Annotated in this window: 47 protein-coding genes, 1 rRNA gene and 3 pseudogenes (1 of these 51 running past the window's edge); 14 read left to right on the forward strand and 37 right to left on the reverse strand. The window is 43.1% G+C overall.

Annotation, left to right across the window (positions count from 1 at the left end; all coding sequences use genetic code 11):
* From ACTNDS_RS08830 to ACTNDS_RS08850, 5 genes are all read right to left on the reverse strand, one after another.
* Positions 1-90 (reverse strand): 16S ribosomal RNA (locus tag ACTNDS_RS08830); the annotation flags it as partial.
* An 835-nt stretch (positions 91-925) separates the two neighbouring features.
* Complete coding sequence (locus ACTNDS_RS08835; protein ID WP_173744157.1) at positions 926-1,192, reverse strand: acylphosphatase; 267 nt, start codon at positions 1,190-1,192, stop codon at positions 926-928.
* On the reverse strand, positions 1,189-1,707 hold the full coding sequence (locus ACTNDS_RS08840) for a nitroreductase family protein (protein ID WP_303243414.1): 519 nt from the start codon (positions 1,705-1,707) through the stop codon (positions 1,189-1,191). The genes ACTNDS_RS08835 and ACTNDS_RS08840 overlap by 4 nt, the downstream gene beginning before the upstream one ends.
* Positions 1,708-1,820: 113 nt before the next feature.
* Positions 1,821-3,650: an amylosucrase gene (locus tag ACTNDS_RS08845; protein WP_441035239.1), complete on the reverse strand. Its 1,830-nt coding sequence runs from the start codon at positions 3,648-3,650 to the stop codon at positions 1,821-1,823.
* 123 nt (positions 3,651-3,773) lie between these two features.
* A complete protein-coding gene (locus ACTNDS_RS08850) occupies positions 3,774-4,784 on the reverse strand; it encodes a LacI family DNA-binding transcriptional regulator (protein WP_441035114.1) in 1,011 nt (336 codons plus the stop codon).
* A 454-nt stretch (positions 4,785-5,238) separates the two neighbouring features.
* On the opposite strand from ACTNDS_RS08850, the gene ACTNDS_RS08855 reads away from it, so the two are divergent.
* Genes ACTNDS_RS08855 through ACTNDS_RS08865 form a run of 3 tightly spaced genes read left to right on the forward strand, consistent with a single transcriptional unit; the run spans position 5,239 to position 8,281 of the window.
* Positions 5,239-6,402, forward strand: coding sequence for a DUF4317 domain-containing protein (locus tag ACTNDS_RS08855; protein ID WP_173744160.1), 1,164 nt, complete (start codon positions 5,239-5,241; stop codon positions 6,400-6,402).
* Positions 6,395-7,195, forward strand: a complete 801-nt coding sequence (locus tag ACTNDS_RS08860; RefSeq protein WP_441035116.1) for an HAD family hydrolase — start codon at positions 6,395-6,397, stop codon at positions 7,193-7,195. Before ACTNDS_RS08855 ends, ACTNDS_RS08860 begins: the two co-directional genes overlap by 8 nt.
* A gap of 21 nt (positions 7,196-7,216) precedes the next feature.
* Positions 7,217-8,281 carry a GGDEF domain-containing protein gene (locus ACTNDS_RS08865; protein WP_441035118.1) on the forward strand — a complete coding sequence of 355 codons (1,065 nt, stop codon included), beginning with the start codon at positions 7,217-7,219 and terminating at the stop codon, positions 8,279-8,281.
* Between the two features lie 72 nt (positions 8,282-8,353).
* On the opposite strand, the gene ACTNDS_RS08870 is transcribed toward ACTNDS_RS08865, so the two are convergent.
* The 10 genes from ACTNDS_RS08870 to ACTNDS_RS08915 form a co-directional block, all read right to left on the reverse strand.
* Positions 8,354-9,601, reverse strand: a complete 1,248-nt coding sequence (locus ACTNDS_RS08870) for a peptidylprolyl isomerase (protein WP_441035120.1) — start codon at positions 9,599-9,601, stop codon at positions 8,354-8,356.
* A gap of 172 nt (positions 9,602-9,773) precedes the next feature.
* Positions 9,774-13,088, reverse strand: coding sequence for a transcription-repair coupling factor (mfd, locus tag ACTNDS_RS08875; protein WP_441035122.1), 3,315 nt, complete (start codon positions 13,086-13,088; stop codon positions 9,774-9,776).
* Between the two features lie 41 nt (positions 13,089-13,129).
* On the reverse strand, positions 13,130-13,711 hold the full coding sequence (gene pth / locus ACTNDS_RS08880; protein ID WP_433844657.1) for an aminoacyl-tRNA hydrolase: 582 nt from the start codon (positions 13,709-13,711) through the stop codon (positions 13,130-13,132).
* Positions 13,712-13,720: 9 nt separating this feature from the next.
* Positions 13,721-14,671, reverse strand: a complete 951-nt coding sequence (locus ACTNDS_RS08885) for a TIGR03943 family putative permease subunit (protein ID WP_173744166.1) — start codon at positions 14,669-14,671, stop codon at positions 13,721-13,723.
* 38 nt (positions 14,672-14,709) lie between these two features.
* Positions 14,710-15,885 carry a GTP-binding protein gene (locus ACTNDS_RS08890; RefSeq protein WP_441035125.1) on the reverse strand — a complete coding sequence of 392 codons (1,176 nt, stop codon included), beginning with the start codon at positions 15,883-15,885 and terminating at the stop codon, positions 14,710-14,712.
* 258 nt (positions 15,886-16,143) lie between these two features.
* Positions 16,144-16,377, reverse strand: a complete 234-nt coding sequence (locus ACTNDS_RS08895; RefSeq protein WP_019160428.1) for a hypothetical protein — start codon at positions 16,375-16,377, stop codon at positions 16,144-16,146.
* A 120-nt stretch (positions 16,378-16,497) separates the two neighbouring features.
* Positions 16,498-18,384 (reverse strand): 1,4-alpha-glucan branching protein GlgB, encoded by a 1,887-nt coding sequence (glgB, locus tag ACTNDS_RS08900; RefSeq protein WP_441035127.1) that lies wholly within the window; start codon positions 18,382-18,384, stop codon positions 16,498-16,500.
* 326 nt (positions 18,385-18,710) lie between these two features.
* Positions 18,711-20,060 (reverse strand): polysaccharide deacetylase family protein, encoded by a 1,350-nt coding sequence (locus ACTNDS_RS08905; protein WP_441035129.1) that lies wholly within the window; start codon positions 20,058-20,060, stop codon positions 18,711-18,713.
* Positions 20,061-20,148: 88 nt separating this feature from the next.
* A complete protein-coding gene (gene tig / locus ACTNDS_RS08910) occupies positions 20,149-21,393 on the reverse strand; it encodes a trigger factor (protein WP_441035131.1) in 1,245 nt (414 codons plus the stop codon).
* Positions 21,394-21,427: 34 nt separating this feature from the next.
* The gene (locus ACTNDS_RS08915; RefSeq protein ID WP_441035133.1) at positions 21,428-23,089 is read right to left on the reverse strand and encodes a polysaccharide deacetylase family protein; all 1,662 of its coding nucleotides are present in this window, start codon (positions 23,087-23,089) and stop codon (positions 21,428-21,430) included.
* A gap of 213 nt (positions 23,090-23,302) precedes the next feature.
* On the opposite strand from ACTNDS_RS08915, the gene ACTNDS_RS08920 reads away from it, so the two are divergent.
* Complete coding sequence (locus ACTNDS_RS08920) at positions 23,303-23,749, forward strand: hypothetical protein (protein WP_173744172.1); 447 nt, start codon at positions 23,303-23,305, stop codon at positions 23,747-23,749.
* A 78-nt stretch (positions 23,750-23,827) separates the two neighbouring features.
* Here ACTNDS_RS08920 and ACTNDS_RS08925 read toward each other — a convergent pair whose 3' ends face one another.
* The 9 genes from ACTNDS_RS08925 to ACTNDS_RS08965 all read right to left on the reverse strand — a co-directional run bounded on the left by ACTNDS_RS08925 (position 23,828) and on the right by ACTNDS_RS08965 (position 32,634).
* Positions 23,828-24,274, reverse strand: a complete 447-nt coding sequence (locus ACTNDS_RS08925; RefSeq protein ID WP_441035134.1) for a DUF1934 domain-containing protein — start codon at positions 24,272-24,274, stop codon at positions 23,828-23,830.
* A gap of 36 nt (positions 24,275-24,310) precedes the next feature.
* Positions 24,311-25,132, reverse strand: a complete 822-nt coding sequence (gene murI / locus ACTNDS_RS08930; protein WP_173744174.1) for a glutamate racemase — start codon at positions 25,130-25,132, stop codon at positions 24,311-24,313.
* Between the two features lie 36 nt (positions 25,133-25,168).
* Positions 25,169-25,411, reverse strand: a complete 243-nt coding sequence (locus tag ACTNDS_RS08935; RefSeq protein ID WP_173744175.1) for a hypothetical protein — start codon at positions 25,409-25,411, stop codon at positions 25,169-25,171.
* A 44-nt stretch (positions 25,412-25,455) separates the two neighbouring features.
* Entirely contained in the window at positions 25,456-27,129 is a 1,674-nt protein-coding gene (locus ACTNDS_RS08940; RefSeq protein WP_441035136.1) for a GerAB/ArcD/ProY family transporter, read from the reverse strand.
* Positions 27,126-28,658, reverse strand: a complete 1,533-nt coding sequence (locus tag ACTNDS_RS08945; RefSeq protein WP_186995488.1) for a spore germination protein — start codon at positions 28,656-28,658, stop codon at positions 27,126-27,128. Before ACTNDS_RS08945 ends, ACTNDS_RS08940 begins: the two co-directional genes overlap by 4 nt.
* A gap of 146 nt (positions 28,659-28,804) precedes the next feature.
* A complete protein-coding gene (locus tag ACTNDS_RS08950; protein ID WP_173744178.1) occupies positions 28,805-29,524 on the reverse strand; it encodes a GntR family transcriptional regulator in 720 nt (239 codons plus the stop codon).
* 36 nt (positions 29,525-29,560) lie between these two features.
* Positions 29,561-30,421, reverse strand: a complete 861-nt coding sequence (gene ispE, locus ACTNDS_RS08955) for a 4-(cytidine 5'-diphospho)-2-C-methyl-D-erythritol kinase (protein ID WP_441035138.1) — start codon at positions 30,419-30,421, stop codon at positions 29,561-29,563.
* 185 nt (positions 30,422-30,606) lie between these two features.
* On the reverse strand, positions 30,607-32,166 hold the full coding sequence (locus tag ACTNDS_RS08960; protein ID WP_441035140.1) for a DUF3794 and LysM peptidoglycan-binding domain-containing protein: 1,560 nt from the start codon (positions 32,164-32,166) through the stop codon (positions 30,607-30,609).
* Between the two features lie 60 nt (positions 32,167-32,226).
* Positions 32,227-32,634, reverse strand: a complete 408-nt coding sequence (locus ACTNDS_RS08965; protein WP_441035142.1) for a protease complex subunit PrcB family protein — start codon at positions 32,632-32,634, stop codon at positions 32,227-32,229.
* 145 nt (positions 32,635-32,779) lie between these two features.
* Here ACTNDS_RS08965 and ACTNDS_RS08970 point away from each other — a divergent pair, with 145 nt between their 5' ends.
* Positions 32,780-33,523 carry a lysophospholipid acyltransferase family protein gene (locus ACTNDS_RS08970; RefSeq protein ID WP_441035144.1) on the forward strand — a complete coding sequence of 248 codons (744 nt, stop codon included), beginning with the start codon at positions 32,780-32,782 and terminating at the stop codon, positions 33,521-33,523.
* Positions 33,524-33,540: 17 nt separating this feature from the next.
* Here ACTNDS_RS08970 and ACTNDS_RS08975 read toward each other — a convergent pair whose 3' ends face one another.
* The gene (locus ACTNDS_RS08975; RefSeq protein ID WP_441035146.1) at positions 33,541-35,046 is read right to left on the reverse strand and encodes a recombinase family protein; all 1,506 of its coding nucleotides are present in this window, start codon (positions 35,044-35,046) and stop codon (positions 33,541-33,543) included.
* Between the two features lie 94 nt (positions 35,047-35,140).
* Here ACTNDS_RS08975 and ACTNDS_RS08980 point away from each other — a divergent pair, with 94 nt between their 5' ends.
* The 4 genes from ACTNDS_RS08980 to ACTNDS_RS08995 all read left to right on the forward strand — a co-directional run bounded on the left by ACTNDS_RS08980 (position 35,141) and on the right by ACTNDS_RS08995 (position 38,203).
* Positions 35,141-36,376 carry an ATP-binding protein gene (locus ACTNDS_RS08980; RefSeq protein WP_441035148.1) on the forward strand — a complete coding sequence of 412 codons (1,236 nt, stop codon included), beginning with the start codon at positions 35,141-35,143 and terminating at the stop codon, positions 36,374-36,376.
* Between the two features lie 240 nt (positions 36,377-36,616).
* Positions 36,617-37,783, forward strand: a complete 1,167-nt coding sequence (locus tag ACTNDS_RS08985; protein WP_441035150.1) for an ATP-binding protein — start codon at positions 36,617-36,619, stop codon at positions 37,781-37,783.
* 13 nt (positions 37,784-37,796) lie between these two features.
* A complete protein-coding gene (locus tag ACTNDS_RS08990) occupies positions 37,797-37,922 on the forward strand; it encodes a hypothetical protein (RefSeq protein WP_441035243.1) in 126 nt (41 codons plus the stop codon).
* Positions 37,895-38,203: a hypothetical protein gene (locus ACTNDS_RS08995; RefSeq protein ID WP_441035152.1), complete on the forward strand. Its 309-nt coding sequence runs from the start codon at positions 37,895-37,897 to the stop codon at positions 38,201-38,203. Before ACTNDS_RS08990 ends, ACTNDS_RS08995 begins: the two co-directional genes overlap by 28 nt.
* Positions 38,204-38,386: 183 nt before the next feature.
* On the opposite strand, the gene ACTNDS_RS09000 is transcribed toward ACTNDS_RS08995, so the two are convergent.
* The 5 genes from ACTNDS_RS09000 to ACTNDS_RS09020 all read right to left on the reverse strand — a co-directional run bounded on the left by ACTNDS_RS09000 (position 38,387) and on the right by ACTNDS_RS09020 (position 40,787).
* Positions 38,387-39,346: a HipA domain-containing protein gene (locus ACTNDS_RS09000; RefSeq protein WP_441035154.1), complete on the reverse strand. Its 960-nt coding sequence runs from the start codon at positions 39,344-39,346 to the stop codon at positions 38,387-38,389.
* Positions 39,343-39,675 carry a HipA N-terminal domain-containing protein gene (locus tag ACTNDS_RS09005; RefSeq protein ID WP_118409687.1) on the reverse strand — a complete coding sequence of 111 codons (333 nt, stop codon included), beginning with the start codon at positions 39,673-39,675 and terminating at the stop codon, positions 39,343-39,345. Before ACTNDS_RS09005 ends, ACTNDS_RS09000 begins: the two co-directional genes overlap by 4 nt.
* Before the next feature lie 3 nt (positions 39,676-39,678).
* On the reverse strand, positions 39,679-39,879 hold the full coding sequence (locus tag ACTNDS_RS09010) for a helix-turn-helix transcriptional regulator (protein WP_026076851.1): 201 nt from the start codon (positions 39,877-39,879) through the stop codon (positions 39,679-39,681).
* Between the two features lie 288 nt (positions 39,880-40,167).
* A complete protein-coding gene (locus ACTNDS_RS09015; protein WP_441035157.1) occupies positions 40,168-40,353 on the reverse strand; it encodes a hypothetical protein in 186 nt (61 codons plus the stop codon).
* A gap of 65 nt (positions 40,354-40,418) precedes the next feature.
* Positions 40,419-40,787, reverse strand: coding sequence for a hypothetical protein (locus ACTNDS_RS09020; RefSeq protein WP_441035159.1), 369 nt, complete (start codon positions 40,785-40,787; stop codon positions 40,419-40,421).
* 285 nt (positions 40,788-41,072) lie between these two features.
* On the opposite strand from ACTNDS_RS09020, the gene ACTNDS_RS09025 reads away from it, so the two are divergent.
* On the forward strand, positions 41,073-42,179 hold the full coding sequence (locus tag ACTNDS_RS09025; RefSeq protein WP_441035161.1) for an RNA-guided endonuclease TnpB family protein: 1,107 nt from the start codon (positions 41,073-41,075) through the stop codon (positions 42,177-42,179).
* Positions 42,180-42,428: 249 nt separating this feature from the next.
* Here the strand turns inward: ACTNDS_RS09025 and ACTNDS_RS09030 are convergent, their stop codons facing one another.
* A complete protein-coding gene (locus tag ACTNDS_RS09030; RefSeq protein ID WP_441035163.1) occupies positions 42,429-43,289 on the reverse strand; it encodes an FKBP-type peptidyl-prolyl cis-trans isomerase in 861 nt (286 codons plus the stop codon).
* Between the two features lie 246 nt (positions 43,290-43,535).
* Between ACTNDS_RS09030 and ACTNDS_RS09035 the strand changes: the two genes are divergently transcribed.
* Positions 43,536-44,510 (forward strand): hypothetical protein, encoded by a 975-nt coding sequence (locus ACTNDS_RS09035; protein ID WP_441035165.1) that lies wholly within the window; start codon positions 43,536-43,538, stop codon positions 44,508-44,510.
* A 349-nt stretch (positions 44,511-44,859) separates the two neighbouring features.
* On the opposite strand, the pseudogene ACTNDS_RS09040 reads toward ACTNDS_RS09035, so the two are convergent.
* A pseudogene (locus tag ACTNDS_RS09040) lies at positions 44,860-44,997 on the reverse strand (helix-turn-helix domain-containing protein); the annotation flags it as partial.
* A 693-nt stretch (positions 44,998-45,690) separates the two neighbouring features.
* On the opposite strand from ACTNDS_RS09040, the pseudogene ACTNDS_RS09045 reads away from it, so the two are divergent.
* Positions 45,691-46,033, forward strand: a pseudogene (locus tag ACTNDS_RS09045) (nucleotidyltransferase domain-containing protein).
* 864 nt (positions 46,034-46,897) lie between these two features.
* Here ACTNDS_RS09045 and ACTNDS_RS09050 read toward each other — a convergent pair.
* Positions 46,898-47,146: a hypothetical protein gene (locus ACTNDS_RS09050; protein ID WP_441035167.1), complete on the reverse strand. Its 249-nt coding sequence runs from the start codon at positions 47,144-47,146 to the stop codon at positions 46,898-46,900.
* Positions 47,147-47,440: 294 nt separating this feature from the next.
* On the opposite strand from ACTNDS_RS09050, the gene ACTNDS_RS09055 reads away from it, so the two are divergent.
* Together ACTNDS_RS09055 and ACTNDS_RS09060 are read left to right on the forward strand one after the other, a co-directional pair.
* The gene (locus tag ACTNDS_RS09055) at positions 47,441-49,024 is read left to right on the forward strand and encodes an AAA-like domain-containing protein (RefSeq protein WP_441035169.1); all 1,584 of its coding nucleotides are present in this window, start codon (positions 47,441-47,443) and stop codon (positions 49,022-49,024) included.
* A gap of 275 nt (positions 49,025-49,299) precedes the next feature.
* Positions 49,300-50,910, forward strand: coding sequence for an AAA family ATPase (locus tag ACTNDS_RS09060; protein WP_441035171.1), 1,611 nt, complete (start codon positions 49,300-49,302; stop codon positions 50,908-50,910).
* Between the two features lie 204 nt (positions 50,911-51,114).
* Here the strand turns inward: ACTNDS_RS09060 and ACTNDS_RS09065 are convergent, their stop codons facing one another.
* From ACTNDS_RS09065 to ACTNDS_RS09080, 4 genes and pseudogenes are all read right to left on the reverse strand, one after another.
* Positions 51,115-51,456, reverse strand: a complete 342-nt coding sequence (locus tag ACTNDS_RS09065) for a nucleotidyltransferase domain-containing protein (RefSeq protein ID WP_441035172.1) — start codon at positions 51,454-51,456, stop codon at positions 51,115-51,117.
* A 258-nt stretch (positions 51,457-51,714) separates the two neighbouring features.
* Positions 51,715-52,950, reverse strand: a pseudogene (locus ACTNDS_RS09070) (IS1380 family transposase); the annotation flags it as partial.
* Positions 52,951-53,126: 176 nt separating this feature from the next.
* Entirely contained in the window at positions 53,127-55,526 is a 2,400-nt protein-coding gene (locus tag ACTNDS_RS09075) for an Ig-like domain-containing protein (protein ID WP_441035174.1), read from the reverse strand.
* Between the two features lie 172 nt (positions 55,527-55,698).
* Positions 55,699-57,671, reverse strand: partial view of a hypothetical protein gene (locus ACTNDS_RS09080; protein ID WP_441035176.1) — the 3' portion only. It continues 1,972 nt past the right edge of the window; only the last 1,973 of its 3,945 coding nucleotides appear in the window; its start codon lies off the right edge, out of view; its stop codon occupies positions 55,699-55,701.

A 57,671-nucleotide genomic window follows, 5' to 3' on the forward strand; every position in this document is an offset into this window, starting at 1 on the left:
GAAGCTTCAATAAAAGGTTTCCCGTTCGACTTGCATGTGTTAAGCACGCCGCCAGCGTTCATCCTGAGCCAGGATCAAACTCTCTGATAAAGTGTTTGATTACTCAAGACAACCAACTAGCTATCTCTCGTTTTACTGTTTTTGGTTTATTCAACCGTTCTCAAATAATGAAGTTCGTTTCTTACGAACCGAACCGCATTCGCATCTTTCGATGCTCATGTGTAAAGAATTTTCGAGAATCGTATGTGTTTCACTGTTTAGTTATCAAGGTTGTCTGTCTTTTTGACAGCTTGTTCACTTTATCATATCTGTTTTACTTTGTCAAGCACTTTTTTCAAGTTTTTTCAAAGTTTTTCAACTCTTTCATTTTCTCAAAAAGTTGTCCAGATACATAACTGTCAGCTCTGTTCAAGCGACTTGATTACTTTAACACAAAGGTTTTAAGTTGTCAAGCACTTTTTTTAATTTCTTTTTTCTTTCAGAAATCTATTATAATTGTCCCTATCTAAGAAACAATTATTTCCGACAGCTCAACTAATATAACACTCCTATCCGCCACTGTCAACCCCCTTTTTAACTTTTTTTATTTTTTATTTCCAATCACTATTCTTCCTTCCACAGACAAAAAAATCCGCTCCGCCCCCTCCCCATACCAGCCACCAATCTACACCCCCTCCCGCCGCCAGCCACCAGCCCCGAAAGGACAGCAGGTGGGGAGGCTCGTGCAGGGAGCGTAGCAACTCTTGGGCCCGGGAGATCAGCGTTGCGAACAAATAGCCGCACTGTCTGAGCGAAGCGAGTTTGCGCCATTTGCGAGCGCCTTTAGCTGATCTCCCGGGCCTTAGAGTTCCTAGCTCCCGAAACCAGTCTCCCCACCCGCTGTCCTTTCGGGACGTCCGGCGTCCGGCCTCCGGCACCCCCATCTCTACTTCACATAAAACCCACTTTCCACCTCCACCTCCATTTCCTTTATCTCAACATCTTCAATCCAGATAAACCTCTGCTCCCTCAACATCTGCACCATTTTATCCAGACTCTCTTCCGTACCCTGGGCTTCCATCTCCACACGTTCATCCCAGTTATTCCGTACCCATCCGGTAATCCCCAGAGAGCCGGCAATATAATACGCCCTATAACGAAAACCAACTCCCTGCACTCTCCCGGAAAACCAATAATGCCTCCTGATCATCATACCCGAATCACAAATCCAGCTTTTCTGGCCTTAGCCTCCGGATATTCTCCACTTCTATATCCCAGAACACAATGTCCAATACCTACATAAGATTCCGGTACTCCCCACTGAGCCTTCAGCGCTTTCCCTTCCGGAGAATCAAATACCTCCCGCGCACGATGAATCCAGCAGGAATCAACTCCAAGAGCATGGGCCGCATTCATAAGATTTCCCATCACAAGACTTCCGTTTTCCACACAGGTTCCCATTTCACTGTCAGCAAACACAATGATCACTGTCGGCGCACCATAAAATGGATCTGCCCCACTTCCCATCACATCAGCATTCATTTGAGACAACTTTGCCACAAGCTCCGCATTCTGTGTAACAACCATCATGGTTCCCTGCATTCCCATTCCGCTGGGTGCATATTCTCCCGCTTCCAGAATCTGATCCAGAATTTCAGCAGGAACCAGATCCTTTTTATATCCACGAATACTTCTACGTTCCAGCAGAGTTTTTATTGTTTCATTCATCATAGTCTCAGCCTCCCATATTTTTTTAATATTATATCTCCAAGTATCCGGTACCCGCAACACCAAATTCCTTCTATGTAATGTAATCTATGTAATGTAATGAGAGAAATCCTTTACTGTTTTTTCAGCCAGTAAAAACCATAGGCCGGAACATTTACCCCTGCCGCTTCCATAACTTTACCTGAAATCAAATCTTTGTACATACCATCCCGCTCATTGATCCATGCGGTCTTATCATACTCACTAAAATTAAACAACCCATATATCTTATCGCCATCATAATAGCGTCCAATGCACAAAATACTGTTATCCCAGGTTTCTACTGTCCAGGTATCCGCATTTGTCATAAAAGCCTTTTCCGTTTTGCGGATTTTTTCCAGCTTATCCAGCTGTCTGAAAATCTGTCCTTCCACAGTTCTGGGGCTGTCACATTTTGCTGCACGTTCCCAACGCATGGCACCTCTGTGGATATACCTGGAATCCGGAGCCTTGTCCGGATCCTTTTTGTAGGAATAATCATTTACCTGCCCAATTTCATCTCCGCTGTAAAGAACAGGAATTCCCGATTGCATGAACATATAAGCATGAAGCATCACGTCCAGCTGGATTGCCTTCTTCATCCCTGCCCTGTCATGCTCAAAGCCAGCCTTCTCAATCCCGCACATAGATGCTGTTGTTCCACAGAATCTGGCATCTCCGGTAACCGGGTCCTCATTATAGAGCACTCCACGACTGTTGCTGTTTCCGGCATAACCCTGAAAATAATCATTCAGATACTTCTTGTGGGAACGTTCTTCTATTCCTTCCTGCTGAAGAGTTGCATAGTCCAGCCCCCAGCCAATATCATCATGGCACCGCAGATAATTGAGAAATACATAATCCTTGGGAAGTCCATTGACAATATCCAGCTGTTTTTTCAAAAGGCTCACATCCCTGGTTGCAACTGTATGCCAGGTTGTTGCCATTGTAGTTACATTATAAAGCATATGACACTCCGGCTTTTCCACAGTTCCGAAATAAGGCACCACCTTTTCCGGCTCCATCACCACTTCTCCCAGGAGAAGGATGCCCGGGCATACAATCTCACTGATCAGTCTCATCATACGCACAATCGTATGTACCTGGGGCAGATTACGGCAGGAAGTATTCAGTTCCTTCCAGATATAAGGAACTGCATCAATACGCATAATATCAATTCCTTTATTTGCAAGGAAAAGGAAATTATACATCATTTCATTGAATACCCGGGGATTTTTGTAATTCAGATCCCACTGATAAGGATAAAACGTAGTCATTACATAATGGCCGATTTCCGGAAGCCAGGTAAAATTTCCAGGTGCAGTGGTAGGAAATACCTGCGGCACTGTTTTCTCATAGAGAGAAGGAAGATAGGGATTGTCAAAGAAAAAGTATCTGCTCATATACTCTCCGTCCCCCTGGCGGGCCTTTTTTGCCCATTCATGATCCTCAGAGGTATGGTTCATAACAAAATCCATGCACACACTGATTCCTTTTTTATGGCAGGCGCCTGTCAGCTCTTCCAGATCCTCCATAGTGCCGAGATTCTCCTGTACCTTGCGGAAATCTGCCACTGCATAGCCACCATCCGAGCGGCCTTTCACAGTCTCCAGGAATGGCATAAGATGAATATAATTTACATTATTCTTTTCCAGATAATCCAGTTTGCTTTCAACACCTTTCATATTTCCGGCAAAATTATCAATGTAAAACATCATTCCCAGCATGTCATTTTTCTTATACCACTGCGGATCTTTTTCTCTTTCCTGATCAAGTTCCTTCAGTGCTTCTGCACGGTTCTGATAGAAGCTCTTCATCTGGTCACATAATTCCGCAAACATCGAAGTATTTCCATAAAGCTCCATATATAACCAGCGCAGCTCTTCTACTTTTTTCTCCAGTCTGACATCATACAGACTTTCCATACCTGTGTTTTTTTTCATTTTTTCCCTTTTAATTGCCATATACGGCCTCCTGTCTTTTATATATACATTTCCTTCTTAGTAACATTTCCAAAATTCATTCCTGATTTCCTGGGCAATGAAATTTTAGTTTGTAATTCTCCTGGTAGAACTTCGCCTTACAATCTGATATGGAAAATAACACCATTCATTCACGCACGCTTCTCCCTTTTCCTCAAAAAGAGCCTTATAAAAAACCTCTCCCTGATCTAGCATTCTTACTGTTGTCAACGGAGGATCATAGATATCAGAAATAGAATCATCAAATCCTGCCACAGAAATATCATCCGGTACCTTTAATTTATGGGCTTTCAGACACCGAATCACACCTGCGGCAATAATATCAGAGCCAGTCACCACTGCTGTCGGAAGCTCCAAACTGTTTTCATAAATCTGATTCATCCCTTTTTCTCCGAACTCTGTAGAAAACTCTCCCTGATATATATCCGAATCCTGTACCTGCAGATCAGCCTCCCTCATTCCATCCAGAAAACCTCTTAGTCTCAGTGTTCCATTTGTATAATCCTCAGAGCTTCCGCCAACATATGCAATATGTTTATGTCCTTCGCTGATCAAAAACCGGGTCATGTCTTTGGCTGCATGATAGCTGTCTACTGTAACAGCAGGAAACTCACATCTCATATCTTCTGATGGTCCCTGATTTCCCAGCACAACAGGACATTGAAATCTCCTGAGCCTTCCCAGAATTTTCTCATTAAGATGAACTCCCTGAAAAATCAATCCGTCAATATTTCGTTCCAGCATATTATCCATCAGAAGAAGGGCCTTATCCTGGTCAAAATCATAATCGCAGACAATCATCACTTTATCGTGCTTCATACATACATCACTGATCTGCTTCAGATGAAGAGCTGTGATCGGATTTCGTACATCTGCTTCCAGAACAGCTACCAGTCCGGTGTTTCTGGTAACCAGACTGCGGGCTGCAGCATTGGGACGAAAATGAAATTTCTCAATACTGGCCATAACCCGCCCCTTTAATTTAGGACTTACAGATTTAGATCCATTCACAACACGAGATACCGTAGATACAGATACCCCTGCATCAGCTGCTATATCCTTAATTGTTACATCCATTTTCTTCCTTGTCCTTTCTGTCTTGGTCAAGCGGATATTCCCAATCCGCTTCGCCATTTGCCATAACCAAATAACTGCTTATTGCTCTTCGCAATTGAAGCAGGGGACTTACTTAATTCAGTTAAAGCAGGTCTTTATGGTAACGTTTTCCCACATAATCATCCGCTTTTCCAACATTCGTAAAATTTTTCAAGGAGTTTTTTCCGCATATAAGAAAACGTTTTCCCATCTATTTCCAATATAACATCGTACCTGAAATTTTTCAACTATTTTATTTTCCGTTTTAGTAATTATACGTTGCAATTTTTGTGTTTTGTTTGTGTTTTGTTATACTTCTTCCTTGCCCCCAAGTTAAATCTGTTTTATAATAAATATTATACTGTCAGGTGAGAAACGGAAAAAATATCCCCTGATCATACATTACAATCAAACAGCAAATGAGGTATCTCCTTTTATGAATAAAAAAGAAATTTCCGAGATTAAGAAACAGTTTACTCCGGAAAACTGTTCTATCACCCGTATCTGCGGCTGTTACGTAGATGGGGAAAAAAACAAGAAAACAGAATTAAAAGAAGCCTTTCTTTCTCTCTCTGAGGAGGAAATGTTTAAATATTTTGAAATTTTCCGCAAATCTCTGTCCGGTACAGTGGGTAAAAATCTTATGAACATGGAATTCCCTCTGGACCAGGAGGCTGAGGGAGGCACCCAGCATTTTCTTATGAGACTGCGAAGCAGCAAGCTGACTGACGATGAGCTTGTTGAAAACTTCTATGACCGGATTATTGAAAACTATGATTATCCGGAAAACTACTATATTATATTGATCCACGGAGTCTACGATATTCCCGGTAAATCCTCTGATGGTGCAGAGATGTTCGATGCATCTGATGAGATTTATGATCACATTATGTGCTGTATCTGCCCTGTAAAGCTTTCCAAAGCAGGGCTCTGTTATAACGCAGAGACTAACAGCATTCAGGACCGTATCCGTGACTGGATCGTAGAAATGCCTGAAGTAGCTTTCCTTTTCCCACAGTTTAATGACCGCAGCACAGATATCCACGGTGTTCTTTATTATAGTAAGAATACCAATGAGCTTCGAGATATCTTTATTGACGAGCTGCTGGGATGCACCGCCCCTCTTTCTGCCGGCGGACAAAAGGACTCCTTTAATGCTCTGGTAGAAGAAACCCTGGGAGATGACTGCAACTATGATACAGTTATGAATATTCACGAAAAGCTGAATGAGCTGATCGAATCCCAGAAGGATGAGCCTGAACCTGTAGTCCTTACCAAATCTGAAGTCAAACGACTTTTTGAGGATTGCGGTGTAGAGGATGAGAAGCTCCAGTCCTTTGATGAACAATATGAAATCAATGCCGGAGAAAAATCCTCTCTGGTAGCCTCAAACATCACCAACACCCGACGTTTTGAGATCAAAACACCTGATGTGGTAGTACATGTGGATCCTGAACGTGCCGCCCTTGTGGAAACAAAGCTTATTGACGGTGTAAAATGTCTGGTCATCCCTATGGAAGGTGACGTAGAGCTCAATGGCATCCGTATACACACCGGAGAGAAATCTGTCTCAGATGAGGAGGATTCTCTGGATGAATAAAGATAAAAAGCTTTTATTTTTTGACATCGACGGCACGCTGCTCACCGCTTATCCCTGGACAATCCCAGACAGTACACAGCAGGCATTAAAGGCTGCACGTAAAAATGGTCATCTGCTTTTCATTAATTCCGGGCGTACCTACACCATGCTTCCGGATATGATCCGGGAAATGAATTTTGACGGATATGTATGTGGCTGCGGAAGCCAGATCTATCTCCACGATAAGCTTCTGCTTTCCAGCTCTATTCCCAACCCGTTATGCAGGGAAATTGTGGAAAGGCTTCGGAAAAGCAGGCTTCCCGCCTGCTTTGAAAGACCGGATAAAATTTTGTATGACAGTTCTTCCTGTGATTTGCCGGATGCTATACAAAAGCTGAAAAAGGTAACTGTTACAGAGGACATTTCTCTGTACACTACCCAGAAATATGAGAACTTCACATTTGATAAATTCCTGGTATTTCCTACTGCTGAATCTGACAGGCAGGAATTCCGCAAATTTGCAGATCAGCATTTCACCTGTTTCGTTCACGAAGATGCTGCCTGGGAGCTGGCTCAGAAAAGCCACAGCAAAGCTACAGGTATTCAGTTTCTTGTCGATTACCTTGGGGCTTCCATTGAGAATACCTATGCCTTCGGCGACAGCACCAATGATCTTCCTATGCTTAAATACGCCAAAACCAGCATTGCAATGGGGAACTCAAATCCCCTGATCCTGCCTTACTGTACCTATCAGACCACTCCTATAGAAGAGGACGGAATTGCAAATGCTTTAAAACATTTTCATCTTATATAAATTTTCAGTAAAGGATTTTGTATGAATACAAAAAAAACTCAGGAGAATCTGCCAGAATCAATCCCTGTCTACTATTCCCTGATTCTGACCAGATCCTACAATATTTATATCGCCTATTTTGCTATCTTTATCATCTGCCTGGTGCAAATGGGATATGTCAAAAACAGTATTCCCGTATTAGTTTGGATAGCAGCCTCCTGTATAGCCAGGAAAAAAGTTAACACCATTCCTATCCGATGGAATCTTCTGTTTTATGTATGCATTTCCGTAGGATGGATTACTTATTTCATTTACTGCTATGGATGGAATTGTGGTGGAATCAATTTTATGATGCCGTTATTGCTGGTTTCCATGTTTTCCATCTATGACCGGCTGTTCAATAAAATTATTTTTACCATTTTCCTGTTTTTCCTGCGAATGGCTTTATTTTTCAACTGTCAGCTCAATGCCCCTGTATATTCTCTGAATGATGAGCAAATGCTGATCATGCAGATTGTGAACACTGTACTTTCCTTTATTATTATGGTATTAGTCTGCATTACCTTCAGTTCTAATCTTCAGAAAGCAGAGAAACATCTCTTTCTCTACAACATGGAGCTGCAGCAGCAGGCAGCCACAGATCCTCTTACCACATTGTATAACCGCAGACGTATGGAGGAAATCCTGAAAAATCATATTACAGCAAATCCATCCGAAAATTTCAGTATTGCCATCGGAGACATTGATTTCTTCAAAAAGGTCAACGATACCTATGGTCATAACTGCGGAGACCAGGTCCTCACTGATCTGGCAAAGCTTTTCAAGGAAAAAACCCTGGGACTGGGACATGTGTGCAGATGGGGCGGTGAAGAATTTCTCTTTTTCTTTCCCGGACTCAATCTGGATGAAGCCAGCACACTGATGGATAATATCCGATTAGCAGTCTCTGATCTGACGATCGTTTATAAGGATGTCTCCCTTCATGTAACTATGACCTTTGGTCTGGAGGAATACGATTATAACTCCAGTCCTTCAGAAATGGTCAAGCATGCAGATGACAAACTATATTATGGCAAGACTCACGGCAGGGATACTGTGATTTTCTGATACTGCCCAAAATGAAAACCGGCTATATCAATCCAACGAATTGATATAGCCGGCTTTCATTTTATCTCATTTTTATTCTGCTGCTTCTGTTGCCGCAGGAGTTTCTGTTACCTCTTCTTCTGCTGCAGGTGTTTCTGTTGCTTCTTCCTCTGCCTCAGGTGTCTCTGTTACCTCTTCTTCTGCTGCAGGTGTCTCTGTTGCTTCTTCCTCTACCTCAGGTGTGGTTGTTGCTTCCTCAGTTACCTCAGGTGTTGGAGTAGGTGTAGGTGCTGTGAAGGTATGCTTATCTGTAATCTTCAGAGTTTTAAGAACCTTCTTGTTCACATCGGTCTTTGCACTGTCCAGCCAATCACTTGTAATATCGGAATAGTAGGTGCTCTCCTTGGAGTTCTTCAGAGATTCTCTCTTGGATGCGGTTGCATCATCATCATGAACCTTATCCAGTCTTACTACATAATATCCTGTATCTGTCTCAATAATATCAGAAGCAACCTCTCCATCCTTCAGACCACGGAGTACTTTCAGAACCTCATCCGGATATGCGGTAGAACTGTAATCCTCATCCTCGCTATCCTCATCACTCTCTTTGGTTGTAAAATTGCCCTCTACTGCAGAATAACTGTCATCCACGCTCTTAGCAATTTCACTCATATCAGCAGTAGGATCTTCTTTCATCTTGTCCAGAATCTCCTGAGCCTGTTTCTTTTTTTCCTCTTTCTGCTCATCAGTCACATCATCACCACTGGTAGAAATGCTGACATATGTGAAAGAAGACTGGTTTGCTTCATCATCGGAAACTGTAATATTGCCCTCCGCAACAATAGGATCATAAATCTTCTTCTGAATTGTGAGAAGCTCTAACAGAGTCTTTACCTGATCCTCGGTAACTCCAAGCTCTTTGATGGTATCCTCTCCATTGGAAGCCATGAACTGTGAAGCTGCATCTGCAATGGCTTTTTCCTCATCCTCTGTCACCTCAACCTTATAGTCAGCTGCCTTTTCCTTAAGGATATACATAGTCTCTACAGACTTCAGGCTGCTTTCCACTGCCTGATCTCCGTAAGTCTTTCCGGAATCCTCATCTGCAGTCTGATCCCAGATATTATCAGCACTTCCCATATAGCTCATATACATAGCAGTTGTCTGCTCCTGCTGCTGACGGGCATAAAGGCTTACCACGCCAAGAGGAATCTCAGTTCCGTCTACAGTAGCTACTATTTTTGTTCCGTCTATTGTTTTGCTTCCGCAGCCTGTAAGCATTCCCACTGACATAATGCCTGCCAGAGTCACAGCGGCTGTTCTTTTCATCATTTTTTTCATTTCTTCCTCCATATATTCACAGGAATATTATCCTTCCGTCCTGTGCGCTTATCTCAGTATAATCTTTTTTCAGTCTGAGGGCAAGGCAAATTGTAAAATATCTCATACAATTCACACTTTCATCACGATTTTCCCAAAATCCCAGACATCTTTCTTTCTGTCACCTCTCCGATCATTCTGCCAGCTTCTCCAGCTCTCCTGCAAACTCTGTAAGCGCCTGGATCAGAGGATCCCTGAGATTCAGAATAAACTTAGGTTCCTGGTCATTTTTAAACTGCAGGCTCCGTCCATACTTTTGCATCAGCAGAGGAATTCCCGCAGGATTCAGCTTTGCCCTTTCATATAGAGTAATACGCACCTCTTTCCCCAGCTGTTTGATTTCCGTCACATAACCCCTGTGGGCAATGGATTTTAATCTGGCTACAGCCAACAGATTCAGCACAGCCTTTCCCGGCTCTCCGAACCGGTCCAGAAGCTCTTCCAGCATATCATCATAGTCCTGCTGATTTTCAATTCCCGCAATCCGTTTATAAATATCCAGCTTCTGAAACTCATTTCCAATATAAGTATCCGGAATATAAGCATCTACATTCAGGTCAATGGATGTGTCAAAATCTTCCATTGTATGGATTCCTTTGGCTTCTTTTACCGCTTCACTGAGCATCTTACAATACAGATCATATCCGACTGCATTCATATGCCCATGCTGCTGGGCTCCCAGAAGATTTCCTGCACCGCGAAGCTCCAGATCCCTCATGGCAATCTTGAAGCCGCTTCCCAGATCTGTGTATTCACGGATTGCAGCCAGTCTCTTCTCTGCAGTCTCCTTCAGCATCATATTCTTTCGGTACATCAAAAATGCGTAAGCCGTGCGGTTGGACCGTCCGATTCTGCCTCGCAGCTGATAAAGCTGGGAAAGTCCATATCTGTCCGAATCATGGATGATCATGGTATTAACATTGGAAATATCCAGCCCTGTCTCAATGATGGTAGTGGAAACCAGCACATCAATATCTCCATTTACAAAACCGTACATAACGTTTTCCAGTTCCCGCTCGCTCATCTGCCCGTGGGCAAAATCCACTCTTGCCTCAGGCACCAGCTTTGCAATACGCAATGCCACATCTGCAATATCCGTTACCCGATTATAAACATAATACACCTGCCCGCCTCTGCGAAGCTCCCGGTTAATGGCTTCCCGTACAGTCTCTTCATCATACTCCATTACATAAGTCTGGATAGGCATTCTGTCCATAGGCGGCTCCTCCAGCACGCTCATATCTCTGATCCCGATCAGACTCATATGAAGGGTTCTGGGAATCGGTGTGGCAGTAAGAGTAAGTACATCCACATCTTTTTTCAGCTGCTTTATCCTCTCCTTGTGAGTGACCCCAAAACGCTGCTCCTCATCTACGATCAGAAGACCCAGATTTTTGAATTTCACATCCTTGGACAGGATCCTGTGGGTTCCGATCACCACATCCACCTGTCCTTTTTTCAGATCTTCAATTGCCTTTTTCTGCTGGGCAGGCGTGCGGAAACGGCAGAGCAGCTCCACACGTACCGGAAATTCCTTCATTCGCTGGACAAAAGTATTATAAATCTGCTGAGCCAGAATGGTGGTAGGTGCCAGATATGCCACCTGTCTGCTCTCCTGTACCTCCTTGAAGGCTACCCGGAGCGCTACCTCTGTTTTTCCATATCCCACATCTCCACAGATCAGCCGGTCCATGATCCTGGTGCTCTCCATATCTCTTTTGGCATCCTCAATGGCAGCAAGCTGATCCTCTGTTTCCTCATAGGGGAACATCTCCTCAAACTCTCTCTGCCACACAGTATCCGGACCACACACATACCCTTCCTTCTCCTGACGAGCTGCATATAACTCTACCAGTTCCTTTGCGATATTTTTTACAGCACCCCGAACCTTGCTTTTTGTCTTGTTCCATTCAGAAGTTCCCAGCTTGTTCAGCTTAGGCGTATTCGAAGCATCCCCACCGGAATATTTTTGAAGAGAATCCAGCTGGGTAGCCAGAATATAGAGATTACTTCCTCCCTGATACTCGATCTTGATATAATCTCTGACCACCCGGTCAACCTCAACCTTCTCAATGCCCCGGTAAATACCCAGACCATGTCTTTCATGAACCACAAAATCTCCAACGGAAAGTTCTGCAAAATCCTGAATGCGCTTTCCATTATAATTCTTTTTCTTTTTTCGCTTTTTCTGCTCACGGCCGAAAATATCAGATTCTGTCATGACCACAAACTTGGTCAGGGGATACTCAAATCCCTTTTTCGCATGACCATAGACCACCATGATCTCTCCCGGCTGAATCTGCCGGTCATAATCCTGACTGTAAAAAGCCGAAAGCTGCTGTTCCTGAAGGTCCTTTGCCAGACGCTCTGCCCTGGTCCTGGAGCCGGAAAGAAGCGCAACCCTGTATCCCTGTCTTTTGTACTGTTCCAGATCCTTTGTCAGAAGCTCAAAGCTGCTGTTATAAGAATTTACAGATTTGGCCTCTATATAAAATTTTTCATTAATCTTCCAGCCAGCCTGTCTGGGCTCCAGTGCACAGAGGGCAATACAATTTCGCCTGTTCAGCTCCTTCTGTACCTTTTCAAAAGAACAAAGCCAGTTTTCCGGAAGATTTTTCTCTCCCTTTTCTGCTCTGTGCAGACGGCTCTGGCTATATTCCTCCTCCACAGCCCGTCCTTTTTCCACAAGACGATTTGGTTCATCCAGAAAAATCACAGATTTCTGGGCAGGAAAATAATCCAGAAAAGAAAGCTGGGCCTTCTCCCCCGGATGCTCCACAGCAGGATAAATTGTGATTTCTTCCAGATTTTCCAGAGAACGCTGGCTCTCTGCGTCAAAGCTGCGGATAGAATCAATCTCATCTCCCCACAGCTCAATTCTCCAGGGATTCTCCTCTGTCAGGCAATAAATATCTACAATACCGCCACGAATGGAAAACTGCCCCGGCATCTCTACCTGTCCTACTCTTTCATAGCCCAGCCATACCAGCCTGGCTTTCAGAGCATCTATATTCACCGTGCTGTCGCTGGTAAAATGCAGAAGCTGTTCCCTTATCTGCTCCAGAGATTCCAGAAAATCCATGCAGCCATCAATACTGGTAACAACAGCCAGTTCCTTTTCCTCCATAAGCGCACGGACCACCTGCATTCTCTGGCGGATCAGCAGATTCCCGTGAATATCTGCCTGAAAGAAAAGCAGATCCCTGGCAGGATATAAATATATCTTTTTATCGTAAAACCGATAATCTTCATAAATTTCCCTGGCACGCCGCTCATCCTCTGCCAGGATCAGACGAAATGGCGCCAGTTGACAAAGGCCATATATTAAATGAGCCTTCTGGGATTCCAGACACCCGGAAACCTGAAGGACTCCTTTATTTTTTTTGCCTTTTTCACAAATTTGTTCAAACTCTGCAAGCCCCTGCAGAGGTGTCAAAAAAGCTTTCATGCCTAATCTCCCGAAACAGTCATAAATTTTTCAGGTTACTTTTACACAACTGCTTTTGCCTTTTTATTGAATTCATTCATGGCAGCATCCGGTCCCTGGGAAATCATGATATCCACAGCCTTCCCTGCTTTTGCAATGGCTTCATCCACAATTTTTCTGTCTTCTGTGGAAAACCTTCCCAGAACATAATCTGCCAGATCCCAGCCCTTGGGCTTGGCACCTACTCCCACCTTGATCCGCAGGAATTTCTCTGTGCCAAGCTGACGGATAATATCCTTGATCCCGTTATGCCCGCCTGCACTTCCCTGCTTGCGGATCCTGAGCTGTCCGGGATCCAGGTCAATATCGTCATAGATTACGATCAGCTCTGTCTCAGGGTCGATCTTGAAATAATTCACCATATCCCTGACCGGACCACCACTTAAATTCATAAAGGACAACGGCTTCATAAGGATCACCTTCTCACCGCCGATCACAGTCTTTCCATACATGGCATTGAATTTCACGCCACCCTGGGGAACCTTATATTCCTCCACCAGATAATCTACTGTATCAAAACCCATATTATGGCGGGTAGCCTCATACTGCCGCCCCGGGTTTCCCAAACCAACTACTAAGTACATATTTTCTCCCTAGTTAAAATATACCATTTCTTCTTTTAAAGGTTCACATTCCTTTACATCTGACGCATAAAGAACAATGCCCTCTCCCTGATATTCTGTACGATTTTCAAAAGCAACCTTCGCAGTTACCTCCACCCAGCTTCCTTCCTTGATATGAGGAGCATAATCACTTCTGCAGATATATCCCAGGAATGTGGTATCATCCGCACAGCAGGTCATAGCTACACGTCCGGGAACAAAAAATTTGCTTCCCATTCCACGTGGCTTCATCACACGTCCCTTAAAACGTACGATTTTTCCCACATAGGTATCTGGATTATCCATGGCATCTACAAACCAGATTCCATAATCCTCAGGGGGAATCTCCACAATAGGTGCATTGATGTCAAAGGGCAGCTCATCCTGGAAAATATCCTCCATTTCCCCTTCTTCATCCTCAAAAATAACCTCTGCACTCTGATTGGCAACCTTGATTCCCCTTCTGTATGCAGGCAGAGGATCTCCCTCTTTACAGCGGTTAAAAATAACCATGTCTGTATTTCTGACCATATCCATAAACAGAGATTTCATATTTGCCATGTACACCTGGTAGGTAGTGGCATCTACACAGGTGATCTCCTGTTCAATCCCCCAGCCTTCCGGCAGTTCCATCTGTTCAAATTTGCTCACAAGCCACATTCCATTGTATTCTATAACCACACGGTCCGGCTGATGGATAATATCCATAGCAGCCAGACGCTGAGGTGTAAGGTCATCCTCTTCCTCGATCACCTCAACTACTGTGTTTGCAAGCTTCAGTTTTTCCTTGTCATATTCCTCTTCTCCCTCTTCACAGAGGATCAACAGAGTTTTTCCATCAATGGAAAAATACTCCTGCTGCAATGTAAAATCCAGGAAAGTGGTCTTTCCGCTTTCCAGGAAACCGGTAATGAGATAAATGGGAACCTTGATATCTTCCATAATATTATTTCCTTTAACCTTTTATTTTTACAACATCACTAAGCAAGTTTAAATAATTCTGCCAGCTTATCCTCTTTTAATTTAGAACCGATCACACAGAGACGTCCTGTATATTCCGGTGCACCCTCACGGATTTCTGTTTCCTCAGGAACCATATCAAAATAGATCCAGGTTCCGTCCTCAGCAGGAAGCATTCCTTTGGCACGGAGGATAATACCATACTCTTCAGATGCAGACAACGCATCCAGCATTTCTTTTAATTCATTCTGGCTGTATTTACGGATAGTCTCACGTCCCCAGCTTGTAAAGACCTCATCTGCATGATGATGGTGATGATCATGGCCGCAGCCGCATTCATGGTCGTGATCGTGATGATGGTGTTCATGCTCCTCATGGTCATGGCCACAGCCACACTCATGGTCGTGATCATGATGATGGTGTTCATGCTCCTCATGGTCATGGCCACAGCCGCATTCGTGGTCGTGATGATGGTGCTCATGCTCCTCATGGTCATGGCCACAGCCACATTCATGGTCGTGATCGTGATGATGATGCTCATGCACATGTCCACATTCCGGGCAAACCTCTTCCTCCATCATCTCATCTGCCAGAGATACCGGTTTCTCCATAACCTCCAGGATCTTCTTACCATCCAGTTTTTCAATAGGAGTGGTAATGATGGCAGCCTTTCCATTGATCTCACGAAGAAGCTCCATTGCCTGCTGCGCTTTTTTCTCATCTACAATATCCGTACGGCTCATAATAACCGCTCCCGCATATTCCACCTGATTATTAAAGAACTCGCCAAAGTTTCTCATATACATCTTGCATTTCTTTGCATCTACCACAGTGGTATAGCTGTTCAGTACAATATCCACATCTCCCTGGACACCCTGTACTGCTTTGATCACATCTGATAATTTGCCTACACCGGATGGCTCGATCAGAATTCTGTCCGGATGATATTTCTCAACAACCTCCTTCAGAGAAGTTCCGAAATCACCAACCAGGGAGCAGCAGATACATCCGGAATTCATTTCACGGATCTGGATTCCCGCCTCTTTCAGGAAACCTCCGTCAATACCGATCTCGCCAAATTCATTTTCAATCAGTACCACCTGCTCATCTGCAAATGCTTCTTTCAGAAGTTTTTTGATCAATGTAGTTTTGCCGGCTCCAAGGAAACCGGAAATAATATCAATTTTTGTAGCCATGATTCATTTTTCTCCTTTTCTTTCTGATTACTGTTTATTGTACCTTAACGCACTTTGACCAGGAAGCAGTCCGCCCCCTGGTTTCCAGCCGTATACGTATACTGTCAGTTACAGTTCCAAAGCTTTTTTACACACTTTGTCCTGTCAAGCGGATATTCGCAATCCGCTTCGCTACTTGCTCATAACCGAATATCTGCTCCGTAGTTTATTCGGTTAAAGAAAGGGGCATGATATCATGCCCCTTAGTATATTCTATGATCAGCCGTTGATCATGAAGCTCATTAATTTATCAATGTCCTCTTTCTCATATGCAACGATCTCAAGCTCCGGAATCTCTCCGCCTGAGAAAATGTTTGCCAGAGATACATACTGGGATAACTTAGATTTCAGGTTCAGTCTGTCGCCTTCGCCTGTTACTAATTCCACCTTACCATCACAGCTGTCTACTACTTCAAAAAATTTATCAATGTCTTTAATATTAGATACCTTCATGTTTTTCTCCTTTCAACATGTACAAACTTAATCAACTCTTCTTGTTCGCGCTCATTATATCGCACTCAGAAAGAAAAAGCAATTATTTATTTTGCACGAATTTTTAACGCTTTACCATGTTTAATAGGTAAATACTGCAACTCCGTAAGCAGGAAGCGGATATGCAAAGGAAAACGGTCTGTTATCGCACTCCTGTTTCTCAGCCTTAAAGGTCTTTGGCTCTGTCAACAGACCATTTTCATCCATGATCTGCTTATATTGTTTTTTCTTTGGTACACCTACTCTGTAGTCCGGACGGTCCACAGGAGTGAAATTAACCACATACAAAATATTATTTCTTCCGGTAGGTGACTTTCTCACAAAACTGAAGATACTTCTGTCCCCGTCATCGGCATTGATCCACTCAAAGCCGGATGGATCATTATCCATAGCATAAAGAGCAGGATATTTCTTATAAATCGTAAGAAGATCTGCATAATATTCCTGCAGCTTTCTGTGCGGTTCTTCCTGCAGCAGGAACCAGTCAATTTCTCTCTCCTCGCTCCACTCTCTGAGCTGTCCGAAATCCTGTCCCATAAACAGAAGCTTCTTACCCGGATGACAGGTCATAAAGGAATATGCAGCCTTCAGATTTTTCACTTTATCCTCCGGGCTTCCGGGCATCTTTTCCAGCATAGAGCATTTCAGATGAACCACCTCATCATGGGAAAGTACCAGCACATACTTCTCACTATATGCGTAAGTCATGGAGAATGTCATCTTATTATGGTTATATTTACGGAAATAAGGATCCAGCTTCATATATTCCAGGAAGTCATTCATCCAGCCCATATTCCACTTCAGGCTGAAGCCCAGTCCCTCTTCCTCCACAGCTCCTGTAACCTTGGGCCAAGCAGTAGATTCCTCTGCGATCATAACAGTTCCATGGTTTCTTCCCTGCACTACTGTGTTCAGATGCTTAAAGAAATCAATGGCTTCCAGATTTTTATTTCCGCCGTACTTATTTGCAACCCATTCGCCATCCTTTTTGCCGTAATCAAGATACAGCATAGATGCCACCGCATCTACTCGCAGTCCGTCTACATGGCATTCCTCCACCCAGTAGAGAGCATTGGCAATCAGGAAGTTCTTTACCTCCGGGCGGCCGTAATTATATATCTTTGTCCCCCATTCCGGATGCTCTCCCTGTCTGGGATCCTCATGCTCGTACACTGCAGTTCCGTCAAAGTTAGCCAGACCATGGGCATCCTTTGGAAAATGTGCCGGCACCCAGTCAAGGATAACTCCGATCTTATTGCGATGAAAATAATCAATCATATATTTGAAATCCTGAGGTGTTCCATAACGGGAAGTAGGAGCATAATATCCGGTCACTTGATATCCCCAGGATCCGTCAAAGGGATGCTCTGCAATTCCCATCAGCTCTACATGGGTATATCCCATCTTCTTCACATAGTCAGTAAGAACAGGGGCTAATTCACGATAATTATAAAAGCCTTCCTCATTCTCTTCTGTCCATCCATGCTTCATCCAGGAACCGGGGTGTACTTCATAAATTGCCATAGGCTGTGTTTTATAATCATACTTTTCTCTGTTTCTGATCCATGTGGCATCTTTCCATTTATAATCTGTAATATCTGTGATCCTGGATGCAGTTCCGGGGCGCTTCTCAGCTTCATTAGCATAGGGATCTGCTTTGTAAAGCTTCTCCCCGTGAGCTCCTGTAATAAAAAACTTATACAGCTGTCCGATCTCTGCTTCCCTTACAAAAATCTCATAAACCCCGATGGGACCCACCTTCTTCATAGGATTGGCAGTCTCATCCCATCCATTAAAGTCTCCGATCACTGACACTGCCTGTGCATTAGGTGCCCAAACAGCAAAATATACACCCTTTTTGCCACGACGGGTACCAGGATGTGCTCCTAATTTTTTATATACTTCATAGTTGGTCCCCTGACCAAATAAATACTGATCTAAATCTGTAAATTTCATATTTTCACCCATCTGGAGTCCTCCCTTAGCGAACTGACCTTTAGTCATTCTATAGTTTTTATTATACCAATGACCATCCTCTACGTCAATCATATTTCTGTGTATATTCAACAATTTTTCTGATGATTTTATGTGTTTTTTGTAAAATTCATTAACTATAACCTTTTCATTTCATGATATCAGAGTCAAAAGGTCAAAATAAATCAGCGGAGCAATTTGCAGATATCAAAAAAAGAGCCGTTCCCTCTGCGATATATCTGCAATTCTGAGTATATATCACAGTTTTACAGGAACTGCTCTTCTTTCTTTTATCCGGACAGATCTCTGAAATTCATGTTTTATTCGTATCCGTCCCCATAATCTACATTATCATCACTGTAATCTCCGGAATCATCATAGCTTCCGTCGTCATAGCTACCATCATCATAGCTGCCGTCATCATAGCTGCTGTCATCTGTGCTTCCATCTCCAGAATCTGTACTTCCATCAGAATAATCCTCACTTCCGTCAGAAGAGTCTGTACTTGCATCAGATGTACCATCTGTTCCGTCTGCAGAAGCTGCTGCATCAGAACCTCCCTGATATCCCGGAACCTGTCCGCTGTCCAGAGTACTCTGCCAGAAATCCACATAACATGCATTCTGCAAGGTTACATTCTTGGCTTCTGCCATCTCACTTACAGTTACAAGTTTATATCCCTTTGCAATAAGATCTGGTATCAGCCTCAAAGCTGCCTTTACAGACGGCTCATGAATATCATGCATCAGGATGATACTTCCATCTGTCAGATCTCCATTCATTACCGCACTGTAATCTGCATCTGCATCCATAAGCTTCCAGTCCTCTGTATCCAGAGACCACATAAAGAACGGCTTATTTACAGTATTATAAATATCTGAATTTCCGTCTCCGTAAGGCGCACGTGCCACACTCGCAGCCTGTCCGCATGCCTGAATCAACGCATCATCTGTATCAGAAAACTGCTTTGCAACTGCATCAAGATCAATTGTTGTCAGCTGTGTATGATCCCAGGAATGATTTCCAATCTCACAGCCAAGTTCAAGCATACGTTTTGGTGCCTCCGGATATGCACTGACATTCTTACCAAGCATAAAGAATGTAGCATGTGCATTGTTCTCCTCCAGGCAATCCAGAAGCTCCTCTGTATATTGTCCGGGTCCGTCATCAAAGGTCAGTGCCAGCATGGGGCGCTTCTGAGACGAATCGTAGGTGCCGTCATCCTTGAAAAAATAATCATTCACTCCCTTGGTTACCCAGCCGGTCTGTAAATATCCATTGGAATCGAAGGCATATGTCTGTCCGTCAATCTCCTGGAAGCCCCCGGCATAATATGTACCATCTGCGTTCTGATACCATTTCCCATTGGAATCCTCATGCCATCCAACAGTCATGGTGCCTATTTTATCTGTATCTGATTTTCCCTTCAGCGGCTGTCTCACTGCTGCATTTGGATCAGTAGTCTGCTCAGTCTGCGCCTGAGCCTCTACAGTTTTCCCTGTATTACCGCCTCCGGTTACACGATGTGCGACAGGAATTATGATCCCTCTGACCACAAATACAATTGCCAGAATCAGTCCCACGACATAAAGGCCTAATCTTGTATATCGCCTGATCATCATCTGACGTTTTTTTCTGCGCATTCTTTCACGCAAAACACGCTTATCCATTGTTACCTTTCCCCACTTTTTGTTTAATATTCATGTCAAGTATCTCTCATTACTCTATCATAACTCATTTGCCCGATAAATACAATCACTATTCCGCCTCTGTACCAAGCTCATCTTCCAGATTCTGATCTACTTCTGACTCTTCTGTCTGGCTGTCTCCTGATGCAGAGTCCTCTGCCTGCTCCGCAGCACCCTCTGCATTATCTGCTACTGTATCTCCGTTTGCTGACTTTTCACTTACCCTTGCATTCTTCACAATAAAGTCTTCCACCCGCAGCAGTCCCACAGACTCATCCACATAGCTCTGCCCGTAGGTATCTACCAGTTCTGCAAGATTAGCGGCTCCCATCTGTTTTACAAGCTCCTCCTGCACCTTAAGGCTTTCCTTATCATCCAGGGAAAGTCCCTCTGCATCCATAATGCCCTGAACGATCAGATTCTGCTTTACCTTGCCCTCTGCATACTGGCGGCTCTGCTCATCAAAAGCATCCTGGGAGATTCCCTGGCTTTCCACAAACTCCTCCAGCGTCATATCTGCCTGTTTCGCATAAACCTCCATACTCTTGTGGAATTCAGAGATCGCATTCTCCACATCTGCCTCAGGATATTCCTTTACCTCTGTGTTCTCCAGAACTGTATTCCATGCAGTGTTTTTCAACACTTCACCTGCAGATTCCCTGGCTTCCTTTTCCAGAGTCTTATAAGTTCCCTCCCTGTATTCTTCTACTGTGGTATAATCTGTATTTTTTGTTACCCATTCATCTGTAAGCTCAGGAGCACGGCGGACATTCTGGACAGTCACCTTATAGTCTGCCTTTTTTCCTGCCAGTGTACTATCACTGTAATCTGAAGGGAAATCAATAGAAATTTCCTTTGTCTCCCCCTTCTTCATGCCAATCACACCCTGCTCAAACTCCTGGAACATCCCGCCGTTTCCTATGATAAAATCATAATTATTGGCAGTTCCTCCGTCAAAAGTCTCTCCGTCAATAGTTCCCACATAATTCACTGTAACCAGATCACCCTCCTGGGCTCCGTCAGAAACTGCCTCTGCTTTATCCTGAAGCTCCTGGTCGATTCTGGCCTGCACATCATCATCTGTGATGACCTCCACTGTATTATCCAGGATCAGCCCCTTATACTCTCCCAAAGTGATATATTTATCTACATTATCAACAGAAACCAGCCTGGAAACCCCTGCCTCCGCAGTTTTTCCATCTGTGTTCTCCTGTGTTTCTGCCGTATCCGTCCCTGTTTTCCCGCTTTCTCCACAGCCTGTCATTGTCAGCGCCAGGCATGCAGCAAGCATGGCAAGATATATTCTTTTCTTCATATTCTCTCCCTTCTATCGCTATACTCCGTTAATTCTACCCCATTGGCGGCACCGGTACCGGTCTGGCAGGATCAAATACTGCGCTGGCATCAAACAGATCCGTCAACAGATCCGGATTATAATACATTCGGTATCCATCCAGATTTCTTCTTCCCATGCGGAAATATCTGTCACGGAGCTGCACGTAATATTTACTGGAGTCCACATTGCAATAATAATTATAGCCCTGGCTCTTCAGATACTCAAATTTATCTCCGGAATAGTCCTCCACTCCTGTAAGGTCTGCGCCAAAAGCAAAGATAATGATATCTGTTCCTCCGATCAGAGGATCCACATTTTCCTTAAATTTCTGGGTATCTGCCTGAAGCCTCTCCAGACTGATCTGACTTACATTCAGATGTCCCCAAGTGTGGCTGGCAAAGACCCATCCGTCCTCCTTCATAGCCTGGGCAACCTTTTTGGCTTCTTCTCTCTCAGTATCCAGGTTAAAATCCGGATGACTGTTCAGCCAGTCTACCTTATTCTGGTCCAGATCATCGGGCCGTGTCTCATAGCTAATATCTGTACGATATCCCAGGATTCCGTTATAGCCGGTCAATGCCACAATTCCCTTAGCTCCCCGATAGGAAAAATCCGGATGCTCCTCTACAAAACGGTCGATCAGCGGAACCATATCATAATCTCCCACAGATACACTTCCATCATCATTTACATATTCATTGCGGATCTTACCATCCTCATCCACCACCAGTTTGGTGGCAAATCCGTCACCGTCCATATAATGATAATAGCACACATCATCCTGCGAAAGGACAAACGGCACTTTACCGGGGGGCAGAAGAATCTCTCCTGCGCTCATATTACCATTCTCATCTACCTTGGCCAGATCATAAATATTTACCATTACATAGCCCTTATCATACATGCTCTGAGTGATCTTATTAAATTCATCTATGGTGGTCATTACCTGATCGTAATCTGCAGCCTTGTAATCTCCGTCAAAGGCCTTAGAGGTATCTGCGATCAGGGTGTGATAAAACACATGTGTCACCTGATCGATAGGCCAGGATACACAGGAATCCTTTTTCTTCTGATATACCTCCACTGCATGCTGAAATCTGCTGTTGGTCTCATAATAAGAGCTTTCCTTCAGAACCTTGATTGCCTTGTCATAATTATACTGCTGACTGTAAAGCTTGGCCCTTTTGTATATCTTTTTCTCTTCCTTGGTCATTGTTTCCTGATTGTCCTCAGGGGCAGGAGTCTCCTCCACCTTTGCAGAAGTCTGCTCTGTCTCCTTTGTTTCTTCTTTTTCCGCCTCTTCTGCTTTCTTCGTATCCTCTGCAGTCTCTTTTTTCTCTTCTTTTTTATTGCTTGCTGTCAGTTGGGAAATTTTCACCTGCTGTTCCTTAAAAAAAGTCTGAAGCTCATCTCCGTAAAATCCCACGCCAACACCTATGGCTGCCACTGCAGCAACAAGGATCCCGCCTGCAATACGACGGTTTCTCCTTTTTCGCTTCTGGCGTCTGCGGCGCTCCTGTCTGGCAGCTTTCCGCTCTTCATAGGCTTTATCATCGTCTTCATAAGCTTTATCACTGTCTTCATAAGCTTTATCATTATCTTCCACAGGTACATCCTGTTCTTTTTCCATAAGTCTCTCCTCTGTTTCAACAGAATCAGGCTTCATTTCGCTCATAATTTTCTCCTTTATCCATATAAGTAAAGACAACATCCTGTTCCTTTTCGCTTTGCCTCCGGAAACAGGTTATACATAATTAATTATACCCCGAAAACAAATAAATTTCCACTTAATTTCCGAAAACCTGCACGAACAGTAACTTGCGTTTTCAACAATTTAATGGTAAAATAAAACAATGATGTTTACACTACATTAATTAGGAGGATGCAAATGAGCACAGTAACAATTGTCCTTCTGGTCATTCTTGTTATCCTGATCGGTGTACTGATCGGTTTATATTTCTTTGGCAAAAAAGCACAGAAGAAACAGGAAGAGCAGCAGGCTCAGATCGAAGCAAGCAAACAAACTATTTCCATGCTGGTTATCGATAAAAAGAGGATGCCACTGAAGGAATCCGGCCTTCCTCAGATGGTTATTGACCAGACCCCTAAGCTGATGCGCCGTTCCAAGCTGCCAATCGTCAAGGCAAAGGTTGGCCCCAAGATTTCCATTCTGATTGCAGATGAGAAGGTTTTCGACCTTATCCCTGTGAAAAAGGAGATCAAAGCAGAGGTAAGTGGTCTTTATATCGTAGGAGTAAAGGGACTCCGTGGTTCTCTGGAAGCTCCGGCTCCGAAAAAGAAAGGGTTCTTCGGCCGTTTCAAAAAGAACAAATAATCAACTCAAAAATAAAAAAGGCTGCTGTTGTCACAGCAGTCTTTCTTATTTTTTCGCCTGTACAGGCAGACATACCTGTTATAAAGTAAATTTCTTACAGTCCTTTGGCTGTGCCTGGATAGCCAGACAGCAGTCTGCAACATGCTCCTGGTTCATATCCAGTGCATAGTCCACCTTCATGTTCAGGCCTCCGTCCTTTTCCTCCAGGAAAAGATTGGTGGCCGCGATCCCCATCTCAATGGTTCCGTAGGGAGTAGAATAATAGGTCATATTCTTCTTTCCCTGCTCAAAAACCATATGTACATTGACTACTCCCTTTTTGCGGACTTCCATGCCCTTAGGAGACATTTTTATGTAATTAATGATAGGCTTGTGGGAATCCTCCACAATTTCCTCATAACGGAGATAGTGGCTTCCGTTGCGGAAATAGTACTCTCCCGGTACAATGATCTCCACCGGCTCCTCTTCTCCCTGAGAATCAATCATATGTAAACCTTTTACATGAATCAATACTTCTTTATCCATCTTTCTCTGCTCCTGACAGGCTGCCCTTACAGCGCCTTAATACTTCTCAATATCAATTTTCTTGGTCATTTCCACATCATAAGGAAGAATCGAATTGGCAAATTCCTTAAACTCATCTGCCAGATCACTGACAAAAAAGCGATAAGGGAACTCCTTCTGCTGTGCCCCTGTACTGGAAAGTCCCTTTTCTGTCAACAGTCTGCCCAGCTCCAGAGCTGTCTCATAAGCCGGATTCACCAGACACACATCCTCTCCCATAATTTCCCGGATTGTGGAACGAAGCAGGGGATAATGTGTACATCCCAGAATCAGTGTATCCACTTTTTTATCCTGTAGCTCCCTTAAGTATCTGACCGCCACCTCTGTAGTCACCGGATCATGCAGCCATCCTTCCTCCACAAGAGGAACAAAAAGCGGACAGGCCTTGCCAAATACCGTGATCTCCGGGTCCAGCTTCCTGAGATATTCTGCATGGATGCCGCTGCCCACAGTACCCACAGTACCAATGATCCCCACACGCTTATTTCTGGTGCGGGCAGCAGCCACCTTGGCACCGGCTTCGATCACCCCGATAATGGGAATGTCAAAGTCGTCCCGTATAGCATCCAGAGCAAACGCACTGGCTGTATTGCAGGCAACCACGATGGCCTTCACCTGCTGTTCCTGAAGAAAGCGGCAGATCTGGTGCGAATACCGGATGACCGTCTCCCGGGATTTATTCCCATAGGGCACCCGCGCTGTATCGCCAAAATATACTATTTTCTCTGAAGGAAGGTTACGCATGATCTCCCGCGCTACTGTCAGTCCTCCCACACCGGAATCAAAAACTCCTACCGGTGCCTCTCTGTCTGTTTTCATTGCTCAATCTCCATCTCTTTGGGTTATTTTCCTATTCTAACACCAATCGAGAACCTGTGCAAGCCAGAAGGAAATCTTTACTTTTTCTTTTGTATTCTCAGGTTTTTCCGCAAAGCAGAATTTCGGATATAAAGATCCCCACCAGGCAGTGATCTGTGCCTGTTCCCTGTAAATATTTTCTGTATATTCTGTTCTCTCCGGTACTGCATTTACCAGAAAAGTCCCCACAAGTCCTGCTGCCAAAGACAATACCAGTCTTCTTTGCCTTTTTTTCTCCATAAACCATATCCTCCTTACAGAAAGCATTTCCAGTTCCAAAAACTTTATACAGAAATTTCCAGACTAGAATCCGTCACTGTAATTTCCGGCAGCTTTGGCATGGTATGGCTTTTATATTTCTCATAAAACACCTGCCGCAAGGTTACCGTATGCACCCTGCGCCCGGACATCCGGTTTTCGATCAGCCCTGTAACATATTCTCCCAGAGAAGAATTATCCTGCCCCTGCCAGTTCAGCACCTGGCCGGCATTTTCTGCCTGAAATACATACAGATCCTCTCCCACAAAGGCTTCCTGCTTCAGATAGTCCAGCACCAGCTCCCATCGTCCATCCTCCAGAAGCTGCTTCCCCAGCACTAACACCTGAAGGTGCCCCAAATCCCGGAATTTTTCCTGAGAACGATCATAAGCTTCCTCTATCTGTGTAAAATTCTCTCCTCTGATCGCCAACACCCTGGTGCTTCCATTTTCCTCCTCTTTTCCCTGTCCTGTACTTTCAGGCAGATCAGGCATTCCATAGGAAACCAGAAGTCCATCCTCAGAGGCATCCACCCCCAGAGCCAGGGCATACATTCTTTTCTCCGGCTCTACAGCCCCTGCACAGCCACCCAGCATTATGCTGCAGATAAGTACTCCGGAAATTATCACCCCTTTTTTTCTGTGGCGTTTTTTCGACCTCAGAAAAAGAAATATCTGACAGATCAAAAGACCGGGAACAAAAATATAGCCAAGGTACCAGCCAAAAGACTCCAGAATCCACTTTCCTGTCCGGGCAATGCACCAGATCAGAACTGCTGCGACTGCAGTCCACATTTTTCCCCGTCCCAGTCCTGCTCCTTCCGCGATCTGCCTGCTATAATGTAGAAGGCTTCCCAGGGCAAACAAAAGACTGTACAGCAGAAAACCCATCCACAGTACATCAAATCTGGCCAGCACATTTCCCGGCAGGTCTGCTCCGTCCAGCAACGGCAGCACCGGATATCTCTCCTGAACAACCCTGCCATATCCCAGCACAGCAGGAAGGAGCACAGCCATTCCCATAAGGATTCCACCCAATGTGAGAATCCCCGCCAGCACTGTTTTCCCGGCACTTGCATATTTCTCTACATTTCCCAGGAGAAAGGGAAGAAGCCCTACAGCAGAAAACGCACATATGGTTCCGTAAAAGCCATCAAAAATCTCCTGACCCGAAAACTTCCATGCAGCAGCCATATCCTGCAGATATTCTATCTTTCCCTGAGGAATACATAGAACCATCATCAAAATCATGCCTCCCAGCAGCACCCCTCCGGATATCTGTGCCATTCTTCCTCTGCCGGGCATTCCTCCCCTGATCCCGGTCATGCACACCAGAACTGCCCAGAAAGTAATCCATTCCTCAGACATTCCTGTAATCAGGCTTACCGGCACCAGCTGTCCCAGAACAGCCAGGATATAGCCGCCTGCCATAAGAATAAACACCATGAAAAATAATCCTGTCAGCTGCCCCACAAGAACTCCGCCGCTTTTCTTCAGATTCTCAAACACCGGTGCCATACGGATAAGAACGATCACATAAAAACCCAGAGGGATCAAGGCCATTGCCATGCCAATCAATGCATTGATTCCATTCAGCTTCCTGACTCCGTACATACACAGAATAAAGGGCGCCAGAAACTCCAGGATCATCTGCCTGTAAAGCTGTCTGTGGGAAATTCTGTTATTTTCTGCAAATCTCATGACTGCTCCTTTCTTTTCAACCGCAGGCTCTGGTCTTCTCTGGCATAGCCCGGCCGAAAGATTCTTCTGCGGATAGGCAGCCGCCAGATTCCCTCCCCGGAATTGGTTCCGGAAGTTTTTTTCACAAAGGGCATCAGATAAGGAATTCCAAAGCTGACAAGCCCTGCCAGATGTCCTGCTGTAAGATATATTCCCAGAACAATACCATAAATCCCCAGGCCGCCTCCCATAACAAGAAAAACATATTTCAGCAGCCGAAATGCTGCCGCAAACTCTTCATTGGGAACTGCAAGAGATCCCAGTGCTGTAAGCGCCACAATCATCACTACAATAGGGCTGACCAGGTTTGCCTCCACAGCCGCCTGACCGATTACCAGGCCTCCCACAATTCCGATGGCATTTCCCAGGGCACCCGGCACCCTCACCCCCGCTTCCCGCAGCAATTCAAAGGACAGTTCCAGAAAAATCAGCTCTGTCACACTGGAAAAAGGAACTCCCTCCCTGGCCTCTGCAAAGGAAAGGATCAGATTCCCAGGCAGAATCTGGGTATGAAAGCGTATCACTGCCAGATAAAGTCCCGGCAGAAGGGTAGCTGCCAGCACTGCCAGATACCGTAGCATCCGCAGAAAGGAAGCCATCTCAAACCTGTGATACCAGTCCTCGCTGCTCTCCATAAAGCTGCCGAAATTCCCAGGCAACACCAGTGCTTCCGGAGAGTTATCACACAGAAGCACAACCTTTCCGTTCAGAATTTCCTGCACAGCCCGGTCCGGCCGTTCTGTAGTCTGATACTGGGGAAAAGGCGAATACCATGCATCCTCAGTCAGCTGCTCCAGCATCCCACTGTCCAGGATCCCGTCAATCTCAAACTCTCCCAACCGTTCCTTTACCTCCTCCAGAAGCTCCTCATGGACCAGATCCTCCATATAAAGAATCTGTACCAGAGTGTGGGACCGGACACCTACATTATATTCCTCCACCTTCAGCCTGGTATCCCGCAGACGCTTCCTCACCAGCGCAGAATTACTTTTCACACTGTCGGAAAATCCTTCTCTGGAGCCTCTGAGTACCTTTTCTTTATCAGCTTCCGATACTCCCATAGCCGGGTATCCTTTGCTTGATATTTTCATGGCCCTGTCATAACCATCCATAAAGAAAACTGCATTTCCTGTAAGTATGGCGCTTAGCGCCTCTTCCATTCCGGATAACTTCTTTACATCTGCAATTCCCAGACTGTTGTACTGAACGAACTCCCGGATCTGTTCCGGAGAAACGGTCCAGAAATGATTGATCATTTTTCCAATGGCAGAATCATCCAGCATCATATTGGAAACAGCAACCTCAATATATACCATCAGACAATCTACCTTTCGCTGCTCTCCCAACCGCATGGGACGGATCAGAATATCACTGCAGTTTTCCAGCCGTTTTCTCAGATACTTCTCATTTTCCCGCAGACTGGAGCTGATTTTTCTGTCCTGTGCGTTGTCCCCTTCCTGCTCCGGCTGTCTTTTTTTCTCCTGCTCCAATGCTTTCCCTCCTGATTTCCTCATGATTTTATCCTTTTACTCACTTCCCTCTCTGTCCTTTTCCTTCGGATGACTTTCCACATCCTATTTTTTCCACAAAAAAGAGAGGTCTTTCACCTCTCTTAGAATCTCCGAAATTTGAAATTTTATTTATGATTTCTGCTCTTCTCTCTCTCCCGCTTCTCCTTTTCCGCATTCTCTGCCTCAATGGATCGCATGATCGCCATTCTCTGATTCTCAATATGCTGAAATGACAGCTCCTTTGCGCGCTCCACATTGCGCTCCCGGATAGCCCTGGTCAGCTCCTCATGCTCCTTCACCAACACATCTCTGGTTTCTCCCTCTTTCAGATATTCCACCCTGTAACGGTAGATCTGCTCACGCATGTTGTTCAGCACCTGAATCAGACGCTTGTTATCTGATGCCCGATAAATAATCTCATGAAAGGCCACATCAGCCTCTGCCAGCTTTACCAGATTTCCCTCTGCAATGGTATGCTCAAACTCCTTGGCTGCAAGCCACAGTTTGCTCATCTCCTCCTCAGTCATACGGTCACAGGCCTTTTCAATGGCAACATTTTCAAGAGCAATACGAACCTCAAGAACATCATTCAGATCCTTCTCTGTAATATTGGCAACCTGGGCTCCCCTGCGCGGGATCATCACCACCAGTCCCTCCTGTTCCAGCTTGCGCATTGCCTCACGAATAGGAGTTCTGCTGACTCCCAGCCTTTCTGCCAGTGCAATCTCCATCAGTCTCTCCCCCGGTTTCAATTCCCCCTTCAGTATTGCCTGACGCAAAGTATTAAAAACCACATCCCGCAGTGGCAGATATTCATTCATATTTACGGAAAACTCACTTGTCATCTGTATATTCCTCCGCTCCTTCTGTATATTTCAATATCAAATCCTGTTAAAGACTCTGGTTCCAAATACTGTTTTGGCCAGATTACTCTCTCTCAGGATTTTCGCAGCAGCATCCATTTTCTCCTGACTGTCAAAAATGCCAAACACTGTAGGGCCGCTTCCACTCATCATAGCCTTCAATGCCCCATGGCTCTCCATCAGATCCTTAATCTCCTGAATCACAGGATACTGACCAATAATTCCCGGTTCAAATACATTTCCCATTTTGGCAGTCATTCCCTGCAGATCACCATTCTGAATATCCTGAATCATTCCGTCAATATCCGGATGATTCTGAATCCCAGACAGATTCAGGCTCTCATAGGCTGCCCTGGTAGATACATTGATCCCCGGCTTACCGATCAGCACAAAGCACTCCGGTACCTGAGTGATTCCGGTAAGCTTCTCACCGATCCCCTCTGCCAGAGCCGTACCTCTCATAATACAATAAGGAACATCTGCCCCAATCTTTACTGCCCGGTCCATCAGTTCTCTCTCGCTCAGTCCAAGCTTAAACAGACGATTGATCCCCACCAGTGTTGCTGCCGCATCAGAGCTTCCTCCTGCCATTCCTGCAGCTACAGGAATAAACTTTTCAAGTCTGATGGTAACTCCAACCTTCACCTGAAATTCATCCATCAAAAGCTTCGCTGCTTTGTACACCAGATTTCTCTCGTCACAGGGAATATATGGATAATTCACAGACAGAGAAATCCCGGGGGCTTTCTTTTTCTTTATCTCCAGCACATCATACATCTGAATGGTCTGCATGATCATCCGCACCTCATGATATCCATCCTCTCTTTTTCCCAGAATATCCAGTCCCAAATTAATCTTCGCCAGTGCACGTAAACGCATATAACCCTCCGTTTATTCCTTTGTTTTTTATTCTTCAGCAAATACCCGACATGGGAGCCGGGCTTTTGTACTTTGTATACAAAGCATTCTTGAGTTTTATTTTAAATCATTTTCAGCAGGATTTCAATACAGGAAACTCTGTTTTTTTGTGGGATTTTTTCAATAACAGAACCTGCGGCAGCCTTTTAGCTCTGTACCTGTTTTACCAGAAGCAGGGACTGGCCGGGACTGATCTCCGCCTCCTGCAGACTGTTCATAGTGCAGATTTCCTCCACTGTGGTATAAAAGGATCTGGCAATATCCCACAGCGTATCTCCCGGCTTAACCATATAAACAGTAACACCTGGCATATCCTGGATCTTCTTCATATCCAGAGGTTTCTCCTCCACATGATCAATGATCATTTCCTCCCACTGCCTGAATACCAGCACATTCAGCCCTACAGAAGCCTTTACCTCGATCTCATCTCCGTCAGCCATAGTCACAGAAAGCTGCTCCAGCTCCGAATGCAGAAAATACCTGCAGTCCGGACCCACACCCTTTGCATCGATCACATGGGTAAAGGGCAGCATAGCTTCCATAGAATAAAAGGGCATCTCATCATTACCAATAATATAAAGAAGCCTTAGGATCACAATTCCCTCTACCTGGATTCCCTCCTCCGTAATCCTGGTCTTATCAATCTTCACCCTGCCGCAGCTATGGCAAAGCTGCAGCACTTTCCCCTGGCTTTCCTTCACTTTAATTCTGTCATTCATCCGGAACCTGGACAAATTCCGCACCAGAAGACTTTCCAGAATCTCCTGTTTTCCATGAAGCACGCATTCTTTCAGAGGAGTATATACATCCTGGACCAGGTCATACTCCACCTCCCGGTACAGCTTCATATTCAGCTCCAGTACAGCATCTATCTGAAAAATCCTCTCTTCCCCGTCTCCATCCGGTTTTACCTCCATCCCCTGATGGATCAGGGAAACCTCAATATGGGGGATCAGCTCCTCCCCACACCCCTGACACTCCATTTCCCTGGAAAAGGGCAGGGTATATTCCTGCCACTGCGGCAAAGCTTCCTCATCTGTCCCTTCATAAAGAATAAATACTGCCAGCTCTCCCTTCACACGTATCTTATCCTTCTCCACCCGCAGGTCCAGGTTTCTGGGTTCTATAGTGTGCCATAAAAGGGACTCCACATTAGGCCGGTTCGCTGCAAGTTCAATATCTTCTTTAATGCGCAGCGTATCTTTTTTATGTATACAGAGACTCATAAGCCCCACCCGCTTCTTTTTTACCGAAATATCCTCTTCCTCCAGAGCCACCGGTATCTGAATCCCTGTTGTCTCATCCACCACAGCATAAAAGGTTACGATGGCCTTGATATTCAGCTTTCTTGAATGGATCACATGGATGCTCAGATCCTCCATCTCCCAGTTCAGACAAAGCTTATCTCCGCCCTCTATTCCCTCCAGGTTCACAGTCTCATCCACCGGCAGCTTCGCTGCCAGACTGTATATTCTGCCTTCCTTCTCCCCTACATAAAGCATATCTACGTTCAGGCTCCCCTTTAGAAAAGCCCTTCCTTCACTAAGGCGCACTTCATCCATGGAAATCTCCGCCTTACTCTGGATCATCCTTCCAATATCCGGTCTGGTATCCGGCACATTATAATCCTCATCAAAGGTTACCTGGCTGGCAGCCTTACTTTTCACCCGAAGCATCTGCACAGTTTCTTTCTTCAATTCCATCATTCTCTAATCCTCTCCTTCTATGATATACAGACTCAGATCTCTATTTTTTGTTTCCTGTCCTCACAGGAATTGTACCGGTTTATCCGTACTTTTTATTTTCAGGACAATACAGGGATAGGAGGGCTCCTGTCCCTGTTTCCCCTCAGCAGGTCCCAGAAGCCGGGTTTTACAGAAAACTCCGTTCTCCGACTGTGAGACCTCCTCTACCTGAATACTGTAGCCGCCTGTTACCTGAGTGCCATACCCTTTCATCAGATACATACTGTCCTCCACCTTATAGACCATCTGAAAACCCTTCTTCTTTTTCTGTTCCATAAAACGGACTGCTTCTGCAGGGATTTCCTCCTGTTTCACAATTGTATATTCCAAAGGAGTGCGTTCTCCCTCCTCTATCTTAATGAGCCCACATCCGGTCAGAAGCATTACAGCCAGCCAAAAAACCATGGCCATACAGGCTTTTTTTCTCACAATGCTACCTCGGCATATTTCTTTACTAGCCATTCTATGCAGATCCAACGGGATTTATACTTGCAGGCTGTGGGCAGATTCTTTATAATGAATACAATGACGTTAGGATCAATCTCTCAGGGACTGATCCGGAAAGGATTCACAAATGATACGTTTTATTCTTGTCTGTATTGTGGTCATCGGATATCTGATCCTGTCTATCCCGATCTTACTGGTAGAATGGATCATCGGCAAATTTTCTCCTATGACCAAGGATATCAGCTCTCTTCGGATCATTCAGGCTGTATTTCGATTTATCCTGTGGATCACAGGAGCCAAAGTCACAGTAATAGGAGAGGAAAATGTACCGAAGGACACCCCCGTCCTGTATATCGGTAATCACAGAAGCTACTTTGACATCCTCCTCACCTACAGCCGCTGCCCTATCCGCACCGGCTACATTGCCAAAAAAGAAATGGAGAAAATCCCTCTCCTGTCCACCTGGATGAAATATCTCCACTGCCTCTTCCTGGACAGAAAGGACATCAAGCAGGGACTGAAAACCATCCTGGCAGCTGTAGATAAGGTCAAATCCGGCATTTCCATCTGTATCTTCCCGGAAGGCACCAGAAACAAAAATACAGATGACCTGGATATGCTCCCCTTCCATGAGGGAAGCTTCAAAATCGCCACCAAGGCAAAATGTCCGATCATCCCCATTGCCATCAACAACTCCGCAGATATTTTCGAAGCACATTTCCCGAAAATCCGTCCTGCAAAGGTTGTGGTGGAATACGGCAAGCCCATCTACCCTGATGAACTGGACAAAGAAACAAAGAAGCATCTTGGCGAATATACCCAGGGCATCATCCACCAAATGCTTGAAAAAAATAAATCTCTTACCCAGTAACCAATACCCGGAACTGTTTAGAATTTCCACTGGATCTGAACAGTTCCGGGTAAAATTTTCAAAACTGTGATCATCTTATCCACTGTAAACCGTTTCTCATCAAATCCAATATTATCCCAGAGACTAATATTGGACACTACTCTTTCCATCTGTTCCGGCGTTGCCTGATTTTCAGACAATGCTACCAGTTCCTCCGATTTCTGCCTGCGAAGCTGATCCAGCTGATCCACCCTCTGGTCAATATAGCTACTCAATATCTCTCCTGCCCCTGTCAGCGATTCCACCAGGATCCCGATCTCCTTCTCCAGCGCTTCTATTTCCTCATATATTTTCTGCACTCTGGGATCTTCCTTCAGGGATCTGTGTCCCACAGGAGCCTGACCCTCTCTCAGCTTTTTTACCATCTCCTCATATACATGTCGCTCCACATCCTCCGTATAGATCTTTCCACACCCCGGACAGGCTTTATTATTCAGACGCCGGGTGCATCTAAGGTACTGTTTACCAGACTTTGTTTTTACACTCATCAAAGCATATCCGCAATGTCCACATTTCACCTTTCCTGCCAGCCATGTATTCACAGCCTTCCGGTTCGCCACCACTGTTTTATTTCCCAGAAGCTTGATCCTGCAGCCCAGCCATATTTCCGAAGAAACCAGCCCCTCATGAGGACCGACCACCAGCATATGTCCCCGCAGATTCTGAAGCTTATCCGTGTCCACATCTCTGCCCTGGTACAGATAACACCCATGTATGCCGTCAAACATTCCCGGATCACTGGCAATATTTGTCCCCTGGCTTCTGAAGAAACGGTACACATCCATATCCGCACGCACATATGCCGGATTCCTCAGCAGCTGGGCAAGCATTGGGCGGATCAGCGCTTTTCCATAAAACAGGACTCCCTTTTCCGTATAATACCGGGTGATGTCTCCATAAGAAGTCTCCGGCTGACAATACATGTGAAAAATTTCCCGCACAATCTCCCCCTCTTCCGGCTTCTCCACCAGCTTCTTGGTATGGATCCCATCCATTACAATTTCCTCCAGCCTGTAACCATAAGGTGCCTTTCCTCCCATATAAAATCCTTTCTGGCTTCTGGAATAATAAGCATCACAGACACGCTTCTGGATCGTCTCCCTCTCCAGCTGGGCAAACACAATACAGATATTTAACATTGCCCTGCCCATAGGTGTGGAAGTATCAAATTTCTCAGTGGAAGACACAAACTCTACCTGATATTGCTGAAACAGCTCCATCATATTGGAGAAGTCCAGGATAGAACGGCTGATCCTGTCCAGCTTGTACACGATCACCTTCTCCACCTCTCCTCTCCGGATATCCGCAAGAAGCTGCTGCAGCTGAGGCCTGGTGGTATTTTTACCACTGTATCCACGATCCTTGTACTCCCTGAAGGATCCGCCCTTCAATTCATACTTGCAGAACTCAATCTGACTCTCAATAGAGATACTGTCTGCCCTGTCCACGGACTGCCTGGCATAGATTGCATTGATTCTGTTCATAAAAGCCCTCCTTTTTCATCTGTGTATGGTTTTTTCATATGATTACATTTATAATTTAATTATATATCACCGCTTATTCACAGGAGGAACCCATATGCGCAGAAAATATACTGATTCCCTGATCCAGTGGAAAAAAAATCCCCACCGCCATCCTCTCCTTCTCCAGGGGCTGCGGCAAACCGGTAAAACCTGGCTGGCCCTGGATTTTGCAGAAAAAAATTACAAAAACACCCTCTATCTCAACCTGGAGACTGACAAACCAGTCACCGATTATCTCTCCGTACCCAGACCGCCCCAGGATGCGCTGCTTTTCCTGGAGACTTACGCCGGAAAACCTCTCAAGCCCTCTGTCTCACTGCTGATCCTTGATAACATCCAATGTGTACCGGAGCTTTCCACACTTCTGGCTGCAATCTCTCTGGATTATCCACAGTATCACATCATTGCCATCCACAGAGGCCTTGCCTCCCCTGGGCTCTACAGCAAAAATGATTTCGATATTATCAGCCTGTATCCTCTGGATTTCGAGGAATTCCTCTGGGCAAATGCGGAATATGCCCTATCCAGGGAAATCCGCAGACACTTCTCCACCCTGGCTCCCCTGGGAAAAGAACTGCACCAGAAAGCTCTGTCACAGTTTTATCTCTATCTGGTCACCGGCGGAATGCCACTGTCTATACTGGAATACCGCAGGGAGAAAAAACTGCTGATGGTACCGGATATACAACAGAAGCTATTGGAACTGATCCTGGGTGATATTTCCAGCCAGGCTCCCACAGGAATGACCCGCCACTGTCAGAATGCCTGGCTCTCCATTCCCGCACAGCTTGAAAAATCCAGCCGGAGATTCCAATATTCCCTTATAACCAAGGGCGCCACAGCCAAAACCTATGAAAAGCCACTGGACTGGCTGCTCCGATCAGGATATGCCCTTGCCTGCCGCCAGACCTCCCTACATCTGTATCCCACTGACTGCGGACTGTGCGCCAGAGTACTGGGTGTACCATCTTATCAGCTGCTCACCGGTTCCCACACCCCGGCAGCCAGAGCCTGCACCGAAACCTTTCTGGCACAGCACTTTACCAGAAACGGATACACCCTCTCCTACTGGTCCAGCGGCAACCAGGCCGAAGTTCCCTTCCTTCTGGAAAAAGAGGGCCGGCATATTGCTGTGGACTACCGCCTGACCCCACATCAAAAAACCCGGAACCTTACCAGATTCCGGGCAGAAATGAATACAAATGCAGAAATGTACCTGCTGTCGGTGGAGGACTTCAGGGAAAAAGAAAACTACCATATTGTACCGGTGTATGCGGGGTTTTGTGTGTGATACGCCAAAAGGGACTGTCTGGATAGACAGTCCCTTCTTATTTGCAAAAAAGAGCCTCTGATCAATATAATCAAAAGCTCTTTTCGCTGGTTTACCAGTATTTTTTCACATAGCTGACAGCTTCCGGTTCCGGTACAAGGAAAACGCTAGCTAGATTTCACTGACTATAATATATTTTTCTGTATAAAGATCATTAAATGTATGCTATAATTAAAAAAGGTAGTAAAAAGGGGGTATATAATGGATAAAAGGTATTCAAAGGTGTTTAAACCCGGTACATTTCCGGACATTACTTATGTTTCCAGAAAATCAGGAACCATGCAATATAGTTACGAGGAACGTCTTCAGCAAAGTTTATCGATTGATGGATTTCTCACATATATTGTAGGCCCATCCAAAATAGGAAAAACAGTTTTATGTGAGCGTGTGATCGGCGTTGACAGGATTGTGGCGATGTCCGGCAATGATTTTGTCAGGGAATCAGATTTCTGGAACCGGGTGGCAAAAAAAATAGGGATATCCACGGAAGCGGAAATCAGTGAGACGAATGCGGACTTTTCTTCCAATGAGCAGCGCTCCACAATGGTGAAGAAAAACTATCCGGCAAATAAGGAAAAAATACTGCAATATTTTAAAGAATCCAATAAAGTTCTGGTTCTGGATGATTTTCATTATGCACCGGCAGAGGTTCAATATGATATTGCCTGTCAGCTGAAGGAAGTAATCCGTCTGGGATTTAAGGCGGTGATCATTTCCCTTCCCTACCGGTCAGATGATGCAATCCGTCTGAATCCGGACCTCACCGGACGTCTTTCCGTGATTGAAATTGAGCCATGGAAGGAAAAGGAACTGCAGGCTATTGCGCGTAAGGGATTTCATGAGCTGGGCATATCCCTGCAGGAAGATATTCTCTCACGTATGGCAATGGAAAGTATCCATTCACCCCAGGTCATGCAGGCCATCTGCCTGAACATCGGCCTTCTTCCTGGAGAAAGCTCTGTTATAGATGGAAAAATCATAGAAGAAAGCTGCCGTTTTACCTGCGCAAATCTTCCTTATGCAGATGTAGTGCGTGTACTCAAAGCAGGCCCCCCAACCAGAGGCCAGAAACGGCTGAAATATCAGCTGACAGACGGAAGCCGCAGAGATATTTACAGTCTGATCCTGGAAATGCTTGCCGATAATCCTCCGCTTGTGGAAATGGAGTTACAGGAACTTATGACCCGGATCCAGTATAATGTGCCGGAATGCAGGATCACTACCCAGAAAATACGAGAAGCTCTCAGGAACTGGCAGAAAATATTAGAAGAGTCTGGTGCATTGTATCGCGTTTTTGAATGGAAGGATGACATCATACACATTCTGGACAATCTGTTTCTGTTTTTTATCAGATGGTCGGGTATCTGACAGGGAGGTTAAAATGAGAACATTTGCAGATATCACAATAGATGAACTGATCAGGCAAAAATCGAAAATGAATATGACATCCAGCACATCCTGTATGCACTGCTGCGCACAGTGTTTCCGGAAACCCGCAAAGAAGTAAACGGGGATAACGGATATAGTGGGACGCGTGCAGATCTGTATCTGGAGACATATGACATTATAATTGAAATTAAATGTACCCGTTCAAGTATGTCTGTAAAACAACTGACAGAAGAACTTGGCTCAGATGCATTTCATTATAAGACCAAAAATCTTTACCTGTTTATTTATGACAAAGAAGACATTATAAAAAGTCCCGAAGCTTACCAGAACGCTTTTCAACGGGATTATGAAAAAGACGGAAAAAATGTGCAGGTATTTATAACAAAAACTTTAATATAAGCAAAGAAGGCTCCGGTCATTGCGATCGGGGTCTTTTTTTAAGTGCGCCCCATATATCTTTTGTATCTCTGATAAGTATTGAATAAGCAGGGTATGAATTGTCTGTGGCATATAAATCCATTCCTCCTTTCATTTTCAGTATAAAACAAACGATACTTTTTGGCAATGTGAACAGCCTTTTATCTAACTCAAAATATCAATCCTTTTTGAAATAAGTTCCCCTATTTGCTCTTTTTGCTCTGCTGACAAGTAAGATTCTTCTATCTGTGTAAAAAGTTTTGTCTTTAATGAGCATACTTTTTTCATCATACGTTCTGCAGAATTTAATGGGATTCCACAGGATTCTGCCAGTATCCGAAATTCTTTCTTATGAATATTACGTTTTTTTCCATTTATTGTCAGTGCCAGCTGTTCTTTATCTTCTGGCATGATCACATTAACAGGAAGCATATCATATGCTTTTGATAATTGGAAATTTCTGCTGCCAGGCTCCGTTTCCTTTAGTGAAAAGTTTTTCAAATGCATATCTGAATTTCCCATAACGAAAGATCCAATAACACGCAGAAACAGCTCTGACAGGTCTAAGCCCGGTGTTGCAGAATATTTTTTTATGATTCTTCCGCATTGTTCATAAGAACCTTTATATTTATCCTGCGTCAGTCTGTAAGACAGCTGGCAGAAGTCTTCCATGGCATATAGTCTGGTCTCTTTTTCTGATATTTCCCGGTCTATCCTTTTCGTAATATACGCGTATTCATCATTCATTTTTATAAGAGCATGGGGAACCGTCCGGATTCCCATAATTTCTGCGAGACGCATTGCCAGATCCTCAAATTCCGGCATATTATGAAATTCTTCCGTCTGCGGCTTCAGGATATATCCTGTTGGATAGTCCACAATTGTAAGTCTTGCATTAAGATCTGTTGATAAATGCAGGGAAAGCTTTTTCTGAACTCCCGGCACGGTAAGTCCCTCATTTACCGTCTCATTTGCCAGTATTTCCAGTTGGTCTTTCGTAATATCCAAGATTGGTAATTCATCTGTCTGAAAAAATCTCTTTACACACTTTTTGTGCCAGCACCATTCTTTTTCCACATTCGCTGCACTATTTGTTATTGACTTTCCACAACACAAGCATTTCATACCTTTTCTCTCCTGATACAAACATCGCCAATGCAGTCTCTGCAGGCAGATAACAGTAAGCCAAACCGGTCTTTCTGGTTGATTTTCCAGTTTCGGCTGACCACCCCCAGAAGCCATCCTTCCGGAATCAGTCCGTCAAAAAAAGGAAACAATATGGTTGTTTCATAAGGCTCCTGACGTAATGGAAGTGTCAGGCTTACTGCCACTGCATCTTCTCTGTCCAGATAATCCTGGTCATAAGTAAAAATATACCCTTCCTCAGTTTCTGCAATAATTCCGGAAAAATGATTTTGAATATATACATATCCTTTTCTATATTCTGACTCCACCTGCTATTCCTCCTTTTTTCCTGGTACAGCTTCTTTCCCAAACATTGCCAGTGCCTGATTCACTTTGTCCAGACGCACCGTTTCTTTTCCCTGTTCCAATTCCCTTACAAAACGAAGTCCAAGTCCGGAACGGATTGCAAAATCCTCCTGCGTCAGCCCTGCTTTTTTTCTTTCTTTTTTTATATAATCTCCAATTGTACTCATATTAAACATATTAATCCCGTTCGGGTATAATTTCAAGTGGATTATATAAAAAAATCCCGAACGGGTATAATTTATATATTTCTATGTCAAATCATCCCGAACAGGTATAATATTATTTCTATAACAGACTTCAGAAACAGATTTATCCCGTCTGTTTCCCCTGAAATCTGGCATTTTTTATGTTTTGTGCCTCGGCGGAATCTAACCACCGAAAATAATCGCAGGGAAAAAGAAAACTATCAAAAAGAGAGCCTCTGATCAATATAGTCAAAGACTCTCTTCGCTGGTTTACCAGTATTTTTTTACATAGCTGACAGCTTCCGGTTCTGATAAAGAAAATTCTTTCATAAGATTCCGGATCGTATCTTCTTTACTGATATTAAAATTTTTACATGTCCTTATGTTGGCAAGGATACCTTCTTCTATTCCCTCCTGCTTTCCTTCCAGTTTCAATTCTTCCAATGCATTGCACATGTTTACCTGTTCTCCCTTCTGTTCTGATTCCAGTGCATGGTTTATCAGCTGATGTGATTCTGTAATCAGATACCAGCGGTTTTATTTTCTCTGGAATCTCCAGCATGTCCTTTAACGAAAATGGACCGTCCCATTCGTTTTCTCCATAATATACGCACAGACTGCTCACCGCCAAAAAGTGCTGCATTGAAAAGGTCTGCAAAACAAAGTGAACCGGAGGGGTCTGACCATCGAAAATACTGATCGTCCACACCGGACGTGAAATGTATGGTATGGATGGAATCCATCATCAGAGTGATGTTACCTTTGTCATCAACACACAGGATATAACACTGATCAATTCTGATATGCCTTATTGTAGCCATTCCTTTAACAACCGTAGCAAGAATTCCCTCACCTCTATAGGTGATGGGATGAATTGCACATTCGAGCATGTCTGCTCAAATTCATAAAAAATCACAAAAACACTTGTTCTGATACAATAAATATAGTATGATAGAAAAAAAGAACAATATGCTCTTGGAATTTGAACGGTCGAAATAAGCAATAAGTGAGTGTACATAATGAGTTTAGATAATAATTCTCATTCAGTGTTTTACCTGATCATGGTTATGAAATATAGCAGAAAGATGCTGGACGATAAGATGTCAGAGAGAACAAAAGAAATCTTTGAAATATAGCACCTGTTGAAACAATCCATCAGTATATAGAGAGTCAGGGTGAGAAAGATAAACCGGGCAGTAAAAATAAGGATCTATCCAAATAAAGAACAGATAACCCAGATAGAGAAGACGATCGGCTGCAGTCGTTTTCTCTATAACCGGATGCTTGCGGATAAGATCCGTTATTATCAGGAAGAAAAAAAGATGCTGAAAAATACGCCGGCCGGATATAAAAAAGAATATCCATGGCTGAAAGAGGTAGATTCTCTTGCGCTGGCGAATGTACAGTTAAATCTGGAAGGGGCTTTCCGGAAATTTTTCCGGGAACCGGGAGTGGGATTTCCGCATTATAAATCAAAAAAACATTCGCGGAAATCCTATACAACGAATATGGTAAATGGGAATATCTGTCTGCAGGACAGGTTCCTGAAACTGCCAAAGATGCAGCCGGTAAAAATAAAACTCCACCGTATGATCCCGGAGGGATGGAAGCTGAAATCAGTGACTGTGAGCAGGGAACCGTCCGGAAAATATTTTGCCAGTCTGCTGTTCGACTGTGAAAACCAAACAGCGGAGAAAAGACAGGCGGAAAAATTTCTGGGGATCGATTTTGCCATGCATGGAATGTGTGTATTTTCCACCGGTGAAAGGACCGGATATCCCATGTTTTACCGGAATGCAGAGAAAAAACTTGCCCGGGAACAGAGAAAGCTTTCCAGATGTGAAAAGGGCAGCCGTAACTATCAGAAACAGAAGAAAAAGATTGCATTATATCATGAAAAGATAAAGAACCAGAGGAAGGACTTCCAGCATAAGCTCAGCCACAGCCTTGCAGAAGACTATGACGCGGTATGTGTGGAGGATCTGAACCTGAAGGGGATAGCCGGAGGTCTGCATTTCGGAAAAGGGATACAGGATAACGGATACGGTCAGTTCCTTTCCATGCTTGGATATAAGCTGGAAGAACGTGGAAAATATCTGATAAAAGTAGACAGATATTTTGCATCCAGTAAGATATGCAGCGTATGCGGACATAAGAAGAAAGAGCTGGCATTATCAGAACGGATATACCTATGCGAATGTGGAAACCGGATGGACCGGGATGTGAATGCGGCGGTCAATATTCTGAAAGAAGGAAAAAGAATATATAAAAAATGTGCATAATAGCACAGAAAAGATCCGTAACCGGATAAAAAAGAACCGCGGGACACGCGGGGATAGCCTGTTTTAGCTCTGCCCTGAAGGGCAATCGAGCAGGAAGCTCCCACTTCAAAATCTGTAAGATTTAAGTGACGGGAGTATGTCACGAATGTAAATGGGAAACGGATCTACAGTAAACCCACAAAAACCGTGAATTTTCGTTCCTGATGCTTGAAAAACAAAGTCCCCCGGTTAGTTGACCGGGGGATTGCTTTATTTTACCTCTACTAATTCAATTTTGAAGTTCAATTCTTTTCCGGCCATTTCATGGTTGGCATCGAAAGTGATGTTTTTCTCATCCTTGGCTGTTACTTTTACCGGGAATGGCTGTCCGTACTGGTTGGACAGATATACCTGCTGGCCTACCGTAAGGTCCTCAGAGCCTGGAAGCTGAGCGATCTCCATAGTGAAAATAGCGTTGGGATCAGCCTGGCCGTATGCTTCCTCAGGCATCAGATGTACATCGATTACCTGACCCACTTCCATGTCTGCTACAGCAGCATCGAAGCCTCTGATCATCTGGCCTGCGCCACAGATAAATTCCAGTGGTTCTCCACGGTCATAAGAGGAATCAAACTGTGTTCCGTCATTAAAGGTACCTTTGTAATGAGTACGGCAGGTCTTGCCCACATTACGGCCTGTGATCGGATTATGGGAACCACAGCTTCCACCGCAGCCACCGCCACAGCTGTCACCACAGGAATGTCCCTCTTCATGGCTGCCGCAGGAATGCTCTTCCCCATGGTGATGATCACAATTCACACCAGAAGACACTAATTCGCCCTTCAGATAAGCTTCTACAGCCTGATCTGCATCTCCCTGGGCTCCTGAACAAAACTTGATCCCAGCCTCTGTGAGAGCCGCCTGTGCACCGCCGCCAATACCACCACAGATCAGCACATCCACATTCTGTCCATCCAACAAACCAGCCAGAGCACCATGTCCGCTGCCATTGGAACGGATGACCTCACTGGAGATCACCTGATTGTTCTCCACTTCATACACCTTAAAGTTTTCTGTTTTCCCAAAATGCTGAAAAATATTTCCATTATCATAGGTTACTGCAATTCTCATGTGAAAAATCCTCCAATTTTAATACAAATGTCGTTCAGTCCAGTATATCCTGTAAAGCCAATAAAATCAAGAGAAATCAAGGCTTTTGCCGGTTTTTAAAGACACGGTCACCTTTATATAAAAGGCGGCATTTTTCGCTGGTAAGTCTTTAATTTTCGGTGGTCAGACCCCTCCTATTATTGACGAATTTTTATTTCTGAGTTATCATGAAAATATAAAAGAATGTTTCATTTGCAGGAGTATCTCATGAAGGTAAAAAACAGTATTTCCACAACAATGAGAACCTTAAAAGGCAAAGAAACCAAAGACAAAGCGGCAAAAAATATTTTTTCATATAAGCCGATCATGGGCAATATTCTAAAGTACACGGTGGCAGAATACAGTGATTGTTCTCTGGAGGAGATCATAAACTGCATTGAGGGAGATACCATCCAGACAGGAACCGCATTTGTAGAAGAAGATATGGCAGGAAGCATCCGGGGTGAGCTGACGGAATTCAACACAACAGATGAGGCACCGGCAGTTTTTGATATCCTGTTTCGTTCCCTGCTTCCAAAGAAAAAGGAAAATATCCTGGTAAATCTTCATGTGGATTTTGAATTGCAGAAGAATTACCGGCCTGGGTATCCTGTTATTAAAAGAGGCATATACTATGGATGCCGGAAATTATCCTCACAGCTGGATAAAGTAGGGAAGAATGGGAAAGGCTATAAATATCTGGAAAAGGTGTACAGTATCTGGATCTGTCTTGACAATATTCCTAAAGAGCAGCAGAATACCGTATCCTATTACAAGATACATAATTATAAAAACGAAGGCTTCCGTGTCCCTGACAATCAGATCGATGCTGCAGAAGCAGACCTTATGGAAGTTGTTATAATACGTCTTGGAGGGGATGCGCAAAATGAAAAAGGACTAATGGATCTTTTATATGGTGTATTTTCCGGTGATCAGAAGAAAGTCTTGTCTTACATTCCGGATTCAGACAGTCAGATCCGGCAAAAGGAGGTGTCCGATATGTTGAGTATGATTTCCTATGCAGAAGAAAGAGGCGAAAAAAGAGGCGAGAAAAAAGGTGAAAAGAAAGGCATTAAGAAGGGCGAGAATCGTCTTGGGATGCTTATGAAAATACTTTTAGATAATAAACGTTATGCAGATGCGAAAAGAGCATCTGAAGATGAAACATACAGGGAACAATTATATAAAGAGTTTAAAATCTAGCCAGTGGTTTCTTTATGCCGGAATCGGAACTGGGAGCTGTCAGCTATGTAAAAAATACTGGTAAATCAGTACGGAGAGTCTTTGATCATATTGGTCAGAGGCTCTTTTTTGTACAAAGAAGAACCCCGATCGAAATGATCGGGGTTCCCTTTTAGGAATCTGTATTATTTACCCAAATGGATTATTTAACAGTTACTTTCTTTACATTTGACCACTGGCTGAATACTTTCTTGCCGTCTTCAGATGTTCTGTTGAATGCGTGGAGACCTGCATAGTAGGTTTTTTTCTTCACATTCTTGAATGTTGCTGTTAGATTATTTTCGGTGGTCAGACCCTACCAGGTAAGTACTTTGGATATGGTTGTTGGGTCTTTACATAGAAAAGTAGCAATGTCTTTAAAAGATGTTCCTTTTGCTAATTCATTTTCGATGTAAATTCGGTCATTTAATGTTAAGTGTTTCTGATTTCCTGGTATATATTTACTCATGATAATTCTCCTTCTACTGCTGTCAGAGGGAAATACAACCATAACATTATTGTGTGAAAGAGTAAATATCTACTATGCGAGAGTAAATTCCATCGCCCAGTGGGGCAGTGGAATTTAAGAATTCATTTTAGGGCTCATACAATTATCACAGTAGTATATTGATTTCATGATCTGCATATGCTATAATGTCAGTAGACAAGAGAAACAAGAAATCCATGTAGTTCAACTACAGCAAAAGCCCCGAAGTTGCGACCTTCGGGGCTTTTGATTCCCTATTTGAGATGGAAGGGATTAAATCCATAGGTTCATTACCGACTATTGGTCGCTATCCAACCATTTGATAAGATAATGGCAAATTAAATTGCCAATAACATTACCCATAATAGCGACAAAAAGAGAAACAAGAATTTCCATGTAATTCACCTCCCTCCTGTCACCAGTATCGGAGGCGGTAACATAGCAAATATATCATAATTTAGAACGAATTGAAATACTAAACCCGGCATGAATTAACGTGCTGGGCGTTTTTATTTATTTCAATCCATTCTCTAAAACCGTCAATTTTCGATGGTCAGATTTTTCCGGATCATCTTGGCGTCTGCCAGAGGAAGTTTGGGATAGATAGACGGCTTTTCACATTTCCAAAAAGTATCGTTTGTTTTATACTAAAAGTGAAAGGAGGAATGGATTTATATGCCACAGACAATTCATACACTGCTTATTCAATACTTATCAGAGATACAAAAGATATATGGAGCGCATTTAAAAATGCGTGATTCTATACGGTTCCTATGTCAGAGGAGATTATACACCAGATTCAGACATAGATATAATGATTCTGGTAGATCTTTCCGAAGAAGAAATGGATGCATATTCAGATGCTCTTTCAGAACTTGGATTTAAATATAATGTTCAGCATGATATATGGATGATGCCTGTAGTGAAAAATCAGCAGCATTTTTACCACTGGGCAGCGTCTTATCCGTTTTATTCTAATGTTCAAAAGGAGGGAGTTGTTTTATATGAAGCAGCCTGACTCCGTTGATGTGGAAACTGGCAGAGAAATATTTATTTGCAGAATCAGAGAGCCCATCTGAAGATGAAAATACCAATAAACCAGTGCAGTAATAATTCACAATCAAAACCATCCCGACTATTGAACTCATTCTTATAGTTGGGATGGTTTTATGTGTGGGTAAGAAAATTTATGTTATATAAATTTTAGAATTCTTTTATGTGGAGATTATTATCTTTCTGGTTATTTTCGGTGGTCAGACCCCTCCGGTTCTTTCAGAAGAGACTTACCAGTAGAAAAAGAGGACTGGTGACTGTCTATTTTGATTGAAAAAAGACTATATTCATGATAAAATCATATAGGATGCTACCATAACGGTAGGCGGTTGGCCCTCTACGGAGGGACTGAACCCTCCGATTACATAGAAACCCAAACGGGAATCAACGGAAAGGAGGGCTGAGCCTTATGAGTATTGTTGATTTTATCGCAGTAATGAGCTTTGGCTTAACCTGCTTTGGATTAGGATATTCCTTTGGTAAGGATAATAATAAGACACAGAAATAGCCGCCCCGGTCCTGAGAAAACTGAGCGGCTTTTCTAAAGCTTAACATTTAGTATCGGGCCAACCGTCTATCGGTGGCATCTTTTCTATTAATAATATAACATGACTGCTTTTTGATTTCAAGAGAAAACCTATATTTGATAGTGTAAACTTACTGTAGAAAATTAATAGACAGAGTAATGATTCGCAATTAAAACCATCCCGACTATGTATATTATTCATATAGTTGGGATGGTTTTATGTATGGGTAAGGAATTTTATGTTATATAAATTTTAGAATTCTTTTATGTGGAGATTATTATCTTTCCGATTATTTTCGATGGTCAGACCCCAATGTTGGCACCTGTAGTTGTAGTTTCTGCAGGAGCAACTTCTGTAGCATCCTCTACAACAGGTGCTTCTGTTTCATCTGCGAATTCTGCAGGAGCTTCTGTAGCAACTGCTACGTCAGAACCATCGCTGAACTCAGCAGCCCATACCGGCACATTAGAAGTAGCAAGCATTGCAACTACAAGAGACATACTTAATGTCTTTTTAGCCATGCCCTTCTTTGTGTTTTTAATCTTTGTCATGATTATAGTTCCCCTTTGGGTGGTGTACAGGTTGATTTTGGAGGGAATTTTGTGTGGGGAATCGTGTTTAGACTTGGAGAATAGATGGATTTTGTGATTTATAAGTGGGTAATTATTTGCTCTGACATTAGAAACAGGCAGTTATTAAAAATAAGCCAGATGATTTATCGGATAATTCTTCTGGTTTTCCCTGCCCTGACAAAGTTTATTTTCTTATGGTAAGTATAAAAAATATTTGGTACAATAAAGGCATGCGATAACTGTATCCAGGCAACTATTTATAGGAGGCTTACATTGAAGAAGCGTTTTAATATTACCGGTCCATGTGACAGCAGCAGGCACTATATGGTCAGTCTTTCCAGCCGTTTGCAGGAGATCAAAACTTTAGTTGATAATGGTGACTATTTTGTTATAAACCGTGCTCGTCAGTATGGAAAAACAACGATATTAAAAAATCTGAAAAGTTTTCTCAGCGATGAGTATCAGGTGTTTTCAATCAGTTTTGAAGGCTTTACTTATGATGTATTTCAGAGTGAAAACACTTTTTGCCAAAGAGTTTTTAAGCTTCTTTACACCTCAATGGTTTATGGCAGCTTAAACGAAATTCCTGATCTGATCGTAGAAGAATGCAGATCTATGTTTAGTTCCGGGAAACAGAATATAGATCTGTGGACGCTTTCAGATTTTATATCAAATCTTTGCAGACAGATAAAAAAACCGGCAGTACTCATGATCGACGAAGTTGATCAGGCCAGTAACCAACAGATTTTTCTTGCTTTTCTTGGGACACTCAGGGATCAGTATATTAACAGGAATGAACGTCCTGCTTTTCAGTCTGTTATATTGGCCGGTGTATATGATATTAAAAATCTGAAACTGAGGATTCGACCGGAACAGGAGCATCAGTACAACAGCCCCTGGAATATTGCCGCAAAATTTGATATAGATATGAGTTTTTCGGTAAAAGATATTGAAGGAATGCTTTCGGAATACGCAGATGATCGGAAAATAGAGATTGACCATTTAAATGCTGCCAGAATCATTTACGATTACACAAGCGGATATCCTTATCTGGTTTCCGCAGTTTGTAAAAACATTGATGAACAGGTATTTCCGGAGCATCCGGATTATGCATGGCGCACAGAGGGAATCATGCAGGCAATTCATTTACTGCTGAAACAACCCAATACGCTGTTTGATGACATGATAAAACACCTTGCGGAATATCCGGAGCTGGCAGGGATTCTTCAGAATATTCTTTTCGAAGGTCAGGATTACCCATTTAATGCATATGCAAAGGCATTTAACATCGGCATTATGTTTGGTTTTCTTAAAGATACAGATGGACGGGTTGCTGTTGCAAATAAAATTTTCGAATCACATCTGTATAATTATTTTCTTGCAGAAGAAATTGCAGGAAATACAGCAGAACGTACGGCACTTTCTGATAGAAATCAGTTTATTGTCCATGGGCATCTGGATATGAAAAAAGTGATGGATAAATTTGTACAGTACTATTCAGATATTTATTCGGAATCAGACAGTTCGTTTGTCGAAAAACATGGGCGAAAAATATTTCTGCTTTATTTAAAACCGATCATTAATGGAACGGGAAATTTTTACGTAGAAGCACAGACCAGGGATCTGACCCGTACAGACATTATTGTAGATTACGCGGGAGAACAGTTTATTATTGAGTTAAAAATATGGCACGGTGAAGCGTATAAATCCAAAGGTGAGAAACAATTGGCTGAATATTTGGATCTTTATCATCAAGATACAGGTTACCTGCTTACATTTAGTTTTAATGCGAAAAAAGAAATAGGAATGAATAAAATTATATATCAAGATAAAATTTTGTTTGAATATGTTGTGTAGATTGTTATTGTCCCACTATAGAAATAGTATTATACCCGTTCGGGATGATTTAATATAGAAATATATAAATTATACCCGAATGGGATTTTTTTATATAATTACAGCATTTTCACTACATCGGAACCCGGTTCCGATTTTAGGGTAAACGTATCCCTGCCCTGACAAAGTTAAATATTTTCTGCTGGCAAGTATTTGTTGTGTTTGTTATACTGATAGTAGTGAAACCATTACCAATTAAATGTGATCAAAAAATAGAAAAAGGAGGGCGAAAATCCATGGGATTTTATCTGAACAGTGCAGCACCGGGTGCATTATACAAAAGCGAAACTGAGAACCCTTATTTTGTAGATAAGTCACAGCTGCTGGAAGCGCTGATTCCTTTTGTACAGCAGGGTAATAAACACATCTGCATCACCAGACCGCGGCGATTTGGAAAAACGGTTATGGCAAACATGATTGGTGCCTTTTTTGGAAAAGGCTCCGACACACAGGATATATTTGATGCTTTGCAGATTTCAGCTTCGCCGTTATACGAGGATAATCTGAATCAGCATAACCTTATCTATATAGATTTCAGTAAAATGCCTGCGGAATGTTCTTCTTATACCGCATATATTTCAAGAATTGAAAAGAGATTAAAGATGGATCTGTTAAAGGATTTTCCGGATGCAGAGTGCAGCATGGAAGATGCCTTATGGGATATTCTGGACAGTATTTTTGATGTATATCATGGACAGAAATTTCTATTTGTCATGGATGAATGGGACTATATTTTTCACAGAGATTTTATTTTGGACAAAGATCGGAAACGATATCTTCAGTTTCTGAGTAATCTTCTGAAAGACCATGCCTATGTGTCTATGTCTTATATGACCGGAATTCTGCCTATTTCCAAATATTCCAGTGGTTCAGAACTAAACATGTTCATGGAGTTTAAAATGACTTCCATGGCAATGTTCGGGGAATATTTTGGTTTCACAGATGAGGAAGTAGATGTTCTTTATGATAAATATCTCCATCTATGCAAAAATCCACAGGTTTCCAGAGAGGGCCTGCGTGAGTGGTATGATGGATATTTTACCGCCTCCGGCAAGCGTCTCTACAATCCAAGATCTGTGGTGATGGCGCTGCGGTTCAATCAGCTGTCAAATTACTGGACCAGCTCCGGGCCTTATGATGAAATTTTTTATTATATACGAAATGATATAGAACACATACGGGATGACCTGGCACTGATGATTTCAGGAGAGGGGATCGATGCACGGGTGGAGGAGTTTGCAGCTTCTGCCATGGAGCTTCGGACCAAAAACCAGATCTACTCAGCTATGGTAGTCTATGGACTGCTGACCTATACAAAGGGAAAAGTATTTATTCCCAACAGGGAATTAATGTTCAAATACGAGGAGCTTCTGCGCAGTGAGAAAAGTTTGGGTTATGTCTACCGTCTGGCCAGTATTTCCGACCAGATGCTAAAAGCAACCCTGTCCGGAGATACCGACCGGATGGCTGAGATCCTGCAGTTGGCACACAATACAGAAACACCGATTCTTTCGTATAATAACGAGACGGAACTGGCTGCGGTAGTCAATCTGGTATATTTATCTGCCAGAGACCGATACCGGGTGGAACGTGAAGATAAAGCAGGTAAAGGATTTGTAGATTTCATTTTTTATCCGGAAAACCCGGCAGATACAGGGCTGATCCTGGAATTAAAAGCAGGTCACTCACCGGAAGAAGCAATCCGGCAGATCAGAGAAAAACAGTATGCGCTCCGCTTTAGGGGAAAGCCTGGGGAAAAGGAAAGATACACCGGGCAGATCCTGGGTGTGGGAATCAGTTATGATAAAGACACAAAAGAACACCATTGTAAAATAGAACAATTGTAATAGCAACCATTCATGATAAAAACCATCCCGACTATGTATATTATTCATACAGCTGGGATGGTTTTATGTGTGGGTAAGGAATTCTATGTTATATAAATTTTAGAATTGTTTTATGTGGAGATTATTATCTTTCCGGTTATTTTCGATGGTCAGACCCCTACAGTGTTCCGATACAGTACCAAATCTTTCCGTGTTCCTTTTTCATTAGGCTGCATCAAATAATTTCACCCCTTCTTTCTTTACATTCGCATAAAACGGGTATACATCAACCCAGTTCTGAAAATGCTGCTGACTTTTTGCTATCGGTTTAATATCAAGGTCATGATCCATATTAAAATCAAAAGTTTCTCCTGACAGTTCATGGCGATATTGTTTAATATCCATATCTGACAAGTCCAGGAGAATCATTATATCTATATCAGAATCTGCCTTATAATCTCCCCTTGCATAGGAGCCATACAAAATTACTGTCTTTAAATGATTTCCATATATCTTCCGTAATATTTCGGTATACTGATCTAACAGCATTTTTATTGCTACCGGCATAATGTTTTCTCCTTTCCTACTTCGACACTTTTTCTTTATTATAACCGAACCACTATATCTTTTCTACTGCTTTCACACACTTATTTTCGGTGATCAGACCCTTACGGGCTAACTGCAATCAAAACCATCCCGACTATGTACATTATTCATATAGCTGGGATGGTTTTATGTATGGGTAAGGAATTTTATGTTATATAAATTTTAGAATTTTTTTATGTGAAAATTATTATCTTTCCGATTATTTTCGGTGGTCAGACCCCTCCAGTAAACGTATCTTGCTGAGCGGACTGCTCTTGCAGCAATCTTTATCAGCTTCAAACGAATGGTATCCACCTGTTGCTTTCGCATATTTGCAGGGAGTACCACTCGCCTAAACCAATTGAATAAGTTGTAGGCAAGCATATGAAGTCTCATGCGGTTGGCATTTACTACTTTGGAATGACTGCTGACAGCAGCAAAGTCAAATCCACCTTTGCCCTCTTTTATGAAATTTTCCATCTTGCCACGCCCACAGTAAAACTGGATGACCTGATAAGGTTCCATATCCATGTTTGTAACAATAAAGGTGTACATATGCGTCAGCTGACCGTATGGTTTTTCAATCTTGAAAACCATGCGCCTTGGATAATCCCAGGAGCCGGCCTGATACAGAAATTCACCATAAGTTACAGCATAGCTGATCTGGTCCTCTTTGGTTGCTTTGTATAAATCTTCATCTTTATCCGAAGCAAGAGCCACGAGTGAAGAATTCTGTTTTAAGCGGATGGCATAGGAACAGCCATTCATCTCACAGGTTTTATAAAGTTTGGGAGATGAGAATCCACTGTCACCACGAAGGTATGTTTTGATGCCTCTTTCCAGATATTCCTGAAAAAGGGGTTCCATAAATTTATCAGCATCATTGCTGCAGTGAAGTGTTCCATCACGAAGTTCTGCCTTCAACAGATCCCCGGTCAGACCATCATAGCAGAGCAAAGGATGGTATCCGTGTGCCTGATAATGGAAGTTGAAACCTTCCCCTTCCTGATTGCCGTATGTGCCAAATAAAGTACTGTCCAGATCCAGAAGCATATGCTCCGGACACTTTATGGAATAGATGATATCCCTAAGGCTTTTATCAATGTCATCAAACTGCAGGAGTGTATCTTCATCCATACGGTTGAAAAATCTTGATAGTGTTGGCTGTGAAGCCAGACTGTTCTTTTCAAGAATGGCATTGAAAACAGGATCAATGGCCAGTTCATCAGCACAGTCATCCTCGAAATAGGCTGAGATAATCTGATAAATCATCTGCATCAGGTTTTCATCGTCTTTGTGAAAACGGACTGATGTATCATTGGTTTTAAATTTCTTTTTGATCAGCTTGGTGAAGCCGATCTTTGCAGCGAATTCTTTTATCAGGAGAAGTCCTGCATCGGAGGATAAATCGCCTCCGTCAAAATTTATTTTAATCTGTCTATTGCTTTTCAGTGTGAAGGTGTTTAAAATATCCATAGAGAGACCCTTTCTGCGGTATTTATTTGGATTCGACACTTAAATTTTACCACATATTTGGTCTCTTTTTCTATTCACTTATTAGATGAAATGCAATAAGCAGCTTAAATACAGTAACTATGTGGCTTTCAGCTACTTTCACGGCACAGCTGTGAATAATTCAGGATAATTTATACTTATACATAAAGATTAACTACTTTTGTAGCTTTACTGTATATCCGTTTTCCGTTTACTGTCTTAAAAGCTCTCACATAATAGTTATAAACCCAGTACAGACCTGTTTGGGAATCATAAGCCTTTGTATCTTTCCAGCTTAAAGCAGAAGCTTTTACTGTTTTAGCAGCTGTACCATTTCGGTAAATTACATATCCTGAAACACCGGCTACTTTTGACCAGGAAATCTGTGTACCGCCGTTACTCATTTTGCATGAAATCTTAGAAGGAGCCGGTACAGCTGCTTTCTTTGATTTCACGGATGAAAATTTGGAATATTTGGTCTTTCCGCTTGCAGTGGTTCCGTAAGCTCGAATCTTAAATGAATATTTTACGCCTGGAACTACAGCAGTATCAAAGCTGAGAGTACCTGTTTTCAGTGTTTTTATTTTCTTATAAGAAGACCGGGAATTTGTTTTGCAGTAAATCTGATATCCCTTGGCACCAGGAACCTTACTCCAGGTTAAATGTATTTGGTTTGCAGCTTTCTGGGAAAGCTTCAACGTTGGTGTTACCAGAGGTGTATCTGTCTCCGATACTCTCACCATTATCTGGCACTGGGCCTGGAAATCTCCTGCGGAGGCAGTGATCACAGCCTGGCCATAACCATTTCCCTTGATGGTTCCATCCTCTGAAACAGATGCAATCTTAGGATTACTGCTTGTCCAGACTACATCTTTGACATCATCGGAATTAGAAGGTGTAAAGGAAGGGGTAAGCTTCTGGGTATTGTCTTCATCAATTGTCAGATTAGTCTGATCCAGAGAAATTCCTTCAAGAGGAGTTGTTACTACCGGAATTTCATAAAGGAATGTATTGGAGCTGTCATAATTATCATTGTCATAATTTCCGGACACCCACACTATATTCCGGCCCCATAAAATTGGCTGGGAATCTGTTTGGATGGTGACATTTTTATATAATTTGGACAATATCACATTTCCGGAACCATCCATCAGAAGGTAATGCAGAATACTCTGATCTGTAGTTTCCTCTGAAAAAAGGACTGCGTACTGATTATTTTCAACCGGAATAAGCTTCGGCTCTGTCAGGGTTACTTCAGCTCCTGATGGAGAATATTGGGTAAGCCAGATAAATTTAGAAAGCATGCTGTTTTTATCTGTGACTATCATAAAAATATTTTGGTTAAGGTTTTCATATCCGGTCTGACCATTTACTGCAAATTCATGAGGAACCGATTTTCCTACAGTGATCAGGTTATTTCCAGCCAGAGAAAATCCGGTTACCTGACATCCGGTGTAATTATCACCTGTAGCACCCATGAAAGGAAACAAATCTACCGCCCTATCCTGAGCAATATATCCGCCAGAATATGCTGAAAAGGAGGACAGAATCAGACCTCTGTAATAGGCATCACCATGGTCCAGGAAATATACACGAGAACCATCATTTACAACAAACTGATTGAAAGAATGACTGCAATAAGGCATGTCTGAATCGATCAGGGTCATATTCTGGGTGTTAATGACAAAAGTGATATCACTCTGATGATGAACCCCTTCCATTCCATACATTTCCCTTCCTGTATGGACAATCAGGGTAGAACCAATTTGAGTCATACGCAGAGATGCTGCATCAAAAGGAATGTAAATTCCCTCAAACATATTTGTATATCCACCACTAATATCTGTTGCTCCAAGCAGTTTCCAGGCACGGCTGTACTTGAGAACCCGGGCAGCAATCACATTATTGTCTTCATTAAGGTTTTTCTGCCCTACTGCAACATAAAAGTTGCCATCAGGTGCAGCGTAAAAGCCTCCCCACAATGGAAGAGGAAGTTGGACTTTTGTTACGCCGGTAATATTAAGATCAGAATTGCAGGCTGCATCATATAAAGTCTGATCCTTCCAGGCAACGATATGCAGACATCCTGTCTCGTCCGTATAATAAGAAGTATATTCGGGATTTGCCCAGTTCCAGCTGTAGGATCTGCTGTTAATTCCCATGCCTTTGAGCTGGGAAAGAGCTTTCCTACGTCCAAAAGAAGATTTTTCAGAATAAGTAGAGGTTCCGGCTGTTATTCCCTGACCTGCGCTTTCTACCAGTATGTCCCCTTCTGGAACAGGTGGGATTTCTTTTTCATCTGAAAAAGGTTCCTCTTCTGTCTCTTCTGAAGTGAATTCGTCCGCTATATCATCGAAATCTGTTGTATTTTCGGACTCTTCAGGTGCAGAAAGATCTTCTGCATTTACTTCCTCTCCTGCATCAGCTTCAACATCAGATGAATCTTCCGCAGTCATCGCATAGCCAGGATCCGTAAAATCGCCTGCTCCATACGCAGAAGCAAAATTCATTAATGCCATAGAAGATGCCAATAATAAAGTAATCAGTTTCTTTTTCATTATTTTCAATTCCTCCTTTGCAATTTCTGCATAGTTTCATATTTATATTTTATCAGAATAGTTATTCATTTGCCAGAAAAATTGCATTAGTTATTCAAATATCCTAAAAAGAACCCCGGTCAATAGACCGAGGTTCTTTTTTTAGGAATCTGTATAAATTTACCCAAAGGGATTATTTTACTCTTACAGCTTTTACATTTGACCAGCGGCTGAATACTTTCTTGCCGTCGTCAGATGTTCTGTTGAATGCATGGAGTCCTGCATAGTAGGTTCCTTTTTCTACATTCTTGAATGTCACTTTAACTACATTTCCTTTAACGTTCTTCTTAACCAGTGTGCCATAGTTTACTGGACGGATTTCTCCGTTCACCTTCTTAGCTGCTGTTCCAAGAACTACATCATAACCCTTAGCATCAGATGCCTGTGTATAGGTTACTGTTACTGTAGATCCTTTTGCTTTTACACTTGTGATTACCGGCTGGGACGGTGTGATGGCAGATACTACGAATGGGAATGCATTAGACCACTCGCCGAATACCTTCTTGCCGTCAGCTCCACGTTTCCAAGCATGGCAGTATGCATAGTAAGTACCCTGCTGAACATATTCAAAGCTTCCTGTTGTCTTAACCTGGTTCTTTGTTACTGCTCCATAGTTCTTGTTTGTGATGCAGTCACGGTCTGCAGAGATTACATAGTCATAACCGGTTGCATTTGCAGATTCTCCACCAAGTACTACAGTTGCTTTGTTTCCTGTGATGCTTATATTTGTGATAACCGGTGTTCCGATTGTCTTTCCTGTCTCATCCTCACGTACAACCTTAACTGTCTGGCTTCCTGTGTAGTATTTGGAATCCTTGTTAGCAGTTACTGTTACAGTGTCATCTGCATAAGATACAGTGTACTCTGTATCTGCTACTTTAACGCCTGCGTTGTATACAGTTACAGCTGGTTTCTCGTCTTTCTTGTACTGAGCTTTGTCAAGAACTACCTGTGCATTTGCCATGTCTTTCTTTACAACGCCCCATGTTCCGGTAATTTCACCTTTATATCCGTTGATACCATGAACAGTTACTTTCATAGTCTTTCCGTTGGTAAGATCTGAAATTGCAGAGTAAGTAAGCTTGTAATCCTGATTTTCAACAAGTGTCTTTCCGCCAACTGTTACAGTAACGTTAGGTCTTACCGGCTGTCCTGCAGCATACTCACCATCAGCGATGGTTACATGCTGTTTCATGATTTCATATTTTTTAATATAGAATTTGTAATCAGCACCTTCGACAGTGTAGTAAACTGCATCTGTAGAATCAGTAACCTTCTGTGTACCAGTAAAATTACCTTTACCAACTACCGCAATATGAGCAATACCTCTGCCAAGTTCACTGTCCTCATAAGTTTCTTCTGATTTTCCATATGTATTATCTACATAAACGATTTCATAATCGTTTTCTGTTACATATTTAGCATAGTCTCCGGTAGGTGTAAATACAGCTTTTGCAAATGTATGTGGTTTTCCGTCTACAGCAAAGTATACTTTCTTCTTCTCGCCATTTTTATATTCATACAGAATATCGTTGCGACCAACTGTATATGGAGTACCATTTTCATCATATACTTTCAGCTCACCTTCCAGTGCTCTTGGAGTAATCTTAAATTCAGCATCTTTCTGGCCAGTGAAGTTCTTATTTCCAGCAACTGGTTTCAGGATTACATGTCCTGTTCCAACGTTTACATTTGTGTTTGGATATACGAAATCAAACTGTTTGGAAACATCATTTCCGTTTAAGGTTACCTTGTAGATGGTAGGTTTGATTACATTTCCTGTGTATACTGTTCCTGTGTTTCCACCCGCAAATTCAACTTTAATATCAGCAGCATTTGCAGCTGTGATCTCATAAGTTGCAGAAAGAGTTGTTGTGCTGTCGTAGATACCGTCTGCTGGGTTTGCATTGTCACCAATACCCTGAAGAATAACAGTTGCTGTTCCCACATCTTTGGCATTCTTGTAACCTACAATCTCATAATCAACACCCTCTGTCAAAGGTTCTTCTCCATCCATAACTTTAAGGGTTGGTTTTACAACTGCTCCAGTATAAGTATAAGACTTAGGCTCTACAGTTACTGTGCACTTGGAAAGGTCTCTCTTGG

The sequence above is a fragment of the Blautia sp. HCP3S3_C12 genome (assembly GCF_052064155.1).
Taxonomy (GTDB): Bacteria; Bacillota; Clostridia; order Lachnospirales; family Lachnospiraceae; genus Blautia_A.

Coding starts and splice junctions, on each gene's coding strand:
- ACTNDS_RS08835 (WP_173744157.1), bottom strand. CDS start 1,192: ATGATGATCAGGAGGCATTATTGGTTTTCCGGGAGAGTGCAGGGAGTT.
- ACTNDS_RS08840 (WP_303243414.1), bottom strand. CDS start 1,707: ATGAATGAAACAATAAAAACTCTGCTGGAACGTAGAAGTATTCGTGGA.
- ACTNDS_RS08845 (WP_441035239.1), bottom strand. CDS start 3,650: ATGGAAAGTCTGTATGATGTCAGACTGGAGAAAAAAGTAGAAGAGCTG.
- ACTNDS_RS08850 (WP_441035114.1), bottom strand. CDS start 4,784: ATGGATGTAACAATTAAGGATATAGCAGCTGATGCAGGGGTATCTGTA.
- ACTNDS_RS08855 (WP_173744160.1), top strand. CDS start 5,239: ATGAATAAAAAAGAAATTTCCGAGATTAAGAAACAGTTTACTCCGGAA.
- ACTNDS_RS08860 (WP_441035116.1), top strand. CDS start 6,395: ATGAATAAAGATAAAAAGCTTTTATTTTTTGACATCGACGGCACGCTG.
- ACTNDS_RS08865 (WP_441035118.1), top strand. CDS start 7,217: ATGAATACAAAAAAAACTCAGGAGAATCTGCCAGAATCAATCCCTGTC.
- ACTNDS_RS08870 (WP_441035120.1), bottom strand. CDS start 9,601: ATGAAAAAAATGATGAAAAGAACAGCCGCTGTGACTCTGGCAGGCATT.
- mfd (WP_441035122.1), bottom strand. CDS start 13,088: ATGAAAGCTTTTTTGACACCTCTGCAGGGGCTTGCAGAGTTTGAACAA.
- pth (WP_433844657.1), bottom strand. CDS start 13,711: ATGTACTTAGTAGTTGGTTTGGGAAACCCGGGGCGGCAGTATGAGGCT.
- ACTNDS_RS08885 (WP_173744166.1), bottom strand. CDS start 14,671: ATGGAAGATATCAAGGTTCCCATTTATCTCATTACCGGTTTCCTGGAA.
- ACTNDS_RS08890 (WP_441035125.1), bottom strand. CDS start 15,885: ATGGCTACAAAAATTGATATTATTTCCGGTTTCCTTGGAGCCGGCAAA.
- ACTNDS_RS08895 (WP_019160428.1), bottom strand. CDS start 16,377: ATGAAGGTATCTAATATTAAAGACATTGATAAATTTTTTGAAGTAGTA.
- glgB (WP_441035127.1), bottom strand. CDS start 18,384: ATGGGTGAAAATATGAAATTTACAGATTTAGATCAGTATTTATTTGGT.
- ACTNDS_RS08905 (WP_441035129.1), bottom strand. CDS start 20,060: ATGGATAAGCGTGTTTTGCGTGAAAGAATGCGCAGAAAAAAACGTCAG.
- tig (WP_441035131.1), bottom strand. CDS start 21,393: ATGAAGAAAAGAATATATCTTGCCATGCTTGCTGCATGCCTGGCGCTG.
- ACTNDS_RS08915 (WP_441035133.1), bottom strand. CDS start 23,089: ATGAGCGAAATGAAGCCTGATTCTGTTGAAACAGAGGAGAGACTTATG.
- ACTNDS_RS08920 (WP_173744172.1), top strand. CDS start 23,303: ATGAGCACAGTAACAATTGTCCTTCTGGTCATTCTTGTTATCCTGATC.
- ACTNDS_RS08925 (WP_441035134.1), bottom strand. CDS start 24,274: ATGGATAAAGAAGTATTGATTCATGTAAAAGGTTTACATATGATTGAT.
- murI (WP_173744174.1), bottom strand. CDS start 25,132: ATGAAAACAGACAGAGAGGCACCGGTAGGAGTTTTTGATTCCGGTGTG.
- ACTNDS_RS08935 (WP_173744175.1), bottom strand. CDS start 25,411: ATGGAGAAAAAAAGGCAAAGAAGACTGGTATTGTCTTTGGCAGCAGGA.
- ACTNDS_RS08940 (WP_441035136.1), bottom strand. CDS start 27,129: ATGAGATTTGCAGAAAATAACAGAATTTCCCACAGACAGCTTTACAGG.
- ACTNDS_RS08950 (WP_173744178.1), bottom strand. CDS start 29,524: ATGACAAGTGAGTTTTCCGTAAATATGAATGAATATCTGCCACTGCGG.
- ispE (WP_441035138.1), bottom strand. CDS start 30,421: ATGCGTTTACGTGCACTGGCGAAGATTAATTTGGGACTGGATATTCTG.
- ACTNDS_RS08960 (WP_441035140.1), bottom strand. CDS start 32,166: ATGATGGAATTGAAGAAAGAAACTGTGCAGATGCTTCGGGTGAAAAGT.
- ACTNDS_RS08970 (WP_441035144.1), top strand. CDS start 32,780: ATGATACGTTTTATTCTTGTCTGTATTGTGGTCATCGGATATCTGATC.
- ACTNDS_RS08975 (WP_441035146.1), bottom strand. CDS start 35,046: ATGAACAGAATCAATGCAATCTATGCCAGGCAGTCCGTGGACAGGGCA.
- ACTNDS_RS08980 (WP_441035148.1), top strand. CDS start 35,141: ATGCGCAGAAAATATACTGATTCCCTGATCCAGTGGAAAAAAAATCCC.
- ACTNDS_RS08985 (WP_441035150.1), top strand. CDS start 36,617: ATGGATAAAAGGTATTCAAAGGTGTTTAAACCCGGTACATTTCCGGAC.
- ACTNDS_RS08990 (WP_441035243.1), top strand. CDS start 37,797: ATGAGAACATTTGCAGATATCACAATAGATGAACTGATCAGGCAAAAA.
- ACTNDS_RS09000 (WP_441035154.1), bottom strand. CDS start 39,346: ATGAAATGCTTGTGTTGTGGAAAGTCAATAACAAATAGTGCAGCGAAT.
- ACTNDS_RS09010 (WP_026076851.1), bottom strand. CDS start 39,879: ATGAGTACAATTGGAGATTATATAAAAAAAGAAAGAAAAAAAGCAGGG.
- ACTNDS_RS09015 (WP_441035157.1), bottom strand. CDS start 40,353: ATGTGCAATGCATTGGAAGAATTGAAACTGGAAGGAAAGCAGGAGGGA.
- ACTNDS_RS09020 (WP_441035159.1), bottom strand. CDS start 40,787: ATGCTCGAATGTGCAATTCATCCCATCACCTATAGAGGTGAGGGAATT.
- ACTNDS_RS09030 (WP_441035163.1), bottom strand. CDS start 43,289: ATGAGAATTGCAGTAACCTATGATAATGGAAATATTTTTCAGCATTTT.
- ACTNDS_RS09035 (WP_441035165.1), top strand. CDS start 43,536: ATGAAGGTAAAAAACAGTATTTCCACAACAATGAGAACCTTAAAAGGC.
- ACTNDS_RS09050 (WP_441035167.1), bottom strand. CDS start 47,146: ATGACAAAGATTAAAAACACAAAGAAGGGCATGGCTAAAAAGACATTA.
- ACTNDS_RS09060 (WP_441035171.1), top strand. CDS start 49,300: ATGGGATTTTATCTGAACAGTGCAGCACCGGGTGCATTATACAAAAGC.
- ACTNDS_RS09065 (WP_441035172.1), bottom strand. CDS start 51,456: ATGCCGGTAGCAATAAAAATGCTGTTAGATCAGTATACCGAAATATTA.
- ACTNDS_RS09075 (WP_441035174.1), bottom strand. CDS start 55,526: ATGAAAAAGAAACTGATTACTTTATTATTGGCATCTTCTATGGCATTA.